Origin of the sequence: Vibrio sp. 14N.309.X.WAT.E.F5 (assembly GCF_030397615.1) — a bacterium.
GTDB classification, from domain to species: Bacteria; Pseudomonadota; Gammaproteobacteria; order Enterobacterales; family Vibrionaceae; genus Vibrio; species Vibrio lentus.
On record NZ_JAPNXR010000002.1, the window covers coordinates 230,686 to 288,356 of the forward strand.

Annotated in this window: 52 protein-coding genes (2 of these 52 only partly in view); 12 read left to right on the forward strand and 40 right to left on the reverse strand. The window is 43.7% G+C overall.

All coding sequences use genetic code 11. The features are described from left to right. From OW495_RS03400 to OW495_RS03415, 4 genes are all read right to left on the reverse strand, one after another. Nucleotides 1-185 carry the start of a BspA family leucine-rich repeat surface protein gene (locus OW495_RS03400; protein WP_289884997.1) on the reverse strand. It extends 931 nt beyond the left edge of the window, so the window shows 185 of its 1,116 coding nt (coding positions 1-185); it begins with the start codon at nucleotides 183-185; its stop codon lies off the left edge, out of view. A gap of 26 nt (nucleotides 186-211) precedes the next feature. Beyond that, complete coding sequence (locus tag OW495_RS03405; RefSeq protein WP_102513722.1) at nucleotides 212-649, reverse strand: BspA family leucine-rich repeat surface protein; 438 nt, start codon at nucleotides 647-649, stop codon at nucleotides 212-214. 362 nt (nucleotides 650-1,011) lie between these two features. Then, nucleotides 1,012-2,043, reverse strand: a complete 1,032-nt coding sequence (gene tdh / locus OW495_RS03410) for an L-threonine 3-dehydrogenase (protein ID WP_004730216.1) — start codon at nucleotides 2,041-2,043, stop codon at nucleotides 1,012-1,014. Nucleotides 2,044-2,152: 109 nt separating this feature from the next. Further along, nucleotides 2,153-3,346 (reverse strand): glycine C-acetyltransferase, encoded by a 1,194-nt coding sequence (locus tag OW495_RS03415; protein WP_017094962.1) that lies wholly within the window; start codon nucleotides 3,344-3,346, stop codon nucleotides 2,153-2,155. A 368-nt stretch (nucleotides 3,347-3,714) separates the two neighbouring features. Here OW495_RS03415 and OW495_RS03420 point away from each other — a divergent pair, with 368 nt between their 5' ends. After that, nucleotides 3,715-4,461 carry an EAL domain-containing protein gene (locus OW495_RS03420; protein ID WP_231110948.1) on the forward strand — a complete coding sequence of 249 codons (747 nt, stop codon included), beginning with the start codon at nucleotides 3,715-3,717 and terminating at the stop codon, nucleotides 4,459-4,461. 7 nt (nucleotides 4,462-4,468) lie between these two features. On the opposite strand, the gene OW495_RS03425 is transcribed toward OW495_RS03420, so the two are convergent. The 7 genes from OW495_RS03425 to OW495_RS03455 form a co-directional block, all read right to left on the reverse strand. Beyond that, the gene (locus OW495_RS03425; RefSeq protein ID WP_102513723.1) at nucleotides 4,469-5,290 is read right to left on the reverse strand and encodes a helix-turn-helix transcriptional regulator; all 822 of its coding nucleotides are present in this window, start codon (nucleotides 5,288-5,290) and stop codon (nucleotides 4,469-4,471) included. A 153-nt stretch (nucleotides 5,291-5,443) separates the two neighbouring features. Beyond that, nucleotides 5,444-6,160: an ABC transporter ATP-binding protein gene (locus OW495_RS03430; protein ID WP_198599793.1), complete on the reverse strand. Its 717-nt coding sequence runs from the start codon at nucleotides 6,158-6,160 to the stop codon at nucleotides 5,444-5,446. Continuing rightward, nucleotides 6,153-7,436 carry an ABC transporter permease gene (locus OW495_RS03435; RefSeq protein ID WP_102299031.1) on the reverse strand — a complete coding sequence of 428 codons (1,284 nt, stop codon included), beginning with the start codon at nucleotides 7,434-7,436 and terminating at the stop codon, nucleotides 6,153-6,155. Before OW495_RS03435 ends, OW495_RS03430 begins: the two co-directional genes overlap by 8 nt. A gap of 2 nt (nucleotides 7,437-7,438) precedes the next feature. Beyond that, complete coding sequence (locus tag OW495_RS03440; protein ID WP_102513724.1) at nucleotides 7,439-8,653, reverse strand: ABC transporter permease; 1,215 nt, start codon at nucleotides 8,651-8,653, stop codon at nucleotides 7,439-7,441. Continuing rightward, on the reverse strand, nucleotides 8,646-9,974 hold the full coding sequence (locus tag OW495_RS03445; RefSeq protein ID WP_102513725.1) for a TolC family protein: 1,329 nt from the start codon (nucleotides 9,972-9,974) through the stop codon (nucleotides 8,646-8,648). The genes OW495_RS03440 and OW495_RS03445 overlap by 8 nt, the downstream gene beginning before the upstream one ends. Continuing rightward, nucleotides 9,967-11,100 carry an efflux RND transporter periplasmic adaptor subunit gene (locus OW495_RS03450; RefSeq protein WP_102513726.1) on the reverse strand — a complete coding sequence of 378 codons (1,134 nt, stop codon included), beginning with the start codon at nucleotides 11,098-11,100 and terminating at the stop codon, nucleotides 9,967-9,969. The genes OW495_RS03445 and OW495_RS03450 overlap by 8 nt, the downstream gene beginning before the upstream one ends. A gap of 185 nt (nucleotides 11,101-11,285) precedes the next feature. Continuing rightward, nucleotides 11,286-11,879: a cysteine dioxygenase family protein gene (locus OW495_RS03455; RefSeq protein ID WP_102299021.1), complete on the reverse strand. Its 594-nt coding sequence runs from the start codon at nucleotides 11,877-11,879 to the stop codon at nucleotides 11,286-11,288. A 375-nt stretch (nucleotides 11,880-12,254) separates the two neighbouring features. Between OW495_RS03455 and OW495_RS03460 the strand changes: the two genes are divergently transcribed. Both OW495_RS03460 and OW495_RS03465 read left to right on the forward strand, forming a co-directional pair. After that, entirely contained in the window at nucleotides 12,255-13,187 is a 933-nt protein-coding gene (locus OW495_RS03460) for a LysR family transcriptional regulator (protein ID WP_102513727.1), read from the forward strand. Then, entirely contained in the window at nucleotides 13,187-13,570 is a 384-nt protein-coding gene (locus OW495_RS03465; RefSeq protein ID WP_017098371.1) for a VOC family protein, read from the forward strand. Before OW495_RS03460 ends, OW495_RS03465 begins: the two co-directional genes overlap by 1 nt. Before the next feature lie 113 nt (nucleotides 13,571-13,683). Here the strand turns inward: OW495_RS03465 and OW495_RS03470 are convergent, their stop codons facing one another. The 5 genes from OW495_RS03470 to OW495_RS03490 all read right to left on the reverse strand — a co-directional run bounded on the left by OW495_RS03470 (nucleotide 13,684) and on the right by OW495_RS03490 (nucleotide 18,795). Further along, a complete protein-coding gene (locus OW495_RS03470) occupies nucleotides 13,684-15,219 on the reverse strand; it encodes a PepSY domain-containing protein (RefSeq protein WP_102513728.1) in 1,536 nt (511 codons plus the stop codon). 111 nt (nucleotides 15,220-15,330) lie between these two features. Then, nucleotides 15,331-15,681, reverse strand: a complete 351-nt coding sequence (locus OW495_RS03475; RefSeq protein ID WP_017082430.1) for a hypothetical protein — start codon at nucleotides 15,679-15,681, stop codon at nucleotides 15,331-15,333. Between the two features lie 326 nt (nucleotides 15,682-16,007). Continuing rightward, a complete protein-coding gene (locus tag OW495_RS03480) occupies nucleotides 16,008-16,403 on the reverse strand; it encodes a cytochrome b562 (protein WP_004730193.1) in 396 nt (131 codons plus the stop codon). A 166-nt stretch (nucleotides 16,404-16,569) separates the two neighbouring features. Next, entirely contained in the window at nucleotides 16,570-17,316 is a 747-nt protein-coding gene (locus tag OW495_RS03485; RefSeq protein ID WP_102513729.1) for a phosphatase, read from the reverse strand. A 156-nt stretch (nucleotides 17,317-17,472) separates the two neighbouring features. Further along, entirely contained in the window at nucleotides 17,473-18,795 is a 1,323-nt protein-coding gene (locus OW495_RS03490; protein WP_102513730.1) for a GGDEF domain-containing protein, read from the reverse strand. Between the two features lie 356 nt (nucleotides 18,796-19,151). Between OW495_RS03490 and OW495_RS03495 the strand changes: the two genes are divergently transcribed. Next, nucleotides 19,152-22,166, forward strand: coding sequence for an HD domain-containing phosphohydrolase (locus OW495_RS03495; protein WP_102513731.1), 3,015 nt, complete (start codon nucleotides 19,152-19,154; stop codon nucleotides 22,164-22,166). Between the two features lie 37 nt (nucleotides 22,167-22,203). On the opposite strand, the gene OW495_RS03500 is transcribed toward OW495_RS03495, so the two are convergent. Further along, nucleotides 22,204-23,232, reverse strand: coding sequence for an EamA family transporter (locus OW495_RS03500; RefSeq protein ID WP_102513732.1), 1,029 nt, complete (start codon nucleotides 23,230-23,232; stop codon nucleotides 22,204-22,206). A gap of 91 nt (nucleotides 23,233-23,323) precedes the next feature. On the opposite strand from OW495_RS03500, the gene OW495_RS03505 reads away from it, so the two are divergent. Together OW495_RS03505 and OW495_RS03510 are read left to right on the forward strand one after the other, a co-directional pair. After that, complete coding sequence (locus tag OW495_RS03505) at nucleotides 23,324-24,250, forward strand: LysR substrate-binding domain-containing protein (RefSeq protein ID WP_102513733.1); 927 nt, start codon at nucleotides 23,324-23,326, stop codon at nucleotides 24,248-24,250. A gap of 58 nt (nucleotides 24,251-24,308) precedes the next feature. Beyond that, nucleotides 24,309-24,629, forward strand: coding sequence for a heavy metal-binding domain-containing protein (locus OW495_RS03510; RefSeq protein WP_004730185.1), 321 nt, complete (start codon nucleotides 24,309-24,311; stop codon nucleotides 24,627-24,629). A 100-nt stretch (nucleotides 24,630-24,729) separates the two neighbouring features. Here OW495_RS03510 and OW495_RS03515 read toward each other — a convergent pair whose 3' ends face one another. Both OW495_RS03515 and OW495_RS03520 read right to left on the reverse strand, forming a co-directional pair. Beyond that, nucleotides 24,730-25,986 (reverse strand): peptidoglycan DD-metalloendopeptidase family protein, encoded by a 1,257-nt coding sequence (locus OW495_RS03515; RefSeq protein ID WP_102513734.1) that lies wholly within the window; start codon nucleotides 25,984-25,986, stop codon nucleotides 24,730-24,732. A gap of 147 nt (nucleotides 25,987-26,133) precedes the next feature. Then, the gene (locus OW495_RS03520; protein WP_017111814.1) at nucleotides 26,134-26,973 is read right to left on the reverse strand and encodes an alkyl sulfatase dimerization domain-containing protein; all 840 of its coding nucleotides are present in this window, start codon (nucleotides 26,971-26,973) and stop codon (nucleotides 26,134-26,136) included. Between the two features lie 276 nt (nucleotides 26,974-27,249). Between OW495_RS03520 and OW495_RS03525 the strand changes: the two genes are divergently transcribed. Next, complete coding sequence (locus OW495_RS03525; protein ID WP_102513735.1) at nucleotides 27,250-27,765, forward strand: cytochrome b/b6 domain-containing protein; 516 nt, start codon at nucleotides 27,250-27,252, stop codon at nucleotides 27,763-27,765. A gap of 80 nt (nucleotides 27,766-27,845) precedes the next feature. On the opposite strand, the gene OW495_RS03530 is transcribed toward OW495_RS03525, so the two are convergent. The 7 genes from OW495_RS03530 to OW495_RS03560 all read right to left on the reverse strand — a co-directional run bounded on the left by OW495_RS03530 (nucleotide 27,846) and on the right by OW495_RS03560 (nucleotide 36,340). Then, nucleotides 27,846-28,280, reverse strand: a complete 435-nt coding sequence (locus tag OW495_RS03530) for a hypothetical protein (protein ID WP_102513736.1) — start codon at nucleotides 28,278-28,280, stop codon at nucleotides 27,846-27,848. Between the two features lie 116 nt (nucleotides 28,281-28,396). Further along, on the reverse strand, nucleotides 28,397-28,663 hold the full coding sequence (locus OW495_RS03535; protein WP_017111811.1) for a hypothetical protein: 267 nt from the start codon (nucleotides 28,661-28,663) through the stop codon (nucleotides 28,397-28,399). A 234-nt stretch (nucleotides 28,664-28,897) separates the two neighbouring features. After that, nucleotides 28,898-30,682, reverse strand: coding sequence for an ABC transporter ATP-binding protein (locus tag OW495_RS03540; protein ID WP_102282010.1), 1,785 nt, complete (start codon nucleotides 30,680-30,682; stop codon nucleotides 28,898-28,900). Beyond that, nucleotides 30,676-32,439 carry an ABC transporter ATP-binding protein gene (locus OW495_RS03545; protein WP_102513737.1) on the reverse strand — a complete coding sequence of 588 codons (1,764 nt, stop codon included), beginning with the start codon at nucleotides 32,437-32,439 and terminating at the stop codon, nucleotides 30,676-30,678. The genes OW495_RS03540 and OW495_RS03545 overlap by 7 nt, the downstream gene beginning before the upstream one ends. A 211-nt stretch (nucleotides 32,440-32,650) precedes the next feature. Further along, nucleotides 32,651-33,148 (reverse strand): hypothetical protein, encoded by a 498-nt coding sequence (locus OW495_RS03550; RefSeq protein WP_102513738.1) that lies wholly within the window; start codon nucleotides 33,146-33,148, stop codon nucleotides 32,651-32,653. A 13-nt stretch (nucleotides 33,149-33,161) separates the two neighbouring features. Next, the gene (locus OW495_RS03555; protein ID WP_017111807.1) at nucleotides 33,162-35,270 is read right to left on the reverse strand and encodes an LruC domain-containing protein; all 2,109 of its coding nucleotides are present in this window, start codon (nucleotides 35,268-35,270) and stop codon (nucleotides 33,162-33,164) included. Between the two features lie 551 nt (nucleotides 35,271-35,821). Then, nucleotides 35,822-36,340, reverse strand: a complete 519-nt coding sequence (locus OW495_RS03560) for an NUDIX hydrolase (RefSeq protein WP_017094984.1) — start codon at nucleotides 36,338-36,340, stop codon at nucleotides 35,822-35,824. 372 nt (nucleotides 36,341-36,712) lie between these two features. Here OW495_RS03560 and OW495_RS03565 point away from each other — a divergent pair, with 372 nt between their 5' ends. Then, nucleotides 36,713-36,967 (forward strand): DUF333 domain-containing protein, encoded by a 255-nt coding sequence (locus OW495_RS03565; protein WP_017105223.1) that lies wholly within the window; start codon nucleotides 36,713-36,715, stop codon nucleotides 36,965-36,967. A gap of 212 nt (nucleotides 36,968-37,179) precedes the next feature. Further along, nucleotides 37,180-37,857 (forward strand): hypothetical protein, encoded by a 678-nt coding sequence (locus OW495_RS03570; RefSeq protein ID WP_020477297.1) that lies wholly within the window; start codon nucleotides 37,180-37,182, stop codon nucleotides 37,855-37,857. Between the two features lie 4 nt (nucleotides 37,858-37,861). Here OW495_RS03570 and OW495_RS03575 read toward each other — a convergent pair whose 3' ends face one another. Further along, nucleotides 37,862-38,728 (reverse strand): YdcF family protein, encoded by an 867-nt coding sequence (locus OW495_RS03575; protein ID WP_102513739.1) that lies wholly within the window; start codon nucleotides 38,726-38,728, stop codon nucleotides 37,862-37,864. Between the two features lie 355 nt (nucleotides 38,729-39,083). On the opposite strand from OW495_RS03575, the gene OW495_RS03580 reads away from it, so the two are divergent. From OW495_RS03580 to OW495_RS03590, 3 genes are all read left to right on the forward strand, one after another. Further along, complete coding sequence (locus tag OW495_RS03580; RefSeq protein ID WP_017105226.1) at nucleotides 39,084-40,454, forward strand: L-serine ammonia-lyase; 1,371 nt, start codon at nucleotides 39,084-39,086, stop codon at nucleotides 40,452-40,454. A 590-nt stretch (nucleotides 40,455-41,044) separates the two neighbouring features. Continuing rightward, a complete protein-coding gene (locus OW495_RS03585) occupies nucleotides 41,045-42,523 on the forward strand; it encodes a peptide MFS transporter (protein ID WP_029223660.1) in 1,479 nt (492 codons plus the stop codon). A gap of 200 nt (nucleotides 42,524-42,723) precedes the next feature. Continuing rightward, nucleotides 42,724-43,506, forward strand: a complete 783-nt coding sequence (locus tag OW495_RS03590; protein WP_289885016.1) for a siderophore-interacting protein — start codon at nucleotides 42,724-42,726, stop codon at nucleotides 43,504-43,506. Nucleotides 43,507-43,621: 115 nt separating this feature from the next. Here the strand turns inward: OW495_RS03590 and gntR are convergent, their stop codons facing one another. From gntR to OW495_RS03655, 13 genes are all read right to left on the reverse strand, one after another. Continuing rightward, nucleotides 43,622-44,623, reverse strand: coding sequence for a gluconate operon transcriptional repressor GntR (gene gntR / locus OW495_RS03595; protein ID WP_289885018.1), 1,002 nt, complete (start codon nucleotides 44,621-44,623; stop codon nucleotides 43,622-43,624). Nucleotides 44,624-44,762: 139 nt separating this feature from the next. Further along, nucleotides 44,763-46,271, reverse strand: a complete 1,509-nt coding sequence (gene gndA / locus OW495_RS03600) for an NADP-dependent phosphogluconate dehydrogenase (protein ID WP_102514643.1) — start codon at nucleotides 46,269-46,271, stop codon at nucleotides 44,763-44,765. Nucleotides 46,272-46,274: 3 nt separating this feature from the next. Next, complete coding sequence (locus tag OW495_RS03605) at nucleotides 46,275-46,772, reverse strand: gluconokinase (RefSeq protein WP_102514644.1); 498 nt, start codon at nucleotides 46,770-46,772, stop codon at nucleotides 46,275-46,277. 118 nt (nucleotides 46,773-46,890) lie between these two features. After that, on the reverse strand, nucleotides 46,891-48,213 hold the full coding sequence (locus OW495_RS03610; RefSeq protein ID WP_010428786.1) for a TRAP transporter large permease subunit: 1,323 nt from the start codon (nucleotides 48,211-48,213) through the stop codon (nucleotides 46,891-46,893). Next, complete coding sequence (locus OW495_RS03615) at nucleotides 48,206-48,763, reverse strand: TRAP transporter small permease subunit (protein ID WP_102514645.1); 558 nt, start codon at nucleotides 48,761-48,763, stop codon at nucleotides 48,206-48,208. Before OW495_RS03615 ends, OW495_RS03610 begins: the two co-directional genes overlap by 8 nt. A gap of 65 nt (nucleotides 48,764-48,828) precedes the next feature. After that, nucleotides 48,829-49,845, reverse strand: a complete 1,017-nt coding sequence (locus OW495_RS03620; protein ID WP_016797095.1) for a TRAP transporter substrate-binding protein — start codon at nucleotides 49,843-49,845, stop codon at nucleotides 48,829-48,831. A gap of 200 nt (nucleotides 49,846-50,045) precedes the next feature. Then, nucleotides 50,046-50,948, reverse strand: a complete 903-nt coding sequence (locus OW495_RS03625) for a multidrug transporter (RefSeq protein WP_102514646.1) — start codon at nucleotides 50,946-50,948, stop codon at nucleotides 50,046-50,048. Between the two features lie 138 nt (nucleotides 50,949-51,086). After that, nucleotides 51,087-51,791, reverse strand: a complete 705-nt coding sequence (gene phnR, locus OW495_RS03630) for a phosphonate utilization transcriptional regulator PhnR (protein ID WP_004730140.1) — start codon at nucleotides 51,789-51,791, stop codon at nucleotides 51,087-51,089. A gap of 68 nt (nucleotides 51,792-51,859) precedes the next feature. Further along, nucleotides 51,860-53,569, reverse strand: coding sequence for a putative 2-aminoethylphosphonate ABC transporter permease subunit (locus OW495_RS03635; RefSeq protein WP_198599819.1), 1,710 nt, complete (start codon nucleotides 53,567-53,569; stop codon nucleotides 51,860-51,862). Nucleotides 53,570-53,589: 20 nt separating this feature from the next. Further along, a complete protein-coding gene (locus OW495_RS03640) occupies nucleotides 53,590-54,699 on the reverse strand; it encodes a putative 2-aminoethylphosphonate ABC transporter ATP-binding protein (protein ID WP_102514648.1) in 1,110 nt (369 codons plus the stop codon). A gap of 322 nt (nucleotides 54,700-55,021) precedes the next feature. Next, nucleotides 55,022-55,672, reverse strand: coding sequence for a haloacid dehalogenase-like hydrolase (locus tag OW495_RS03645; RefSeq protein ID WP_102514649.1), 651 nt, complete (start codon nucleotides 55,670-55,672; stop codon nucleotides 55,022-55,024). 168 nt (nucleotides 55,673-55,840) lie between these two features. Next, nucleotides 55,841-57,259 carry an FAD-dependent oxidoreductase gene (locus OW495_RS03650; RefSeq protein WP_102514650.1) on the reverse strand — a complete coding sequence of 473 codons (1,419 nt, stop codon included), beginning with the start codon at nucleotides 57,257-57,259 and terminating at the stop codon, nucleotides 55,841-55,843. A 201-nt stretch (nucleotides 57,260-57,460) separates the two neighbouring features. Beyond that, nucleotides 57,461-57,671: the 3' portion of a putative 2-aminoethylphosphonate ABC transporter substrate-binding protein gene (locus tag OW495_RS03655; protein WP_017104203.1), read on the reverse strand. 800 nt of this gene lie beyond the right edge of the window; 211 of the gene's 1,011 nt are visible here — the last part of the coding sequence; its start codon lies beyond the right edge, outside the window; it ends in the stop codon at nucleotides 57,461-57,463.

The window sequence follows — 57,671 nt, forward strand, 5'->3', positions numbered from 1 at the left end:
AGGTTATCCAGCAACGTCTCGTCTTTGATGAGTGTATTATCAACCACTACATATACTTTACCATTTTCAAGCACTACGGAGTTGACTGGCTGGTCAGGGCATTTCACTGAAATATCAGCAGCGTAAGCGGTTTGGCTAGCAAGCGCAGCTGCGCCCAAAACAAGTGACGTTATGGTTCTTTTCATTGTATTTTCCTAGGGTTGAATAGACGTTATTGCGTAAAAATTGGCAGACTATCTTTAGAAAGACCACTGTCTTTTGCGAAGTCGATATGGCGTGAGACGCGCTTGACGTCCCAGTAGGTCAAATCTTGGTCAAAGCGCTTAGCGCCGGAGAACATGCGATCCATATTGGTAACACGGGAGGTATCCCAGCGGCTGATGTCCTGATTAAAGTATTGGTCTTTAGAAAACAGGTCACTCATGTCTGTTACGTGAGTGGTGCAGAGCTGAATGTTGCCATCCAGAAAGTTTTGCCAGTAGTCTGAATTGCGAATGAGTGCGTCATTGACGACCACAAACAACTCATCTTCTTGAACCATTACTGTTCCCGGTTTGTTTGACTCGCAGGTGACTGTTTTAGGCTCATTAGCTAAAGCTTGACTACAACTTAATAGCGCGCAGGTGGAAATAATTGAACGTAACTTCATAGTTAAAACCATGATTTAATTAAAATTAGTTAGGAATCATACAGAAAGCACACCTATCTATTTCACTATTTGGGTCTGCAATTTCACTAAAAAAGTGAAATTGCATTCACCATCCCAATAAATAACATTATTAATGACAGAACGCGTTATAAATAATCCTTTGTGTCGGAGTGCCACAATAATTAGTTAATCATCTAGCACATGTTTACCCTCGTTCACCACTTCGCACTCTGCCTTAAGCATTCAGCTCTTTTTTTTAGCCTTAAATAACGTTTTATCTACTCATTTAAAAACAAAAAAGGCGACAGTAATAACTGTCGCCTTTCTATTAAGCTTTTCTAAGTTAGCTTCCTAACTCAAAATTATTCCCAATCAAGAATTACTTTACCAGACATACCAGAGCGCATCATGTCGAAGCCTTTCTGGAAGTCGTCCACTTTGTAGTGGTGAGTAATGATTGGTGTTAGATCTAGGCCAGACTGGATTAGTGAAGCCATCTTGTACCAAGTTTCGAACATCTCACGACCGTAGATACCTTTGATAACCAAGCCTTTAAAGATTACTTGGTTCCAGTCTACTGCCATGTCTGATGGTGGAATACCTAGTAGAGAGATCTTACCGCCGTGGTTCATGTTAGTCAGCATGCTGTTGAACGCAGATGGGTTACCAGACATTTCTAGACCTACATCGAAGCCCTCAGTCATGCCAAGATCAGCCATTACGTCTTCAAGCTTCTCTTCCATTACGTTTACTGCGCGAGTTACACCCATTTGACGAGCAAGGTCTAGGCGGTATTCATTTACGTCAGTGATTACAACGTGACGAGCACCAACGTGCTTAGCAACAGCAGCAGCCATGATACCGATTGGACCAGCACCAGTAATTAGCACGTCTTCGCCTACTAGGTCGAAAGAAAGCGCTGTGTGTACTGCATTACCAAACGGGTCAAAGATTGATGCTAGATCGTCAGAGATTTCTGCAGGGATCTTAAATGCGTTGAACGCAGGGATCACAAGGAACTCAGAGAACGCACCTGTGCGGTTAACACCAACACCTGTTGTGTTACGACAAAGGTGAGTACGGCCGCCACGACAGTTACGACAGTGACCACATGTGATGTGACCTTCGCCAGATACACGGTCGCCGATTTCAAAACCACGAACTTCTTGGCCGATGCCAACAACTTCACCTACGTATTCGTGACCTACTACCATAGGTACTGGAATTGTGTTTTGTGACCATTCATCCCAGTTGTAGATATGTACGTCAGTACCACAAATTGCGGTTTTCTTAATACGAATAAGAAGATCATTATGACCCATTTCAGGTTTTTCAACCTCGGTCATCCAGATGCCTTCTTCAGGCTTAAGCTTAGAAAGTGCTTTAATTTTCATAATGTTATCCAGTTCATCTCGCCTAACTGTAAGGCGAGAATCAAAAATCTATTGTTCTATTGGGTGTTGTTCTATCTAATTAAAGGATGCATAAGGCACCCCTTTAAAATTAGATAATAGCCATGTCTTTACCAACTTGGATGAACGCATCAATTGCACGGTCTAGTTGCTCACGAGAGTGTGCAGCAGACATTTGCGTACGGATACGAGCTTGGCCTTTTGGTACTACAGGGAAAGAGAAGCCTACAACGTAGATGCCTTTCTCTAGTGCGCGCTCTGCGAATTCAGCTGCTACTTTTGCATCACCCAGCATGATTGGGATGATTGCGTGATCAGCTCCGCCCATAGTGAAACCAGCTGCTTCCATGCGAGTACGGAAGTGGGCAGAGTTTTCCCATAGTTGAGTACGTAGGTCGCCAGATTCCGCTAGAAGATCTAGAACGCGAATAGACGCAGATACGATTGCTGGTGCAACAGAGTTAGAAAATAGGTATGGACGAGAACGCTGACGTAACCAGTCGATCACTTCTTTCTTACCAGAAGTGTAACCGCCTGAAGCGCCACCCATTGCTTTACCAAGCGTACCTGTGATGATGTCGATACGGTCAACAACGTTGTGGAACTCGTGAGTACCTGCGCCGTTTTCGCCCATGAAGCCAACTGCGTGAGAGTCATCAACCATCACTAGTGCGCCGTACTTGTCAGCAAGGTCACAGATAGCAGGAAGGTTAGCGACTACGCCGTCCATTGAGAACACACCGTCAGTTACGATAAGCGTGTGACGAGCGCCCGCTTCTTTAGCTGCGATAAGTTGTTGCTCTAGCTCTTCCATGTTGTTGTTCGAGTAACGGAAGCGCATTGCTTTACATAGACGAACACCATCAATGATAGATGCGTGGTTTAGAGCATCAGAAATGATTGCGTCTTCTTTGCCTAGGATTGTTTCGAATAGGCCAGCGTTTGCATCAAAACAAGATGTGTAAAGGATAGTGTCTTCTTTACCAAGGAACGTAGATAGCTTTTGCTCTAGTTCTTTGTGAGAGTCTTGAGTACCACAGATGAAACGAACAGAAGCCATACCAAAACCGTGTTGATCCATACCGTCTTTAGCAGCTTCGATAAGGTCAGGGTGGTTTGCAAGGCCTAAGTAGTTGTTTGCACAGAAGTTTAGTACTTCTTCACCAGTCGAGATAGAAACCGCTGCTTTTTGAGCAGAAGTGATAATGCGCTCAGACTTGTAAAGACCTTCTTCTTTAACTTCTTCGATTTGAGTTTGAATCTGTTGGTAAAATGCAGAAGACATTGTCTATTCCTTCCTAATTATTATTCAGCAGCATCGCGCGCCGCATTATGTAGGGGATGTAAACGATTTCAATTCGATCATTTACACTGTAAAACTTATACCCCTATTCTAGTTGAACATCCCCTTCTCGATTATCCCTTTAGTTGGAAAAACATTAATGAATCACAGGCATGAATAATAGTTCATCCCAGTGACACAGGGCACATAAACGCGTCTTACCTGCTCTTTTTAACGTCAAATCCCCTTCCGTTCGTGTCTAATTTCGCTTTCATATCGAATATCAATTTTTCATCTCAGAACGATATAGTGATGATTATCCGCTTCTCTCAGAATGTGCGACCGTTACGCCGCTATACAAATGAGACAAGATGAGAAACAAGCACATGACCCTATCCGATCACACCATTCAAGAAGCCTTCGAAAACGACTGGTACACCTGCTTTTATCAGCCAAAGGTGCAGCCTAGTGTCGAGAAAGTGACTGGGGTTGAAGCGCTGTTTCGTTTAGATATTCCAGAAGAAGGGATTTTCTCTCCGGGCGTGTTTATTGATCGCGCGTTTGCATTGGGTTATGAAGAAGAAATCTTTTTTAGTGTGCTTGAGCAATCTCTAACGGAGGTCAAATCGCTTTCCGTTCATCTAAGCTTGGCGGTAAACATCAGCAAGAAAGTGCTAGCAAACCCTGATAATGTCGAAAAGGTTCGTGAATTACTTTGGAATGCATCTTTCAAAGCAGAACAGCTTACCTTTGAGCTAAGTGAAAATGATCAGTTAGATGAGCAGCTTTGTGAGCAGATAAAGCGCTTTAAGTCTCTGGGCGTCAGAATCTCTATCGACGATTTTGGTATCGGTTATTCAGACATGAATAAGGTGATTAGCCTTAATGTCGATGAAGTGAAGTTCGATAAATCGATTGTGAATAGTATTGAGCCAGCAAGCTCCGATTTAGTTAAGCGTACTTTGGCATACTGCAAAGAGTCTGGCATTGAAACCGTGGCAGAAGGCGTTGAAGACACAGATACACGTCAACTGATCCACCAGCTAGGGTTTGATCGCTATCAAGGCTTCTTGTACTCGAAACCTCTGCCTTTAACCGATCTAAGGTTGGTCATGTAGAGCACTTTTACAGACTAGTGCTTAAAACAAACTCGACACTTTTCTTCTTCTGCTTAAGGTCGTGGTAACGGATGTACTTAAAATAGATATCGTGTTTATTTTGGATGTTTTGAGAAAAAGGATTTTTCACCACTTTCTTGATATCTGCCTTGAAAAACGGCATGCCGAGCTTACTCATATAAGGTTCTAAATACAGGTCATACAGGAACTGGCACATAGCAGGGTCAAGGGTCGGAAAGCGAAACTCAGTATCAGACAAATTATCCGCCATGTAATCGAAGATCTTACGACGAATCACAATGCTAACCGCGCCAACACTGCAAAGCATCTTACTTAAGCCGTCATACACCACATGACCAATAATGACCCCCTCGAAAAGAAAACAAAGCACATGCATATCTTCTTTTTTCACACCCAGATGCTGAGAAACCTCGATAAAATCTTTGCCATAAGTTTTTAGATGCATTCCTTGAATCGACTTAAGCCTTTTCGCTGGAAGTGCTGCCATGTTATATGACTCAACACTCGTCACCTCATAGTCATAACCAATATCAATACTGAATGGGCGTTCCACGTTCTTGGTTGCCGCTTTCACCTGTACCATTTCTTCAACGGAAAAATCGTAATCGACCTGAAAGAAACTCGCGATACCAAGACGACGAACAAAACTCGGCAACGTCTTTGCCCTTTCCCACTGGCTGACCATCACCTGATTGACACCAAAAAACGCTCTATGAGAGTTGGAAAGCAACTCTGCAAATTCTTCCTGTGAAATAGAGCTTGATTCACGAAGTCGCTTTAACTCTATAGGGAAATTTTCTTTATTCATCTGTTACTTACCTAGCTTTTTTATCAGTGTAGTTCACTCAATATCGTCCGTACAAGATCAGTGTTAAACACTTAAGAAAAAAGCCACTTCGTGAGGAAGTGGCTCTAAGCGAAAGCTGCTAGGCTCTAGGTTCTAGGTTGAGCAATGTAACCCTTAGCGATCAGACAATACTTTACCGTCCTTGATCGTCACTATGCGCTTAGTTCGTTCAGCCAGCGAGTTATCGTGCGTCACGATAATCAATGTTCGACCCTCAGCATGAAGCTGATTAAACAAAGCCTCTATCTCAGCGCCAGACTTGGAATCCAGAGCCCCTGTTGGCTCATCAGCTAATATAATCTGAGGATCATTAACCAAAGCTCTAGCAATAGCGACACGCTGTTTCTGACCACCAGACAGCTGATTCGGTTTATGGTCAAGTCGATCGCCCAACCCTACTTGTTCAAGTAATGCCGCCGCACGCTTACGACGCTCTTTGGCTTTGATCCCTGAGTACACGAGAGGCAGAGCAACATTGTCCAATGCAGATGCATACTCAAGCAAATTAAAACTCTGGAATACAAAACCAATTTTTTGATTCCGAATACCAGCAAGATCATTGGCACTCAACGCAGCAACATTTTTTCCATCTAGCTGATACTCCCCTTCCGTCGGCTTATCAAGGCAACCCAGCATATTCATCAGCGTTGATTTACCGGATCCTGACGGGCCTAAAATAGACAAAAACTCTCCCTTCTCAATCGAGAGATCGACACCGTCTAATGCACGTATTTCAGTATCACCGTTTGAGTAGTGTTTACCGATATTTGAGAGTTCCACTAAGAATTTGTTAGACATGGTCTCTCCGCTGTCTTTGATTTCATCATTCACTTTGTAGTGCCTCCATCGGAGTCACTTTCGCCGCACGATTAGCCGGAAGCCAAGCCGCAGCGACACCAATAACCACCAACGTCAAAACAACAATGGTGACAACCAACCATGAAAGCTCAGGCACAGGTTTACCAAGACGCTCATAAAACATGTTGCCTTCAAGCTCTAACGAGCGAATTACAGCAATCAGTGTATAAGTGATTACTAAGCCCAATAAACCGCCCATCATCATAGTCATCAATGACTGAACCAGATAATGCATGCGAATCATCCCTGGAGTAGCACCGACCGCCATTCTCACGCCAATATCTCGTGTGGATCGTTTCACCGTTGCATACATCACGTTAGCAATACCTATGCCCGCCACTGCCAAAGTGATAAAACCAATCACACCAAGGAACCCCTGAAGACCAACTAAGAATTGTTGCATCGTTTTTTGTTTGAGAAACATATCCTCAACCTGAACGACCTGCTCATCACTGACACTGGCACCATGTTTGCGCGCAATAACCTGACGAATCGTATCTGCAAGTTTGACTCTGTCGACACCATCATGAGGTTGAACGTTGATACCACTGATGTCACCGTTGATATTAAAACGCTGCCATGTAGAGAAAGGAACAAAGCTCGAATAATTGATGCTATCTCCCTGTTCAACCTTGGCACTGTTTTTCTCTAGTACACCAATAACCGTAAACTCTTGGCTGCCAATTTTTACTGTTTTCCCCACGGGATTGACCTCTAATTTGACAGTAGCAAACCAGCTAAAGCTTTCATTAGGGTTAAACAAATCGGCCGCTAAAAGGTAACCCAACACGATGACTTTGCGTTGTTGCTTTTGGTCTAGAGGGTTAAACCAACGCCCTCCTGGACGCGTCTTGAGATTCGTCACCGACTGAAATTCAGTCGTTACCGCTAACGCTTTTTTCCAAGACCCTCGCTCCCCAACAGTAAGTGATTCATCCCACACAGCTGTCGGCACAGCAGCTTTGATGTTAGGCAGAGCCTCTACAACTTTCGTATCTTCTACTGTTAGAGTCAGCGGCTTGCCCTGATGAAAAGATCCATAATCAACCGTAGCCATCCCCCCTGATAGATAAATCAAATTACCATTGCCATTTTGTGCCGTTTTAAGCACGCCTTGCCTAATGCCTTCTCCCACCGATAGCATCGCTGAAATACACAAGGTTGCCCACGCAACAGCCAGAATCGTGAGCCCAAGTCGTAGCTTTTCTGCAGACATTTCCTGAAAGATTTGTCTCATCGGTAATAGCATGATTAAGCCCTCGCACTGAGTGCGTCAACAGGAGTTAGACGAGACGCCCGCTTTGCAGGAAAGTAAGAGGCTAAGAACGCAAGAATCAGTGTCACCGTTAACGCCATTCCAATCGAGCTTAACGTGATAACAGGTGATCCAATCCATTCTGGTAACGCCATCGAGCCAAGCAAATAAACCGTACCAAAGGACGCCATTAATCCCACGATGGATCCTAAGGTAACTAAGATAAGCCCCTCAATAATAAACTGAGACATGATGGAACCCTGTGTTGCACCAATCGCCAGCCGAACGCCAATTTCTCGAGTTCTTTCCGTAACAGAGAGAAACATGATATTAGCCACACCCAAAGCGCCAACCGCCATAGTCATAGCGCCACTGGCCGTCAGGAATATTTGAATACCACGAAAGATACCGGTAATGACGTCTCCACCCTCACTAAAGTCGGGCAGATAGACCGCATCTTTATCCGTAGGGTCAAAGTGCATCTGTTTAGCAAAAAAATTAACAATGTTACGTCTAAACGATGCGGAATCCATGGCTTCTACAGGCTTTAATAACAGTTGCCATGGCTTATCTTTCCAGAGATCAAGATAAGTAGTTTGGGGCACAAAAACTCGTCGACTCTCACCGAAAGAGATCCCTCCTTCATTATCGACCATCACACCTATTACGTAGAATGGAATACCGTTGATCTTAATATGATCGCCAATGCCGACTCCGCCCATTTGAGCAATTCGATCACCCAATACAACCACCCGTGTGTGGTTTTCCATATCCGTCACCGAAATACTTCGTGAACCAGGCTGCAACTTATTTTGTGAGATAGGAAAATAAGAGGGAGCAACACCACTCACCATACTGCCAATATTATGCCCTTGAGTGTTCGTCACGCTGGTATCCCTTTTAAGGTAAACAGCAGACGCCTCTTTAACAAAACCAGCCTGCTGGATCAGCTCAATTTTATCTTGTTCAAGGTTTATTTCTCGCCTTGAAGGCATGCCCTGCCAAGGTTTACTCGTACTAGAGGGAAACACAACCTGAGTGTCATTGACCAAAAATGAGAAAGACTTCGTTTGATAACGATAGAAGCCTTCTCCTAACGCCATTAAAACAACAACAGACAGCACGCCCCATAAAATTGCGATAATAGCCAAGGCACTTTTCATCCGATGCGCCAATAACGTTTGCCAAGTCTGAAGGAAAAGATTAACCATGGTGCAGCGCCTGAGAGATTAGCGCCATCGCTTCATCATCTAATTTACCGGTTGTCTGAAGCAGGCCTATTCTCTGACGCCAATAATCATATAAGTTGGTCTGTAGAAGGAACCTTGAATCAAATAAGCTGTTATGTGCATTGATAACATCTGAGGCTTCTAGGAAACCCGCGTCGTATAACTTTTCTTTGCTACTCAACACCTCTGCGCGAGACGCTACAACATCATGCGCCATTAACACTCGTTCCCAGTTGAGTTTCACTTGAGTAAAGTTCTGATCAATTCGCTTCTTGATGTCTATTTCAACCTTTCGTAAGTCCTGTTTAGCCGTCAACAAGTTAAGCGAAGTTTGATCCACTTTGGCGCGTGTTGAACCATTTAAATCAATAGGAACACTAAGAGTTAAACCCGCGTTAAACTCACCGTTGTCCAACCGGTCATTGTCGTTATAGCCCACTTGCCCTTTAACTGTTGGATAATAACCTCCTTGGGCGGACTTTTTGTCTAGCTTGCGCGCTTCAACGCCTTTTATGGCAACCAGTAATTCAGGGCTATTATTTCTCGCTAACTCAAGCCACTGCTGCTGAGAAGCCACCAGCATAGGAGGCTCAACCAAGTTCTCAGTACGAATTTGATCTACCGAATCAGGGGCTTGGTTTATCAGCGCTTCCAGCTCTGACTTTTTACTTTCTAACTCTGCCTTTGCTCGCAGAATATTGGCTTTGTCAGACAACTGATTAGCACGCATCTCTTCCACATCAATCGATTTCACTTTGCCTGCTAGATAGCGTTTTTCGAAGATTTTTAGCAGCTTGCTGCCTTCCTCTAACTTACTGTTAGTTAGCTGTAAGTTACCTTGGGCGCTGCCTATATCGAGATAAACCAGAAGTAACTTAGCCGCCAAATCATTATGTGCTTGAGCCAATTCCAACTGGGATTTCAGATAATCTGATTGTGCTTTATCTAATTCAGACCACAGGCTACTGTCCCAGATAACCTGAGACAGCTCTGCACCATACCGATTTGAACTACTGCGGTCTTCGCTCCAGTCTGCTGAAGCGCTCGCGCTTAAAGCGGGTAATAAAGAGCTGCGACTTAAATCCACCGAACTCTCACCGAGTTGAACACCAATTCGGGCTTTCTCGTAATCAGGATCCGTCTGTTTGGCTTGCTGCCATGCTTGTTCAATAGAAATGGCATATGAAGGGCAACTAAGCACAGTTGCTAATAGCAAGCTGCCTATACTCAACAGGGGCGATTTACGAGGTAACAGAGGTTTGTCTAATCGCTGTGAACAACTAAACAGCGCTGGCTTAACCATGTGCTGCCCCCATCATACTGTTATCGATGACGGCTTCGTCTAACTCCACACCTTCGATGACTTCAACATTGATACCATCGGATAGGCCCAGTTTTACCGCTTGTTTGTGGAAGCCTTGTTCTGAGCTGTCTGGAATTAATACGTTAGGGCTGTCGCCTTCAAATTGCAGTGCGCGCTCTGGTAGAGTGAGTACATTTTCTGATTTGACTAGAATTATCTGAGCAGATGATGAGAACCCTGAACGTAACCGGACGTCTTGAGGTATTTTGAGCTCGCCAACTTCGACTTCAAAACCGTTATCAAAACTTTTGCCCGAACTACTATCAGCTGTCGAGTTAAGACTTTCAGACTGAATCGCAATCTTAGTCAGTACCCCTTCTATTTCGATACTTGGATAAGGTGCAACGGTCAGCGTTACTGGCATCCCCGGAGTAAGTTGTGCGGCATCATGCTCACTAACACTGCCCTTAAAAATCAGGCTGTTCATATCGGCCAATGACATCATTTCTGTTGCCGCTTGACTCGATTCAGTAGAAATAATCGGTTCTCCTACCTCGACTTTTCGATTCAACACCGTACCGTCTATCGGAGCATAAATGGTAGAGGTGAGGCGAGAGTTACCAATTGTCGACTCCCCGCTTTGAATCAATTCGAGGTTCTGACGTTTTTGCATAACGTCAGCCTGTGCTGATTTCACATTGGAACGTGCAGTCACATATTCGTCGTAGTTCTTAGGAATGATTTCTTGTTCGACCAAACTCTGCAGATTAGCGAGTTGTTGTTTTGCTGACTCAATATTCGCCTCACTTCGCATCAATTCGGTCGAGGCATCGGTCAACGCTTTCGGAGTAGGGTTAGGGCGAACCTTAATAAGCGGCTGACCTTGCGTTACGTACTCACCAACACCGGCATAGATTTCACCAACGATCCCGTCGATTTGAGATTTGATAGACACAGAGTGAGCGGGAACGATATACCCCACCGCAACCGCTTGCTTTTCGATCGTCCCCGTGGAGACCGTTAGGGTTGGAAAGGCTTCAGGAGGCGTTGAAGTTTGAAAATAGAAATACACACCTCCACCTAGCAGCGTGGCACATGCCACAGACACTAACCCACGTTTAGTCATAATTTATCCAGCTCATTATTTTATATTTGTGAGCCCTATGACTACCGTGGATATGCGAAGTTCATAAATAGTATAAAATTTTATAATGCATAGCGTTAAAGCAAAATTAAACGACAGACTTTCTACGCCTCCTTTTAGCCTTATCATGACCATTTAAGTAGAAAGTTGTCTCCGTTTAACGCATTTTAAATCTCGTAGGCCCAGCACTCTTGTTGTATGTCGAGCAGCTCGGACTTCCCACTCTCTAACTGATAGAGGTGAAACTGGCTTAAAGGGGGCGAATACACATGTAACGTAATGAGCGGTTCATCTCCAGCCTGTAGATTCGATATCTGATGGATATCATTATCTTTACTGACGGTCACACTGCCCTCTTGGAAATGAGTCGACTGAGAAGCAAAAATATGGCCATTAGCCGCCGTTTCAAACAGGGTTTCGGTTGCTTGCCCGTGTAAAACTTTTACGCCACAAGACGTATTCAAATGATCGTGTATTTTACTTCTTTGCCCATTTAGCCAACTCAAAATTAAAACTTCGCAGTGGTCATTCTTGAAAAGTCTTTGTCGGCAGTATGTTTCTTTATCAAAACTCGCCAACGACTTGATCTCTTCTTTACTCAGATCGATGTTATCCAATATGAACCGAATGGAAGCCAGAGACATAGGTTTATTCGCCAGTTGTATTTGGTCCATAAACTCTTGGAAATTAAGCTCATAATCGTTATTAATTAACGCGGCTAACGCGGGAGATTGCGTTGGGGTGATATCAGTACGTTGCAAAATACTTACCTCTGACTATGTTTTTGCTCTTCCGAACTCGAAGTTAAAAGCTCTCTTCGAACGATGAAATATAGCTGATTCAATTCAGCACAAGTTGGGAAGATACTAACACCGTTTAAATTAAATTTAACAAGTAACTACAAGTATTTACATTCATATAACAAAAGCATCTAACAACCAATTTGAAGCAACGGAATCGCCATATTGACTTGAGATCTGAATAGCTGGGTAATTTGAAATAGGAACAACAAAAAGAACGGCTTCCATCACGGTTACTATTGTGCGTATCAATTAATGAAATTGATTCACAAATCAGAAGAGATCAATCACAATCAAGGTTATGGTCACTGTTGAAATTAGTCTAACTGGATACTTATGATTAACCCAAAACTCATCGCCCTACTTCCCGATCTCGCCTCGTTTATCTTAGTTGTGAATGAGGGTAGCTTTACCGCCGCAGCAAAGCAGCTAGGCGTTACACCTTCAGCGTTGAGTAAATTGATCACACGTTTAGAAAAAGCACTCTCAGTAAAGCTGTTTGAACGTACCACTCGTACATTGATCATCACGCAAGCAGGCCAGTTGGTATACGACCAAAGCGTGGTCATGATTAATGCGGCGCAACAGGCCGTTGAACTGTCTACCTCTGACCATACTGAACCTGCAGGCTCTATAACAGTAGCGGCGCCAGAAGCCTTCTTGAACTCGGTATTGCAGCCTTTCGTTGTTCCATTCTTAAATCAGTACCCAGAGATTCAACTCAAGCTAAGAGCCGCTGATGGCGACATCGACATATTGCGTCAAGGCATCGATATTGCGTTTCGCCTTACCGACAAGCCCGATGAAAGTTTGGTTTTAAAAGAGCTAGGCAAGACGAACCTTGTACTTTGTGCAAGCCCTGGCTATTTAGATGCCAAGGGAATCCCTCACCACCCTACTGAGCTTTCTGAGCACGACTGCTTATACCTTGCAGAAACAGACAAAGACCACATTTGGGACTTCCTTAAAGATGATGAGTTTTACACAGTACCCGTCAGCGGACGTTACGCTGTGAACCACTCTCAGATGCGATTGAAAGGCGTTAAAGAAGGGCTTGGCGTAGGTATTTTCCATGACTTCGTAATTCAAGATGCATTGGCTGAAGGCTCTGTAGTGCAAGTACTGGAAGATTGGACCATTAAGAGTAATTACCATGGCGCTATCGCGATGCAGTTTGCTCAAACCAAATACATGCCTGCCCGATTGCGTGTGTTCATTGATTATGCGATGGAACACTTGGGTGACAAGCTGGCAGGAGAAATAAACTGATGCTGAAAGGAATACACCACGCCGCCATTATTTGCTCAGACTACGAAGTCTCTAAACGCTTTTATACACAAGTTTTAAAGCTTGAAGTGATTGCTGAGAATTATCGTGAAGCGCGCCAGTCGTACAAGCTTGACTTAGCTCTGCCTAATGGCGCTCAAATAGAATTATTCAGTTTCCCTGACGCACCTGAAAGACCAAGCTTTCCGGAAGCTCAAGGGCTGAGACATTTGGCTTTTTGTGTTGATGACGTTCAACATGCCAAAAGCTATTTGGAAGAACAAGGCATTGAAGTCGAACCAATTCGAGTTGATGAGTTTACGGGGAAATCATTTACGTTTTTCGCAGACCCAGACGGCCTGCCGCTAGAGCTTTATCAGATCTAAAGCTTTATCCAACCTAGATCCTTATCAGGTCTAAAGTCTTCCTCACCAAGGAATCGCCCATCTGATGAATAAAACGGACCTTCTCAAATAGAGAAAGTCCGTTTGCATATCACTTAACCCAACGCGGTCTTGAATTTCTCAACACGTGAAAACAGTAACCAATCCAATAGCATTGCAGTCACAATCGTTGCACCCGCGAGTGGAAACAATATCGAAATAATAACCACCGTCACTAAACCCACTTTCCATAAGCCTGCATCACCAAATTTCGGTGGTGCTCCCAACTTTCTTTGGCCTGAAGGTCTGCGCATCCACCACATTACTCCACCAGTCACTGACACCACAATGAATGCCAAACAGAACAACGCATTTAGAAGCTTATTAATGATGCTGATGTCACCTTGGTGCAGAGAAATACCGACGGCTAAGGTTTTGGCGAATAAATTGTAATCTTGCCACGTCACCTCTCCTAGGATGCGCCCTGAATATTGGTCTAGGTGAGTCGTGCGATCTTGGGTTGGATCGATAATGTCACCGCCCATGGTATTCGCAGCCACGGTGTAAACGCCCGTTTCTGAGCGCGGGAAATTGACTTTATATTGCGTAAAACCAAGAGATTGAGCTTTTGCTATCACATCATCAATCGAGAAATTACTCGCAGATAACACATGCTGAGAATGATCCTCACCCATCTTGGAGTGATCATGAGGTTCAGTCGCCTCTTCTGCGTGATGTACGTGTTCGGCTGGCTTATCTTGAGATAAAGGCAATGGCGTTTGCTCTAGGTTCCAAGGCATTTCCTCTTCAGAACCGTGATTTAACGAAGCATGCGTTTCGTTAGAAAGGGGAATGTCGTCCCACATTTGAGCAGGAAAAGTACTCCATGCTTGCACTAGCTTACCGCCCCAAAAACCTGTCCATGATAATCCCGAGAGAATAAACAACAGAAGAGTGAATGACAGTGTCCCACCGATGTTCGCATGCAAATCACGCATTAATACACGTGTTCCAGAAGCAAATCTAAGCTTAAGAAAACCAGCGCGACTCGCGCTATCTCGAGGAAGCCATAAGTAGATTCCACTCACTAACAGAAGGATCGACAAGCTGATTGCAACCTCAATCAGGTAATCACCCCAATCGCCAATCAGTAATGTTCCGTGAATATCATTCGCGAGCTGATAAAGGCTGTCGCTGCGCGGGATTTCTCCTACCACTTCACCAGTGTATTGATTCACCGTAGCGAAAACAGACGTTCCGTCTTCAAGTGCTACCGAAAAGCGGTTGGCCAGATCAGGCGCTTTACTCGGTACAAATTGTGTCACCGAACCTTGTGGATATTGATTTTGTACGGCAACTAACTGTTTCGACACCTTGATCGGTTCACCCGATGCAACAATCTCAATCGCATCGTGATGGAAAGCGAGTTCGATTTCATCATCAAACAGCATCACCAAGCCTGTAATGCTCAGCATTAGCATAAACGGGATAACGAATAGCCCAGCATAGAAGTGCCAGCGCCAAGTGAGGAAGTAGAGAGTTTTATTGCGGTCTTTTCTTTTTATATTGGTTTCCGAACCAGTTGTTGCACTGCTTGTAGACTGCGAAGTCGCTTGTGCTTTCGCAGGGGTTTGAGATTCATTTCTCAACATTATTATTTCCTTTGACACACGCAAACGTACCTTCTGAAAAATCAGAAAGTAATCTGAGCATGTTTAACTTTACTTAATACTTTATTTTTTAATTATTTTAGTGGGTTAGGTTTAAGCAATATCAAAGGGAGGGCCGCGCGGGGCTTGTCTCGTATAGCGTTCGCTTAGAGCCAAAAAAGCGTAGCTGTCTGAGACAATAGAACTCAGTCGAGTTGTCAGTAGTGTAGTTGGAAGTTCGTCTTGGTGAAACGTAGAAAAATGGCTAAAGGGACACGGCTTTCCTTTGTGAGTATTGGGCTCGCCTTCCTCAATTTGAACCAGTTCAAAGCCGTTGACCGTACATAACGACGCCCATACTCCCGCACTATTACCATGAGCATTGATAACAGGCATTAATGTCACTAGCACCCAGCTTAATGCTGTAGCAAGTAACATGGAGAAATTGAACGAAGTTCGGCGCATTATTCCTAATCTTTATAAATTTCCCTTATTATGAGGCACTTGTTATATAGGTAAACGTAAAGATTAACATCAGGTTAAAAAATTGAAGCTAACGCACACTCTTTTTAGTTAAAAACTGGTTACAACGAAAGAGGCAAAAGAATGTTACGCATCTATTAGCAGTAAAATTTCTAGAAAATAGCAGTAAACTGTTCAGAAAAAAGACAATAAAAAAACGCCGCCTTACATCTTCCTCTAATGAGAGTAATGTAAGACAGCGTTTTAGAAATCGAATCTTGAGGCTTTGCTCTTTGTTACGTATCTAGCAAACTCAATTAATTAGCAAATTAACCGAAGATCTTGCTCCAAATGCTTGGATTACGTTTCTCGTGATACTCTTCACGAAGGCCATCGATAGTACGAAGCTCTTGCTGTGCAGATTCAAATTCACCTTGGTCTAGCTTCTTCTCAATGCTATCAATCGATGCACTGATCTTTTTGAAACCTTCCATGAAGTGTTCTTCTTTCTCAATTGGGTAAACACCCGTTTTGAGCTCAGCAACTAGCGTGTCGATACGTACGATAGGCTTTTGCATCTCTTCAATGTTTTGAGCTTCTGCTGCTTGTTTGAACGCAAGCTTCATTTCTTGCATGTTTTTCTTAAGGTCAACATTAGCAAAAGCGTTGCCAGACAATAGCGATGCAGCGATTAAGCCAGATAAAAGGATTGAGCGAGTTTTCATTGTTTCTCCAGGTGAAGCGATGTCTTTGAAGATAGCACCATCGTTATTGTGGCACTTCGACTTTATTATTTTCGGCTAGTGTATACAAAAATCCGTCGGGTACAAAAATTGATTGTGTCGAAATGCAAACTGGCTAGCTAATTACTGACAAGTACCGGGCAAACCATCACTCAAATACCGAAAACTCGGCAATCGATTGACGACCACGCAATGCCAAAAAGGCTAAGAATTGCTGTGGTGAATGGGTAATAACCTTGCTCGAATCCACGCCAACTTCATCAAGTAGTGAAGACACGAGATCCAACCCGCCCACATCTACGCAGAAATGCGCATCGCTACCTGTCGTAATAAACGCACCTTTCGCTTTAGCAATTCTTGCGATCTCGTAACAACGATCAACACTGCCAACGCGGCTATTGCCTTTAAGCGTGGTGTTATTAATTTCGATCGCAACGTTATGTTCCGCCGCACATTGAATCACAGCTTCAAAATCGAAATCAAAATTTGGGTTTCCTAAATGACCAAGTGCATCAATTCGGCCGCCTTTAATCACATTCAGAAGTGCTTCTGTATGGGTAGCAACATCCGATGGGCGAAATACTGGCTCATGAAAACTCGCGATCACCCAATCCAAGTTCTTATCCACACTCGGATGAATGTCGATTTCACCCTGTATGTTCATGATGTTTGACTCGACACCTCGAATAATCGCGACATCTTCAATAAAACGAGGAAGCACACGCTGGTTACTGAAAAACCAATAGTGTGGCGCGCCCGGCATAGACTCGGAATGGTCGGTCGTACAAAACATAGCTAAACCATTTTGTTTTGCCGATTTTGCATTCTCGATCAACGTGCTGTAAGCATGACCACTTGCGTATGTGTGGGTGTGGGTATCTACTTTTAGTTCCATAAATCAAGGCCTTAACCGTGTGGTCTAGTCAATCAATTTCAAGTTGGGTTGGTCTAATACAGCTTCTTCAAAAATGCCCAACAGACACCTGCTTAATGTGATGCTGAGTGATTTGAAATTATATACTGTTCATCATTCAGTATTGTTAAAATTAAATCAATCGACAATAACCTGATTTCTCCCGCTATTCTTTGCTTTGTATAGGCGCTTATCAGCAAGCATAAACAGATCATTTGGCGATGTGCTTTTCGTCGGAACGCATTCCGCTACCCCTAGGCTCATCGTTACATGAGAAGCAATGGGTGAGGAACGGTGAGGAATCGGTTGACTGTGCAAAACCGTTAAGAATGAATTAAGGCGAGCTCTGCTTTGCTCTATAGATGTGCTTGGCAATATAATGGCAAACTCCTCGCCTCCGATGCGAGCAGCAAGGTCTGACGGACGATTAAAAATTTGCTTCCATAACTTTGCGACTTGTTTAAGGCAAACATCTCCTTGATGGTGGCCATATGCATCATTATATTGCTTGAAAAAATCAATATCGCCGATCACTAAGGTTAAACTTTGCCCTTCGCGTTCACATCTAGCCCATTCAGACTCAAACGTTTGGTTAAATTTACGTCTATTGGGGAGTGAGGTCAGCTCATCAAAAAGTGCAATCTTTGTGAGATCTTGTTTTTCTCTCTGCAACTGCTCATCACGCAACTCATATTGATACAATGTTGCCAGCAACTCTTTTCTAGGAGCTTTAGTCAAATCCTTTATGGATAATGGCGAACTAACAAACTTGGCAAAATCCCCCCTAAACAAAAAGTAAAAGATCAGCATTGGGACGCTATAGCAGGCCGCAATCAGCAACTTACCCATTATATTTCCGAATATGATAGGAACGATCTGTGGGCTTAGGCCAAAAGCTAAAAGAGGAAACAGTGCTCCATCCAAACAAAGGATAAAAACAAATGCTAGCGTATAGATGAATGCCAACGCTGGTAGGTTGGAAAGGAACTTACTCACCTGTGTAAAAATAAACATCAATAACAATATTTCGAGGAGAATCAAAACCCCTCCAAGAACAAGAACTTTCAACGACACGTCAAAGATACTGAAAGGGATAGCAAAAGGGTTCAACACATATTCCGATTCCAGCAACCAAGCCATAAAGTTAAAGCCAACAAAGGCAATTAAATCCACAACCACTACTAACCGAAACATGTGTTTAAAAGTGCTAAAGTCTCGCTCAATAATAATGAGCATTATGGTGCTCATCATGAAGGCACCATAAGCAATATTTCCGCCTGAAATACTTAAAGCTTCGGATAAAGGAAAGGAATAAACGGCACCAGCAAGCCCTCCCACTAAAAGCACGATACTAAGATAGTTATAAAATGCAGCTGTACGCACACGGTTTTTTAACGTAGCAAAATACAATGGGAAAATTGAGTATATTCCTACATTGAGAATATAGGCTTCTAACGCCATTACTGTTCCTTCTAGGCTCAACACATACAGCACCTAGATGTTTTATAGATGTGCAAAAATAACTGATAATATTAACATAATAATGTTTAATTGATAAAACACTCGGAATGCTTGTTTTTCTAATCAGGAATATTAATAACACTAGATATGTATTGCCCACATCAAGCCTGTCCAGCATCTCGGAGCAACCCTACCAACCACAAATGACCATTAGCACTTAAAGATAAGGCTTTATTCTCATTTCACTTAGCTATCGGAAGCACGACTTAGTCGTAACGCCGCCTTAATTGCACCAATTTTTTGCAACCTACCCAAGTTCGTCAATACTTATACCAGTTAACAAGCTGGAGTGTTTGATGAGACGAAGACGATATCCGCTGAGTATCCACATCACTAGCCTTTTCCTAATTTTGACAACACTTGTTGGTGCCGTACTTATCTCAATAAGCTATCGCCATTCACAAGAGTTGTTGTTAGGGACGGTGAGCGAAATCAGTAATGAACATCGCGATAAACTGGAATCGGTATTTAAGCAAGCCATCGCACCCGTTATCACAACCTTGAATGTGATGGCTGTGAGCCCGTTTGTTTCTCAGCAAACTTCGTCTACTGAGCAGGAGTCTTGGATTGCCTCGATAGACATCATATTCAAACAAAATACCAATTTAGTTGCGCTGTTTTACGGGTCTGATGATGGAGAATTTAGGATTTTCCGCCCACTGAGCACCAACAAGCAAAGACTTGAAAACAACGCACCAGCCAAGGCCACAATGATGGTCAGCACGATCAACCTTAAGGGCGAGAACCTTATCTCTTACCTTGATGGCGCACATAAGGTATTGAGCATTGTGCAACAGGAGAGTGAGTTTAATCCTACAACCCGACCTTGGTTCCGTAACGCTAAACCCGATGGAACAATCAAACTCTCTGAGCCTTATCTGTTTTACTTTCTTAAAAAGAACGGCATTACCCTATCAAGGCGAACTTATGAAGGTAATCATGTGGTTGGCGCTGATTTCACTTTAGACTCTTTATCCTCTCAGATAAGCCAACTCGCTTATTCGCCACAAAGTCGCTTGGCTTTGTTTGACCGACATTTTAACCTGCTAGGTCAACATCAACTGGACTTAGCAATACCCAACTTAAGCCCCATAGGTGAAAACAACCGCGCCAACAGTAACGTAGGCGACAATAAAGGATCCGGTAGCGAGCAAAGCCAACAGCTATTCAACATCCCTAAACGTGATCAAATGGCGGCCTTAAAGTCGTCTGTTCTAGCCCCTCTTATTTCTGATGAAGAGAAATTTAACCTCAACCTAAAGAACATTGAGTACAACCTAAATACTTGGGCATTAACATTAACGCCCGTTGAGCTGACTCAAGACGTCACCCTTTATCTAGCCGAAGCAACGCCACACAATGATCTGCTTTCTGATCTTATCTCGATGCGTGATAAGCAAGTTGCCGTCGCGATTGGTATGTTGTTTATCTGTTTCGGTATCGTGTGGTTAGTCGCCAACCGCTTATCCCAACCTCTCAATACACTCATGCAGCTTACTGACAACATCGCTCGATTCGATTTCAGAAGAACCCACTACCCTAAGAGCATGATAAAAGAAGTCGCTAACCTCGCCCATTCCATTGAGCTGATGGAACACACGCTTCATGATCTGATTAATTTACTTCGGGACACAGCGGGTAATCAGGAGTTTTCGATATTAGCCAAAAACATTGCGCATCAAAGCTATCTAATCACCAAGGCCGAAACCATCGTGCTGTTTACTCAATCTGAAGAAAAGGATGTGTTTGATACGGCAGCGAATCTCGCCATTCTTCCTTTCAAGGCCGACATCAATGACTTCATCAAGCATACCCCTTGGTTGTTGTGTCAGCTTAAATCTGGCGAGACCATCCACCTTAACCGAGAAGACAATGTTCTTAACTATTACCAAGATTCGATATTCAATTCTGACCTGTACCTTTTCCCACTATTGAACCGTGAGAAGTTGTTGGTGGGTATTGTTGCAATTGGCTATGAAAGACCAATCACCAAGATGCAGGCAGACAAACATGCATTTTTGAGGGAGCTACTGAGCTTTGCTGAAATCGCCAAAGACAACATTGACCAAATGCAGCAACAGAAAGACATGCTCAATGCCTTCATAGAACTTATTGCCTCTGCGATTGATACCAAATCACCTTACACGGGCGGTCATTGCCAACGAGTTCCTGAACTGACCAAATGGTTAACCCAAGCCACCATAGACGACGACCGTTACTACCCACAGTTCTCGCTTGATAATAAACAATGGGAAGAACTCATGCTGGCTGCTTGGTTGCACGATTGTGGCAAGGTGACGACACCAGAATATGTCGTGGATAAGGCAACAAAACTTGAAACCATTTACGACCGAATCCATGAAGTGCGAATGCGTTTCGAACTGTTAAAACAACAGGCTGAAACCGACTACTGGAAAGCCATAGCGAACGGAGCGCTTCAAGAAGAGCAGCTGAAAGTTCTCGAGCAAAGCCTGTCTGAATTGGATGAAGAGTTTGCCTTCGTAGCCGAGTGTAACCTTGGTGGGGAATCGATGACGGATGAGCAACTAGAACGCTTAGACCAAATAGCCAAACGCCAATGGAAACGAACACTCGACGATCAGCTAGGTTTATCTTGGTCTGAAAAAGAGAGATTTAGCACGCAGCAAGATCCGGCTGAAAAAGATGAAATTGAGCCAAGAATCAAAGACCAAACGCTGCCCGTGATGGAGCCACTACTTGCTGATAAACCCGAACATAAAATACCTTGGGATAATGGCTTTAACCCAGCCGACGTGTGGCAAGAAGCGTTTGTACTCAAGCCAGGTGAAGTGAAGTACAACCAAGGTGAATTGCACAATTTGAAAGTACGTCGTGGTACCTTAAACGACGAAGAACGCTTCATGATAAACGACCATATCATTCAAACCTTCACCATGCTCAACAAGCTCCCTTACCCATCTTATCTCAAGAACATTCCTGACATTGCCAGCGGACACCACGAACGTATCGATGGCAAGGGTTACCCTAGAGGCTTAAACGAAGACCAGTTACCTTTACCGTCTAGAGCGATGGCCATTGCCGATGTATTCGAAGCGCTCACCTCCAGTGATCGCCCGTATAAGAAAGGCAAACTTCTAAGCGAATCACTCAATATCATGACCGACATGGCCACCAGCGGTCATATCGATCCAAAACTGTATTTGCTGTTTTTGGAAAACAAAATCTATGACAAATACGCTGAGCGATTCCTTGAAGCGAAGCAACGATGCGAGATTGATCAGAGCAAGCATATCGAACGAGTAAAAGAGTACATTCGTTCACTGTTCTAGGCTTTATGTATTATGTTTTAGACTTCAAGCTCAATGCTTAACTTTTAACAGCAGAGTCCAACACCGCAGCATCTGCTGCAGTCGCTAAAGCCACAGCGGTTCGCGGTGTTTGCTTGGCTTTTGCTTTGCTGTGTCTTTTAGCTAATAGAGTATTGGTTATGCTCGCCACGACGATCAAATTGATGCCGATTAACTGCTGAGTTGAAAACACATCATCAAAGAACAAGCTCTGCCATAACGCACTGAACAACATGTTAGTAAAAATTAGGGGAGCCAACTGAGAACCGCTGTCTGCCAACTTGTACGCTTTCGAGCGGAAGATTTGCGTGTTAATAGTAAATAGAGCCAATCCAAAAGCGCCAAGCCCAATCCAACGTAAGCCTTCAAAAGATAGCAGAGCCGAAAAGGTTCCATTGCCCGCAGCACTCTCAAGCATATCTGGAGCCGAAGATACTGAAGTAAACACAACCATTGGTATCACAATGATTGCCGCGACCAAGAACGTCCACGCGTTTAGCTCTGCGGGTGTCAGGCTAGTCTTGGATGCTCGATACAAACTCACTTGTGAACCCGAATTAAATACACCCGCCAATAACCCTAGCAACAACGCTGGCCTAAAGAACTCTGAGCCAAATTCAAACTGCGACCAGTCCCCAGCCATCATCACTACGCCGACAAAGGTGACAACTAAACAAATCACTGTGGTTGTATGAATCTTGGTTCCAAACATTAATTTTTCTAACAAAGGAATGAACAGAGGGCCAGTGCTGAACAACACCACACCTTCAACGAGTGTTAGGGTCTGTAGAGACGTCAGGAAACACCACTGGCATGCCACCATAAAAATCGCACGCATCACTAAAGGTTTCCACATATCGAGTGAAGGTTTCGTGATTTTGTAAAACATCAAAAATAAGAATAAAAACAGGCTGGGTAACAAAAATCGCACGAAACTCAAAAATGAAACGGGCATTGATACCGATAGATACTTGGCCATTAAGCCACTTAAAGACAAACTGAACGTCGACAACAACATGAAAGCCGTCGCCTTGGTAATATCAGACATAATTATCACCTCCTATGACAGTTATTTTAGAGGCGTGACGTGATGAAAAATAGCGAGTAATATTAACCACAACTGTAAGGAAAACTTACCAATGAAGAAACTCGTTCCACTTAAATCCGTTTATGCTTTCATTGCTGTTGCCGAAACAGGCAGCATGACCGAAGCCGCTCGCGTGTTGTACGTCAGTCATTCAGCAGTAAGCCAAGCGATAAAATCATTAGAGCAACTGGTCAATAAGCCGCTGTTCCAACGTGTGGGTCGCCGTGTTGTGCTGAATGCCGCAGGTAAGCGATATTATCGAAAAGTCGCACCCGCACTGGAACAAGTAATAGAAGCCACCGAAGAACTCGCCAAAACGCCTAACGACCACCGCATCACCCTCAACATGGTGAACTCACTCGCCATGCACTGGTGGATCCCGCGAGTCTCGGAATTCCAAAGCTTTGCTCCCTCTCTTGATATTCGTATATCCACGTTAACGGGCACTTTCGATATAGAGCAAGAAGGTGTCGACATCGCGCTGGTGCACGGCAAGCCGAGCGAGTGGGACCGATATTACAGCGAAAAGCTCGGTGACGATGATCTGGTATTAGTGTGCAGCCCAGCACTATTGAAAAGCCAAATGGGATTAAGCGTTGAACAACTGGTAAAACAGAACCCAACCATTTGTGCCTTCAACCCAAGAAGACAGCATGACTGGCAGGTATGGTGCGATCATTACCAAATTCCTATGCCGACGTTCCACAGTAACTTGACGTTCGATGTCTCGATTCAAGCCGTACAAGCTGCCATTCGTTCGCTTGGTGTATTAGTCACTCACCGCTTGTTTGTGAAAGATGACATCAGCCATGGCATGTTGGTCGAAATTAGTGATCCAGTGGCTAACCCCCATCAAGACTTCTATTTCGTTTGTCCAAAACACAAATTAAAACAAGAAAGTGTGCTAAAACTGAGAACATGGTTGAGGCATGAATTCACACGCTCAGAGACAAAACTCAGCGATGTTGTTCAAGAGTAAGACCAAACTATCAATCCATACAGCGAGTAACAGCTCATCAAGCTTACAAGAGGCCATTATGATTATTACCACCACTCAATCTGTTGAAGGCAAACGCATTGTCGACTACAAAGGGGTTATCGCCGGAGAAGCCATCCTAGGGGTTAACGTATTCAAGGATATGTTTTCAGGTATTCGCGACTTCGTCGGTGGACGTTCTGGCACCTATGAAAAGGAACTGGAGAAAGCACGTAACTACGCATTCAAAGAGCTGGAGCAGAAAGCGATTGAAGCGGGTGCAAACGCAGTGGTTGGTGTCGATATCGATTATGAAGTCTTAGGAACAGGTAATGGCATGTTGATGGTATCAGCCAGCGGCACAGCGGTTGTCGTCGCTTAATCGAATCTGAAATCATGTGATTCAATAAATGCTTATTCCAACCTTCGGTTTGTTTATCACCAGAAGGTTGGAATAACGATAAGCCGTGGCTGAAGTTAATTTAACTCGTTCTGCCTTCTTGCTCAGAGATGATCTCATCAAAAGAGGCAATTCGAGTAAGGAACGCCCCCTTGTCTTTCGGCAATATAGAGCTTGCCAAAGGCAGGTCTGCCTTCATCGCGTCGACCGCCCTTCCACGTACCAACACTTCAAAATGTAAGTGAGGCCCTGTCAAACGGCCAGTTGCACCCGACAACGCAATTTCCTGACCACGCTTAACCTGTTGCCCTTTCTTCACCAAAAAGCGGCTCAAGTGTAAATAACGTGTTTTGTAAACGCTGTTATGCTCTATCACCAGATACTTCCCTGCGTAAGGGTGGTCACGAAGCGCCACAACCCTACCGTCTCCAGTTGAATAAACGGGTGAACCCACAGGTGTTGCGAAATCAGTGCCATTATGTGGTGATATACGCCCTGTTACCGGATGTTTGCGGTACGGATTAAATGGAGAAGTGATTCTTCGGAACTGTTTGTCTATTGGGTATCGATTAAAAGCTTGCTCAAGGCTATTCCCTTCTCGGTCATAGAAACGTCCATCCGCAGCAAGAAAAGCCGCCACTTCCCTATTTCGTAACATGATAGAGACCCCTTGCACTTCAGTCTTACCCGTTAAGTGATCTTCCGTGTATTGCTCTTTAACCAACACATTAAAGCTGTCACCAGCTCTGAGCTCTTTGGAGAAGTTGATTTTATCTTTCAGCGTTCGAGTGATATTGGCTATCTGGGCACTGGTTAAACCGGCCTTGTAAGCTGACGTGGAAAAACTACCCTGCACCGCACCTGAGTACAGTTTTTCTTTCCATTCCCCTGGAGTCTCTATGAACTGATAACTAAAACTACCGTCATCATTTTCTGTGTAGACCGCCTGTTCAACCAAGCTCTCATGGTAAATCAATTCGACTAGCTGCTTAGATTCACTATCCAACAACAACTCTAGATGATCACCAGGTTTGATCGTGTCCAGTTTCAGTGATTCTAGATCGGCCTCAAGTATCTTTTGAGCCGTTCCGTAAGGGAGTTTCCAAGAGGTAAATACATTGCTGAGTGTATCCCCAACTTTGACAAAATAATGAACTCTTACCAGAGAACTTGACTCAACGTCTGAACTCGATGGCTTCTCATCAGCCGAAACCGCACCTTGATAAGGTGTAATTTTGATAGCGATGTCTTCTGGTGGTTCAGGCGAAAGAGAAAGATATAAAGCAAGTGAAAATGCGCTGATAGCAGTCACTATCAGGCCAGTGCGGAGGAACTTCATAAAAATACTTAACGGTTATTACAATGAATTTTTAAGATGTTATAACATAACAATTAATTCAATAAAATAAGCGAAATGTAAGAAACCGTTCCGTAAAAACGATTAAAAGCATGGTGAGCGTGCGAAGCTCACCATGTCATTGAATAATTACTCTTCACATAGAGCTTCAAAGCGGTCTAAACCTCTCAACATCTCAAAATCAGGCTCTTCTGCCAGAAGTTCTCTCATTGAACCACTGGCTTCGATAGATCGCTCTAAGTCGTCTATCGCCTGACCTTCTGCACCTAACCTTGCGTAGGCACAAGCACGTTGATACAAAGCGTGAGCATTTTGGTCATCAACTTCTAATACACGGTTACATAAGCTCATTGCCCAGTGGTACTCTTGCATATCCATCGCCGCATCGGCTTTATAAGTAAGCGCCTCTAAATCCCCCGGACGAACCTTTAAGATCTCATCGTAAATCTCAATTTTTTGCTCAGCCGTCTGTGCGTTTTGCGCTCTTAACCATAAATTATGAATCTCATTGATGATCTCAATCTCTCGATTATTTTCAGAGATGATTCGAGTTTTCCTTTTAAGATCCCTTTCAAGTACATTAAATTTCTTTTCGTACTCTTGAGCGATAGAATTCAATCGCTGGTCAGCCATTTCTTTGGTTGTGTGCTTGAGTTCTTTCAGTGATTGCCACCCGACCAATGCGATAAGTGAAGCAACGCCCGCAATAATGTAGAAGAAATAAGTTACCGTCACGTTGGCGTAGTTCAATGACTTATCCGCAACAGAGAGTTCACGATCAGTCATTTGGATCGTTAAACGTCTTTCGAGATCTTGCTGCTCCATACGCAATTGCTTCAACTCATCCAAGATATAACGTTCCATCAATGGTCTATCTAAATACTCTTGATCTGAGTACTTAACCTCTTCGTTTGCAAAACTCATGGTTGTGAACATTGAGATAACTGAAATCAATAAGATTCGAAGCATTATACATTCCTTATATATTTAGCTTTAAACTAACTGTATCTCGTTATAGGCATACAAGCTAGGAAGTCGGCAAGTTTGCCCTGTCTGTATTGGAATTAACACTCTAAAACATCATTGATAATTATAAAACACCTGAAGCAACATCATTAATTTATAATTAAGGAGAATACGGAGTATTACTGTTCGATATAATTAATTCGCGATGCAAATATACTAATAACTAGTTTTGGGCATCTATTTGAAAATTATTGTTATAACGATCAGAACGAGGTTAATTTGAATAATCCACGATACGATTTACTAAGCCGTGTGCTGCACTGGGTGATGGCTTCTGTGATCATCTATGCAACCGTCGCAGGGTATGTGATGCACTTTGTCACCAGTAAGCCCGAGCTGTTTTCTTTCCTGTCAGTGCTCAACATGTCGTTGGCTACTGTCGCTACTCCTTTGTTGGCGATTCGATATATATGGAGTCATTTTAGAGCCACCCCCCCCATGCCTTCCTCTGTGGCTGCCGGTCAAATATGTATTGCCAAACTCGCCCACTCACTCATGTATCTCGTTATGTTCATGGTTTTCAGCACCGGTTATTTAATGCTTAAAGAACCCTATTCATTATTTTGGCTAGCAACCGTCGACAACCTAATAACCGACCCTGCAATCAACAGCTTCTTTTTCTATTTACATCGTACCAGTTGTATTGCCCTTGCTTGTTTAATCTTATTGCATATTAGTGCAGCGCTTAAACATCACTTCGTCTCTAAGAATTACGTGTTGAAGATGATGATCTAGGTTTAATAACTCGAACTTTTGAGCACAAACAAAAAAGCCACAGCGTGTAAGCTATGGCTTTATTCAATCTATTTAATTGCTCAGCTTTTTTGAGTATCTAGCATCACTTGCCAATATTCACATTTGGCTAAGAACTCTTTTAAATAGAGCTCTGGATTCTCTAGTTTCTCGCCGCCTTTTACATCAGCGCCAGTCACACGCCAAAAACTACGGGTGACGAGATTACGATGGTAAATGAAATCGCTGATTTCATTTTTTTGCAAAGGAAGTTGCTCACCAAACGTATTTTCGTAGTGACTCAGAGTCGAGGCTTGCTCACTTGGTTTCTCTCTTAAAAAGGTATCCAAGTCCAAGCCTAATTGATGTTGCGCTTCCTTTGGTAAGGCTTTAGCTAACCTAGAGATAACACTGAACAGAGCCAACTCAACTTTTTGAGACGCTAATAACGATGCACCTAAAAGCGCATGTTCATTGGAAATGTGTTGCTCTGTTGATGAAGCGGTTGCTGTTGTCACTGTGTTAACCTCAAATAATCATAACGGGTGTTACTGAACTGGATAGAGTCTTTTCATTACGCTGAATCTTGTTCTTGGAATTAAAAAGAATCTTTTAGCTAAATAGAATCTTGCAGTTAAGCAGAGTCTTTTAGCAGAACACGTTCAGCATCAATAATGGTGAAGCCCGATGCGTCTTCATTCTTCTCGACTTGCACTAAACCTTTAAAACCAATTTGCGACAACTTCTTCGCAAGCTGATCCGGCGCGGTTTCAAACACTACATTCATAAAAGGCAAAGATTCAGCATCAACAAAACCATGCTCGTTAAACAGTTCCATTGCTTGAGATAAATGGTCTGAGTCGGTTAATTCAATAATTTCTACAACTTCTTCCAACAACATCTTCGATTCCATATTCGCCAGAAAGTGACTGACACAAGCAAGTTCGTCTTGCTCGCATACATTCCGATGCCCTAAGACACCCCTTTAGTAGTAAGGAGATCATAACATATTAATAATCGTAAAATATGTTTATTTTCCCTAAGCCATTGGGGATAACAGAAAAGAATCGAAACTGATTAAGCATAATCAGCAGCAATTTATCTCATCGAAAACGGTAGGTATGACTTGAGATGATTAGGCTACCGTAGCTTGAGAATCGCTCGTTTCTACAATCGATTCTTGCAACAAACCGGCATAAATACCATTGTGCGCGACCAATTGTTGATGATTTCCTTGTTCAACGATTTCACCCTTTTCCAGCACCAAAATAGTGTCAGAGTGACGGACGGTACTCAGTCGGTGCGCTATCGCAATCACGGTTTTTTCTTTAAAAAGGCGCTGCATCGCTTTTTGAATAAGGTCTTCGGTAATTGAGTCTACTGAGCTAGTTGCCTCATCAAGCATCATCAGCTGCCCACCTTGTGCGACCGCTCGTGCAAACGAAATGAGCTGCGTTTGCCCCACAGATAAATTTGAGCCATTCTTTTCTAAATGGAAATCATAGCTTTGTGGCAATTGCTCAATAAACTTATCCGCGTACACATAGCGCGCTGCTTGTTCAACCTCAGCTCTAGTAAGATGTTCCTTACCCAAAGCAATATTGAACTGAATCGTCTCTTCGAATAAGTGCACATCTTGCATCATCATTGAGAACAAGTGGGCAGAGTCTTCGCTTGAAATTTGTGACAACTCAATGCCATTCAACAAAATGCTGCCTTCATAATCTTGATAAGTTTTAGAGATCAGACGCAGAATCGTCGACTTACCTGAACCCGTTGAACCGACAAGTGCGATTTGATGCCCTTTCCCCAGTACAAAAGAGACATTCTTTAGAACATATGGAGAATCGTCTTTGTAGCGGAAACTCACATTTTTGAACTCAAGACTGACAAACTTTTCGAGCTGGTTTTTGACTTGATGAGATGGCAATAAGTTACGCCCTTCCTCTTCTGTCGGCTCGACAAAAAGCTCTTCAATATGGTCAAAAGCCGCAAACGAGCTTTGAATAGAGGCAATCTGAGAAGTAAAGTCACGAATGGGAACAAACACCTTTTCGAGCGTGTTGATGAATGCGATCAGCACACCCAATGTTAACGCACCTTCAATGACTTGCTCTGAGCCGTACCAGATCATAATCGCGATAGTGATTGAGGTGATGCCCGAGATAAACGAGAACAAAATCGCATCGTACTTATTGATCTTCTTTTGAGCTCGCAAAAACTCATCCGTGTAGCCTTGGTATCGTTGCTCGACTTGCTCCTCAGCGCGATACATCTGAACGGTTTTCATGCCAAATAGCACTTCTTGTAGGAAGCCAATACCACGCGCCAGTGTTGAGCGAGTAACCTTATACATCGCGCGGAGACGATTACGCACATAGACCGTCAAGTACATCACGGGAGGCATGATAATCAGCACAATCATAGTCAACTGCCAATCAATGAAGAGCATCATAATAAGCAGAGCAATAGTGTTGATGCTGTCTTTAACCAATCCAACGACAGATTGAATAAATGTCTCGCCTATCGTTTCTAGATCGCTGGTCAGGCGCGAAAGAGTCACACCAATCGGTGTGTTATCGAAATAGCTACGAGGCAGTTTAAGCACACGCTCAAACAGTACTGAGCGCATGTCGGTAATGGTGTATTGGCCTGTTTTTCGCAGATTATACGAATAGGTGGTGTCGACCACATAACTGGCAATCAAGACAAGAACTAAATAGAAGACATACTCAAGTAACCCGTCCATATCACCCTTGCTCAAATGCACGTCGATCACTTGAATAATCAACCAAGGGAACAACAGGCTTGTGATCACCGACAACGGAAGCATCGCAACACCCAGAATTGCTGAGCGTTTGTATTTCTTAGCAAACTTAAAAAAGTGCTTCAGATACTTAACATCAACACCTTTTAACATGCTGCTGCCTCCGTTTCATTCTGTTGTAATTGCCAAGTGTCGTAATAGTAAGCACAGGTTTTTAATAAGGTGTCATGGTCACCTTTCGCGATCACTTTCCCTTCGTTCAGAACAATGATGTCGTCCATATATTCAAGGGCATTAACACGATGCGAAACCACCAGCACAGATTGATTTTTCAATCGATTGAACAGGCCTTCCAAGATCTTTCTTTCCGTTTCATAATCGACTGCTGACAGAACGTTATCCATGATGATTAAATCTGTAGGCTCTAATAAAGCACGCGCAATACTTAGGCGTTGCTTCTGGCCACCCGATAACATGATCCCTTTTTCACCGACTAAGGTTTGATCGCCGTTTTCAAAACGAGTGACGTCATTCGCTAGTTGGCTCAACTCAAGAACTTCATCAACCTGACTCTTTGCGAGTTCAGTATCCAAACTGCCAAAACGAATGTTGTCTTCAACCGTTGCTGAAAACAAGTAAGGATCCTGAGTAACCGTTTTGACATAACGGCGTAGATCACTGCGTGAAAAGCTTGTTACGTCTGTTTCCCCAAGAAAAACCGTTCCTTTAGGTACATCTAGATGGTGATTCAAGCAGTTAACTAACGTCGTTTTACCCGAGCCAATTCCGCCTAACACACCAATTTTCTTTCCTGCAGGAATATCAAAGCTGATGTTATCAAGAATGAGTCGCTCCTCACCTTCGTATTGGAAGCTCAGGTTGCGCACAGAAAACGCCTTTCCCTTGAAAGATTCAACGTCTAATTCAGACAACTTCGCGTCATCCAATTCTGGAACTTGCGCATTAAGAATAGTTTGTGCGCTTTGAATTCCCACTATGCCACGCTGATAAATGGTCGCGATTCTGCCGAGCTGCATCAATGGCATAGCGAGTAAAACAGAATAAGTCAGGAAAGCGGTTATTTCGCCTAAAGTAAGCTCTTGCCTCATTAGCATAAAGCCACCAAGTCCCAGAATGATGATTTTCATTAAGTCGTTGGCATAATCGAGAACAGGCATGAAGAAGACTTGAATACGAGTGATCTTAAGGCGACATTCAAGCAGTCGCTGATTGAGCTTTTCGGTTTCGGCCTTCACCCAGGGCGACATCTGCTGACTCTTGATCAGATCAATCCCTGATAGGTAACTCATCAACTGAGCAGACAGATTCTGTAAACGCTTCATATGTTCTAAATGCAGTGTCTTCATTCGTTTAAAACCAACTCGGAAAATCACAAAAGCGATTGAGATAGGAATAATCGAATACATCGTAAGCTCTGGCGATATGCGCCACATGTAGAGCGGTGTTAATGACAGTGCCAACAGAGCATTAAAGAACTGAAGAAAGCCCACACCAAACAGCAAGCGAATGCCACTGAGATCATTATTGATGATGGAGATCAGTCTGCCTGACGCAAACCTCTGGTGAAAACTGTTAGGTAAACGGTTTAACTTTTGGAGAAGTGTCGTCTTAAGCGCCGCCTCTGTAATCCGCCCAGGGTTAAGCGCATAGATACGAGATAATATACGCACCACAACCATGGCGACCGACATGCCAACCACAATCCAAACATAGGTTTGAAGCTGCTGATGGCCACTTGAGGAAGCATCATCAATCAGATCTATCGCCAATTGGATATAGCGTGGTATTTCAACTTGAAGCCAATTTAAGAGAAAAATGAAAACTATCGCCAACAAATAAGACGTGCGATTCATACGCAAATAGTGGGCAATAAACTGTCTTTTATTCATGGAATTCTTTCTTTGAGGACGGGTTCGCGGCTGTACCATGGATTCATCAGGAGCTTGGTACATTCTCAGGTTTAAAGGTACACCAAAAAGACATAGTTGACAATATCAACCAAATTTATATTTTAATCGTTCCGTTGTTTTTCAAGGCTACAAAAAGAAAATTCGCCGCCAAAATGACGGCAAATATTTAAGGTTTGTTAAATGATGAGATTTAAAGGACGACGTCTACCTGCCCGTTGTTAATGTCCACTAAACGCTTCACTTCACTTCCCATTGCTGATGGATACCATACTTCTACCCAAACCTTATCAACATGATTTGGAAGAAGCAGTGTCGTTGAAAAATCAATATCCTCATTGATCGGTGTTCTCAACACTTGTGAAGTGTAATCGACAACCTCTCCATTAAAATCAGTGTAGATACTCATAAAGCCTCGGGAGCTCTGTGAGCTTGCTACATCAACGGTGACAACAACCTCCCTCTCAGTAGAGAAGTCAAAACCTTCCGGTACGGAGAGCTCTACTGATTTCAGCGCTTGTGCAGGTGCAACGCTAGAGGTAACCGCGCTGCTTCCTCCAGCTGGTGCATTACTTGGTGGAGTCACGGAGCTTGGAGCTGAAGCGCTACTGCTACCACCACCTCCCCCGCCACCACAAGCTGAAAGGAAGACAAGAGACACGCTACTCAGTATTAGTTTGATTGTTTTCATAAATCCTCCTTGATTAGTCTTCTGTTGACCAAGTTTTATCTGAAGTCGGGTTTTGGTACCAAGTCGGCTTCGCTGAGCCCCCAGAGGTCGCCCATTCGGCAAAATCAGGATACGCCTCACTGATATCAATGTACTCTGCTGGGTGATTCCAAGGAGATGAAATTAATATTCCCCAAGGCATATTTTGCGTAGTTCGATAATATTTATTGCTCGACGGGTCAGAGTCATCCTGCGCAATTCCGTAGAAGTCACTGACTAACGTACCGCGAGTTGTCGGTGGGAAATCGGCAGTATGAATCTCTAAGTCTTTACCCGGAGAGCTAGTGAAGCTATCACCATGATACTGACCTTCACCCGGCCCAAAGATGAACGGGTCAAAGCCACTTAACGGCACCAGTGAACTCACTGTTGGCTCACTTCCAGAAGCAAACGGTAGAGAAATGCTGAACGTCATTTGTTCAGACTCCAACGACGGACTACAAGAAGGGTTGGTGCGATGGAACATACACTCGGCATTGATAGGTAGATCATTTTTTAGATTTAAAGAAGCAACGACGACTAGGTCTCCTCCTGGCGATGCGACTTCTTTGTCTTCCCCAGTAAACGGAGAGATATCAGCGCGAGTTACACCGTTTCTTTGTACTCGAGCGGTTTGAAGATCAATATCTGACTCGTCAAAGCCATTAAGCTTCCAACCTAAACCGTTACCGTAAGAGGCGCCATAGGCCATTATCGTTCCTGTAATGTCCATTCGAAGAACCACATCGTCTTTACTTAGAATGGTCGTGCGGTAATAGACCACAACATCATTTAGATCAAAGTCACCCACTTCTGGCCAATTATCTTCGAACGCCGCTGTGTAGTAATTTGAATGTTGGATAGTGGTTCCTGGGTCAGTTACATTGAAAACATAATCCTCGACTTCGCCATCGCCTACATAACCATCACTTGGAATGTTCGGGCTACTTGCTAAGCGGAAGCGAGTTTGAACGACACCAACAACTGCATCATCACCAACACGAATCGGAACAACTTGACTACCATCCACTACTGCATGATTTGTCAGTATTTGCTCGTCGTCAGCGAATGCCCCATCCATGTCCCAATCAGCCCACGCTTGAAGATAACCACTCCCCACTACATTTACGTTGATTAGGCTATCCAGTCCTATCTCTAGGTTAGATAACAAAGTAATACCGTCGTCATCATTCCCGCCAATATCCAAATCATCGCCATTTGATGACGCACCGGGTTGTCCATCGGTATCTGCATCAATACTCGCGCCTAGATATAGTGTTGAAGAGACCGCGTGCTCAGCACCATTACTTGCCTGCAATGTGCCGTAACTATCAGGAGCGTCTCCGAAATCAGATTCATCGGAGCTTTCAATTGGAGTGGTGAATCCGGAGAGATCCCAGTTGCCATCGAAAGCGGAAAAGATGGGATTTGGGAAACTACTACCGCTTGTCGTCACCGTTTCAAATTGTAGGGTGACAATCGAGGTGTTTTTGAACGTAAATTTGACCGCCCCTGAAGTATCGGTTTCGGAGTAATTGGTACCCGGCCCACTGAACAAAACCGAATCTCCATCTTCGCTTTCCTCAGCGGTTAAACTCGCGCCAGCAGAACCTGTTTGATAGCTGTAAAAACCTTCACTTTTAAACACACGAACTTGCTCTGATTGAACGGGTTCGCCATCAATGTCATATCCAATCATATCGAACTCTGGAACGGTATAAGGTTCTGAAAACGTGCCAGATAACCCGTCAGTTCCGTCATAAAATTCGAAGGTATAGATAAGACCCGCTGCGCCAGCAGAATTCGTTTGATAAAGGAAACCAATGTCTCCGTCTGGCTGATCCGGGCCTTCTTTATAATCGGGAGTGTGGAATAAAAACGTAGCATCACCAAAAACTTCACTGCTCACTTTCGCATCTATCGTTTTTCCATTGTGTGTGCCCACATTCAAAAAATGAATGACCGTGCCATCGTAAGAAGGGCCCGCCCAAGTGCTCAAATTTGTTGATTCAATATGGTTAGAAAAGTCTAGATCAACGGACGTTGCATAGAGAGGGGCACTGACTGCCGCTGTGATAAGGGAAATAACCTGTCTGTATTTCATAATAAACCTCTACTTTATCTTCGCTAAGGCGAATTCCTTGAAAAGTACTTGAACTCAAAACGGCAGATTAAATAAACGTGATTCAAACAAGTAAATGGTGGAACGAATCAAGTGCTGGTCTATTAGTGTTGATGCCGAGTAAACAAGCTGCATATTCAATAAAGCAAAAGGGAAGCCAAGTTTTCGAGTAAGTGAAAGGTAATGATAAGGATATGAAAATAAAGGTTAATTTGTGTTTCTAACTTTTTAAACTGAGGCTGATGAGTCATATGTTCAAAATAGGAATCAATTTGCTCAAATGTTTAGTCAATTTAAAAGCCAATGGTTTGATCTATTCTTTATGCCAACATAAATCACACAAAACACGAACTAAACTGGGTTCGAAACAGCAACATTCAATTAGATGTATAGAGAGCTGATGGGCACTTAGGAATAAGTTAAACACATAAAAAACCGCCTAAAAGCACACAGCTTTTAGGCGGTTAGATATCAACTAGATTAACTAGCGAAGTTTGAGGTAGAGGTGCTTAAAAAATCGAAAGTCTCTGCGTCTAAAGCATCTCTTTGGCAATCAAATGCAGTAAGAAGGTTTCACGCTCAATACTCATGCCCTTTTTCGGGCTCTCGGCCATGGTCTTTTCATTATGGGCAATCGCTTCATGGATATTCATCCAAACCGGTTTCATCCCATTTTTCACTTCATAATCTTCGTAAGCCGTTTCACCAAGCTCACGATCGATCTTGCATGAGTAGCAGTAAGAGATCATGTGCATCATATCTGCGTCGTCTTTATACCAAGGACGAAACTCTTCAAAAATGCCGAACGGCTTGATGCTATGAATGTTCTTTGCACCCGTTTCTTCTTCGAGTTCACGAACCATACCAGCAATCACATCTTCACCTTCATCCAAACCACCACCAGGAATGGTGTAATCGTGATAGCGCTCGGTGTACAGCATCAGAATGTTTTCACCATCTAAGACAATTGCACGGGCAGCGTTACGCTTGTATACGGTTTTATTGTCTAGGTGATCGATATCAGGGTGGATTGTGGTTTTTAGATGTCTCATGATTCTGACTGCTCAACTGAATTTGGGCGGCATCATATCATAATAGAAAATAGATTCGAGGCTAAGAACAAGTGACACAACATCAAGCACCACACTCTTTAACCCAGTTTATGCATTGTCTTGAAAGAGTCAGTTTCGCTTCAAAACCCTAAGTTCTCCGTATACTGATCTCGCAATACCAGGGTATCTCTTAGCTTGATCTAACACCCAAAAAGCAGCTAAACATGAAGAAATATCAACCTATTTCAATATCTTGACCAAATTAGGACAACCTTTTCTGAAATCTAAAATATACTAATTTCATAGAGCTTCTCATTTGGTTCTGTAGAACTTAACGCATTCGATTATAGAGTTATCACGTAGGAGATAAACATGAAGAAAATTGGTTTGATGGCTGTATTTGCCGTTGTATTAGGCGGTTGTGCAAACGACTATGCAGAATATAGCGAAGGCCAACGTGTTTCAGTCGCTAACCCAGCTGCGGTTTATTGTGTTCAACAAGATGGCGAATTAGATACGGTGACTGAAAACAATCAACGTACCACTTACTGTGTATTCGATGACGGTGAGCGCATTGAACAGTGGGAGTACTACCGCAATAACCACGAGCAAGAAGCTGAAAAGTAATCACTTCGACTGCGAGTTTCTAACCTCACCGCTGTAAGACCCCGCCCCAAAAATTCTAGTACGTTACGTAAACTGCCTGCCTCAAGGCAGCGGTTTACCGTATACACACACCAATTGAACAGTGTTTTATTACTGACATTTCCATGACATTGTGGAGACACTCGAAACGATAGAATGCCAGCCTGTTACAAAATATTACAAGCCGTATTGATATGAAAAGCCAATCTAAAACCAAAGAACAAACTCATATGTCACTTGAGCTCCCAGAGTTCACGCTATCGCAATCAACTTCTCAAGTGATCTATAAACGATGCCAGACAGCGTTAGTCGTATTGGCGATCAGCATCGTCGCAAACCTTGCACTTCGAATTGATTTTGTATTGCTAAATGGCAATGTTGGTGAGATCTCAGTAACTGAGATGCTTCAACAGATTCTGCTTGTCGTAGCGTCTGGGTCTTTTGCTTACCTAGCAAGAGAGAAGCGTGAAGTTAAACATGCGGCTCTGCTCATCAGCGCATTCTTCGCGGTGATGTTTATTCGTGAAATGGATTTTTGGTTCGACAAAATAGAGCACGGAGCATGGGTTGTCCCTGCTCTATTGATTGCAGGCAGTGCCATTTTTTACGCAATCAAGAATGGTAAACGCACTATTGATCAGCTTGCGCTTATTCTTGCCTCTCCACACATGAACCTTCTGGTTACTGGCGTGATGCTATTGTTGGTGTTCTCTCGCCTATTCGGTATGGGCAGCTTTTGGCACAATGTTATGGGCGATGATTATGTTCGCGTGGTTAAAAACATCGCTGAAGAAGGCACAGAGCTTTTAGCTTATTGTTTAATTGCTTTCGCTAGTCTAAAGACAGTTCATGGCATCACGAAAAAGAAATAACCGTTTATCGCCACCAGCGCTGAGTCTTATCTTGCTCTGGGTCTAAATATCGATTTAAGAAAGTCAGGTTTGTGTCTAGTAAAGCTAGGTACTCCCTGGCTTTTTCTATATCTGAACCAACTGGAGTTTGAAGAATACAACACTCCAATACCGGAATAAGTGTATCCACAATATCAAAACGGGGAGATGATTCTATCCAACCTCTCGCTTTCACTAACGCTTCAACAGATAACCTTTCTGGTTCTTGCCTTACGGATTCTAGATCTCGCTCAAAAGACTCTGCCACGACACCTTCGAGATAAACTCGATAAGTGGTCAGTACATCCATGAGCAAAAACAATTGCCCTTGAGGGCCTTGATGAGGATATGGCACCGCGACATGAGCCTCTAACTGATGATCTATTTGCAAATCCACACCAAGTGCGGAACACCTGTCAACAAGCACTTTAAGCAGACCTTGTTCATCCATCAGCGATTGAATCTCGAAAATACGTTGTAAATGGTAGTCATTTGAAACGAAAGTTACTTTGACACTCTGCCCACGAGTAAACAGCCCGCTTGCAATCATTTCTGAAGCCAAATTCTCGATGTTCTCGACCGTGTTTGTCGAAAGCTGCTCGAGTAAGATAGCGCCTAACATAAACGGAGCTTCGCGCTGACTTTCAAGCTTACGAAAATATTGGTGCATCGCATCAGCTTCGGAGGTGTTTTGCCCTTGCGTAACCCCACCACAAAATGCGACCGCAGTTTGCAGATTCGCTTCCACCATTAAATACTCAACTAAAGCATCAACACGACTGATTCCCTCATCAGTCAATTTATTCTCATTAAGTCGCTTACCCAGCACAATAAGGAGGTGATTAATGCTCATTTTATGTTCAAGTCTCGTTTTAGTGATTAGATGAAGTGAATTATGTATACAATAGTTGTTAACAAAAGTATTTTGAAATTCTTATATGTTGCTCGCAATAATGCTCACTATTCATAGCGACACATAGGTAATGCAAGAATAGACGTGCCGCTTTTAAGCAAAAATAACACGCTCATGCATTTCTTTGCTCTACGTTTGCTAACACAAGTCTCAATAAAAGAGACGTTTCAAACAAAGAACAAGCTCAATCAAAAAACTGTTTCAACCAAGGTCTGTTTTCACTAAAAAGTGAAACGCACAAAATATAAATTTTATACAGAGTTCGTTCATCGAACCGTCTTCACAGGAAGTTACTATGCTGTCTATTTTTGACATTTACAAAATCGGGGTTGGGCCTTCCAGCTCCCATACAAATGGACCAATGATCGCTGGGTTTAATTTTACCCAAAGAATTGAATCGGTACTTGATCAAGTTACCCGCATTCAAATAGACCTATACGGCTCATTGTCACTAACAGGTATTGGCCACCACACCGATCGTGCAACCCTATTAGGTCTTCTTGGTAACCGCCCTGACACCATCAAAATCACCAGTGCGAATTTAGCAATGCGTAAAGCGATTGAAGACAAGTCGCTATTGGTGAGCGGTAACCATGAAATTCACTTCGACGTAGACAGCGACTTACTGTTTCATAAAACCAACCTACCACTTCACGAAAATGGCATGACTATCTCAGCCTTTAACGCGAATGGTGAACTGTTGGACATGGAAACATACTACTCTATCGGTGGCGGTTTCATTGCAACCGCTGATGAACTGCAAAATGGCAAGCAGGAAGCAGAAACACAAGTTGAATTCCCTTTTACTTCTGCCGACCAATTACTTGAATTGTCTGAACAACAAGGGCTTAGCCTTGGTGGCTTAATCCTACGTAATGAAGTGTCTTTCCAAGACATGGATGTGATTGACCAAAAAGCTGACCAAATTTGGAAGGTAATGTCTCTGTGTATGCAGCGTGGTTTTGATACTGAAGGTATTCTTGATGGCGGACTAGAAGTCACCCGTCGAGCGCCAGCTCTTTTAAAAAAGCTGGAAGCGAATGCTTCAATTGAAAATGATCCAATGGAGATCATGGATTGGATTAACCTGTTTGCCTTCGCCGTGAGTGAAGAAAACGCAGCGGGTGGTCAGGTTGTGACATCACCAACTAACGGTGCTGCTGGCGTTATTCCTGCAGTATTGATGTACTACCACCGCTTCATCAAAGAGCTAGATACCAAGCAGTTGAAAGACTTTTTAGCAGTATCTGGCGCTATTGGCATCTTATACAAAACCAACGCTTCAATTTCTGGTGCAGAAGTGGGTTGTCAGGGCGAAGTTGGCGTATCTTCTTCAATGGCAGCAGCTGGCCTAACCGCCCTACGCGGTGGCAGCAACGAGCAAATCTGTATTGCAGCTGAGATCGCAATGGAGCACTCACTTGGCATGACATGTGACCCAATCGGCGGGCTTGTTCAAGTACCGTGTATTGAACGTAATGCTATGGGCGCGATGAAGGCAATCAATGCATCACGTATGGCGCTGAAACGCACCAGTAAGTGCCTTATCTCGTTAGACAAGGTTATCGAAACCATGTACCAAACGGGTAAAGACATGAACAAGAAGTACCGTGAAACGTCTTTAGGTGGCCTAGCCGTGATCCACATGGCGCCACCTTGTGAATAACCGCGAATACCAATCACAGTAAGTAAGTGATCATAAATAGCGCAGGAAAAAGGCTCAAGAACAAGGCTGCTCTTCTCGATAAGAAGTTTCGATAAGTAGTTATCCTACAATCAAAATTTCTAACGCAGTTATTGAGCGTTTTAACCAGCTAGGATGACCAGTTATTTACTACGATTGGTATAAAACACGAGTTCAGAAAGCCCCTATAGAGATGGCATTCTTGTAAACTTAGTTTTCAATATCAAAACAAAGCCAGCTGCCAAGCTGGCTTTTTTAATGGCTAAAACCCAACGGCCAATTGAAAATGGTATTCACTTGAAAAACTTTACAAGATGAGCATCGATAACTTTCCCTTTATTTGTTCATTACTTAGCCACAAATAAAAATGGTTGAATTTCACACAGCCATGCATCCACTAGCAAAATCTAATATTGCAGATTTCATTCATGAGAAATATCAATGTACTCATAAGAAAAGGTATATCGAGTAAAGTTCTGTTTGGGACCGATGTTTCAGTTTATGTATTGCTATTAATGATATTATAATTGGGTAATTACACTACATATCAACACAAATGTGAGAATAAAATAATGTGGAATAGATTAAACAAATCAATGATGTTCTGCCAAATGATGTTCGGACTTTCGTTCTATGGCGTCATGGTGATCTTGACTCGTTTCTTCCTTGAAGATCTGAACTACAATGAAGCCGACACCATGATGGTTGTTGGTGCTTTCTCTGCAATCGGACCGCTGTTTGCTATCGCAGGTGGCTTCATCGCCGATAAATTTTTAGGCGCATACCGATCTTTGACTATTGCCTTTTTAGGCTTCGCAAGTGGTTATGTTTTACTGGTACTCGGTGCAGCTGCTACCAATGTACCGATGGCATTATGTGGTATCGCTTTAGCAAGTTATGCACGTGGTTTGATGTCCCCTTCTTACCCAAGTCTTTACAAACGCACGTTCAAAACTCAAGAAGATTTTGAAAACTGCTACCCGATTAACTACTCAGTAAACAACATTGGTGCGTTACTAGGCCAATACTTGTTCCCAATGCTAGTGCTTGTTGTGGGTTTCCACGGTGGTTTCCTTCTTTCAGCTGTTCTAGCAGGTGCCGCGCTTCTAATGATGATCTTTGTTCGCAAAGGCCTTGTTGAAGCCAGTGCTGAAATCGATCAACAACCAGTAAGCACTAAGAACTGGGCAGCCTTCCTTGGTCTTTCTGCAGCAATGATTGGCTTGGTATTCTTCATGTTCTCTAACATGGATATTGGCCAAAACATCGTATACGCAATTGGCGGTGCAGCAATCGTCTACTTTGTGTCTTTGATGTTGAAATCGAAGAAATCAGACATGCTGAAAATGGGCACTATCTTAATCATCACATTCCTTACCACCTGTTTCTTCGTGTACTACGGTCAAATGATGACATCAATGACTATGGTAGCGATCAACACAATGCGTGGTGACCTATTTGGCTTCATCCCTGTCGCTCCAGAAGCGTCAATGGCAATGAACCCACTGTGGTGTATGGTTGCTGGCCCTATCATCGCGGGCATCTTCTCTAACCTAGAAAAGAAAAACATTAACTTCTCAACTGCAACGAAAGTAGGTTTCTCATTCATTCTAACGGCTATCGCTTTCGGTATCCTTACAATGGCCGTAACCACAGTTGGTGATGATGTTCTGATTCGCCCTGAAGTGTTCCTAGCGATTCACTTCTTCCTAGCATTTGGTGAAGTAATTGTTGGCTCTATGGTTGTTGCGTTCATTCTGTCTGTTGCACCTAAGCACATCGAGAACTTCTCAGTGAGCTTGTTCTCTGTAGCAATCGCCCTATCTGGCATTGTTGGTGCTGTATTCTCAACGTCTATTGCACTAGAGAAAGGTCAACAAATCACGCAAGAGATCGTACAAACGGTTTACGGTGATTACTTCCAAATGCTGACTGTTCTAGCGGTAGTGATGGTGGGTATCGCAATGGCTGCATCGTTCATTATTCGTAAGATGCTGGAAGCAGCGAAAGCCGCTGAAGAAACTATCGAATTAGAGCAAGCAAACAGCTAATTCTGCTTACGTTAAACAGTTCGAATACATCAGCCCTTTAGTTTTCTAAAGGGCTTTTTTTGTCTATATTTTTGTTTCTATTGATAGCGGGTTCACGTTACGTTGCGCTTGTGTAAATAAAAGTAAATGATAATTATTAGTATTGAGTGTTTTCTTGTTCAGGATTATGATGTGGAAATCAAAATCTAAGAGAGCCTTATATGAGCAAGCCTAGCCCTATCACATTAACTGTTACTCAAACCTCAACTATCACACCAAACATGCAACGTATAACGCTGAGCGGTGAAGGGTTAAGTAAATACCCAACTGAATGTGCCGGCGGCTACATCAAGCTTTTATTCTCGCCACTCGGCACAACCGATTTAAGCCAACTGAATGACGGTGATCGCCCAACTATGCGCACTTACACCATTCGTCAGTACAACCCTGTAGAAAACTGGATTGAGGTTGATTTCGTTCGCCACATCACCACAGATTTACAATGTGGTTTCGCTGCAAGATGGGCAATGAACGCGGAAGTGGGAGACACGATTTCAGTGGCGGGACCTGGTTTGATTCAAGGGCTGAATCTGAACTCTGATTGGTTCTTCTTAGTCGCAGACATGACCTCGCTCCCTGCGCTTTCTGCAAAAGTAAAATCACTTCCAGAGCACGCAACAGGTCACGCTGTCATTCAGATCAATTCAGCATCAGACAAGCAAACACTTGAAGCGCCTCAAGGCATCAAAGTCACTTGGTTAATTGAAGATGAAACCTCAGAATCCCTTTCACAAACGGTTCGCAATTCAGAATGGTTAGACGGTCAGGTTTCGATTTGGACAGCGTGTGAATTTGAAAGCATGCGCGAGCTGAGACAATACTTCCGAAACGAAAAAGAAGTCGCGAAAGAGGACATCTACATTAGCAGTTATTGGAAGCGTGGCGTCACTGAAGATGGCCACAAAGTATTGAAGCAACAAGATGCTCAAGCTTTAGCGGGTTAAGCCTGTTACTGCATACATCTTTTTGCTAGATAAATAGAAAACGCCCTTAGCGAAGTTCATCTCGTTAAGGGCGTTTTAGTTTTAATCCGAAGAAAATCAAAGTCGAAGTGTAGAATTAGATACTCTCACCTACTTCAATCTCATAACCAAGATCCAGCTTCGCCACCCATTCATTGTTGCCTTGTAAACGTGCTACAACTTGCTCTGCAGCGACTTTACCGATCTGCTCCCTAGGTGTTACGACAGTCGCTAAACGCGGCGTCATCGCCACCGTAATGTCGTGTCCGTGGAAACCTGCAATCGCCATCTGCTCGGGTACTTGAATACCACGTCGTACACATTCGTAAAAAGCACCAATGGCCAAATCATCGTTAGTACAGAAAATGCCATTCACTTGTGGGTGTTTCTCAAGTAACTCACCAATCAGTTTTGCACCAAGAGTAAACGAGGAAGCGTCTTCCGTTTGCAGTGTCACAGGCGTTTTATCGGCTTCTTGCATTGCATGCTCGTAGCCCGCCATTTTCAAGCGAGTACGCTCATCCATACGTGCTGCTAAGTAAGCGATATTGGTGCGCCCTCTCTCGAGCATGGTTTTGGTCATCGCTCTAGCCGCTTCAAAGTTATCAAAGCCCACTGCTTGTTCAATACGGGGAGACACCGAATCCATAATTTCAATCACAGGGATAGAAACAGTCTGCAGCATTTTACGCGCTCTATCGGTGTGCACGTTTTCTGAAAGGATAATCGCATCAACGTTATAGGAAAGCAGTGAAGCGATGCTCTGCTCTTCCAGTTCAGCGCTATAGCCATAGTGGGCAATCATGGTTTGGTAGCCTGCGGGCGCGGTAACTTGTTCAATGCCACGGATAACTTCAGCAAAAACTTGGTTGGTTAACGAGGGAACCAAAACACCAATCGCATTGCTTTTTGCGTTGGAAAGAATGTCTGGTGCGCGATTAGGAATATAACCTAGCTCGTCTACTGCTGCGCTGATCTTATCGCGCAGAGCTTCTGATACTTGAGAAGGATCTCGCAGGCAGCGACTGACGGTCATTTTAGTGACACCAACGAGGTTGGCAACATCTTGTAATGTTGGACGTTTTTTCTTATTCGACATAATTAGTAATTATTATTTTTGAGTTATGTTACTGGTAACAGTGTATCCGACTGACGTGGAATTTGAAGCCTAATTTAGTAAAATGTTGATACAGCGTCATAATTAAAAACGCCCTCTTGTTGAGGGCGTTATTGATTGTTTAAGCGTTCACTTTTACTTCAGTTCTTGGAGACTGACTCCAGGTAACGTGATACTTTTCAGCTTCATCTCTATCGACTCGCGAATAAGTATGAGAACCAAAATAGTCACGTTGCGCTTGCAGCAGATTTGCAGGCAACACCTCACAACGTAATGAGTCGAAGTAACTCAGAGCAGAACTGATTCCCGGCATCGGCACACCATACAGAGCTGAGTTCGCTACCGCGATGCGCCAAGCAAGCTCACGCTCCTCCACCTGTTTGATGAAAGCCTCATCAAACAACAGATTCGCTAGCTCAGTATTTTGTTGGTAAGCCGATGTGATACTTTGCAAGAAAGCGGCACGAATAATACAACCCGCTCGCCAAATCTTAGCAATTTGAGTGAAATCGAGATTCCAACCCTCTTTGTCTGACGCAGTTTTCAGTAAATCAAAACCTTGTGCATAAACAGACAACTTGGCGCAATATAGAGCATCGTGAAGCTCAGAAATAACCTCTGTTTTATCCAACTGGCTGGCATCAGCAATATTGCCCTTTAGAAGCTGACTACCTTGAAGACGTTGTGATTTTTGACCGCTCATCGCACGTGCATAAACCGCTTGAGCAATGGTTGGGGTTGGACACCCTTCTTGAAGGCTGTTAACTGCCGTCCACAAACCCGTACCTTTCTGCCCTGCTTTATCAAGCACAACCTCAACGAACGGCTTACCCGTTACAACATCTTTTTGTTGAAGAATATCGGCACTGATTTCCATCAGGTAACTATTAAGTACACCGTTGTTCCATTGATCAAAGACTTGGCCAATCTCTTGAGCTGACATATCAAGCACATCACGCATGAACTGGTAAACTTCACAGATGAGCTGCATGTCGGCATATTCAATACCATTGTGTACCATTTTCACATAGTGCCCGGTACCAGAAGGACCAACATACGCAGCGCATGCTTCACCCGCTTCAAACTGACCAACAGGTAGCCCATTAGCATCCACTTTTGCAGCAATCGCTTCCCACATCGGTTTCACATATTGCCAAGCTGATTGGTCGCCACTCGCCATGAGCGCAGGGCCAACACGAGCGCCTTCTTCACCACCAGAAACGGCGGTGCTAAAGAAGCGCAGTTTGCCTTTGTAGCTCACTTCACGCGCCTCGGTATCTGTCCAAAGGCTGTTGCCTGTATCGATAACAATGTCGTCATTTTCTAAGCCAGCATCAAGCAAGCTATTTACGACGATATCGACAGGTTTTCCTGCAGGAACCGACAAAGCGATTACACGCGGCTTCGCGAGCCCTTGCAGCACATGCTCAAGGCTAGTCCCTTGTGTGAACTGACCTTTACCAGTAAACGATTCATTAAGCAGCTTTGCTTCTGAACTGGCGCGATCAATATTGTCTGTATTCAAGTCAAAGCCAGCAACGTTAAAGCCGTTATCCAATAGGTTGAGCGCAAGGCTTTTGCCCATCACTCCTAAACCAATCATCGCGATGTCATTTTTTATCTGAGTCATGGTTTAACCTATCTGCTTAATTTGTTTGAGTGCACTTTCTACGACTTGCTCAACATCTTGCGATATATCGACAAATAGCGCTTCATCTAGCTCAGGTTCAACCAAGGTTGCGAATTGGCTTTTCAACATTTCTTGGCCATTAAAGTAATGGTTTTCACGAGCTTTATGGCGATTCCAAATCGTATCGAAACTGCCCTGAAGGTACACAATCACTAAGTCTTTATTGTTCTCTCGCAGAATCTCACGGTATTGAGGTTTCAATGCAGAGCATGCAATCACAGCACTTGGTTGTTCGATATATTGCTTATTCAGTGTTTCTAGCCATCCTTGACGATCTTCGTCAGTCAGCGGAATACCTTGACGCATCTTTTCTACATTGCTTTGTGGATGGAAGTCATCGCCATCAAAGAATTGAAGTTCTAAAGCCTGCGCGACACGGCTGCCAATCAGGCTTTTTCCGCATCCAGATACGCCCATCACGAGTATTTTTTTGCTTTTCATAAGGCAAGCCTTCCCTAAGCCCCAACCAAAACAGGGGCTGACAATCGAATCTAATAGTTAAACTTGTGTTGCTATTGATAGGTTCCTGAACGTTAAACTCACTCAGGAACCTTCGCTGTTATTGCCACCAAAGCGCGAGCTGAGGGAAGATAATAACCAGTGCCAGAACCAATACTTGAAGTGCAATGAACGGCAGTAGTGAAGAGAAAATTTCACCTAAGCTGATGTCTTTTGGTGCTACTGATTTCAAGTAGAATGCCGCAGGACCAAACGGCGGTGACAAGAACGACACCTGCATGTTTAGGCAGAACACAACGCCGAACCACACTGGGTCAAAACCAAGGCCAGTGATGATTGGAACGAAGATTGGCATTGTTAGAAGTGCCACACCTACCCAGTCAAGGAACATGCCTAGTACCAATAAGATAGCCATCATGATTAATAGCGTTACTGTCGCGTTACCGCCACTGAGCGCAAGGATGGTTTCTTCAACAAAATCAATGCCGCCCATCAGGTTGTAGATACCAACCAATGCGCTTGCACCGATACCAATCCACATGATCATGCCGCAGGTACGCATGGTTGCGATGGCACTCTCTTTCAACATACTGAAGTTCAGCTCACCACGGATTAGCGCACTGATCATGATGCCAACTACACCCAAAGCAGACGCTTCTGTTACTGATGCGATACCTGTGTAGATACTGCCCAAAACCGTTGCGACAGAGAGCAGTGGGAAGAACAGAGCTTTGAAGTAGCTTGGCTGATTGGCGATATCTTCTTCTGTCTCATCATCACTTGGAATTGGCGCAAGAGAAGGGTTTAGCTTACAGCGAATCAGCACATAACCGATGTAACAGCCAGCAAGAATAAACGCTGGTAAGAATGACGCTTTGAACAGGTCGCCAATCGATACGCTGGCTGTCATACCGTAGATGATAAGTACGATACTTGGCGGAAGCATGGTACCAAGTGCGCCACCTGCACAGGTTGTACCGATAGCAAGCTTACGGTCATAACCCAAGCGAAGCATTTGTGGCAGTGCGAGAATACCCAGTAGTACCGTTTCACCACCGATAACGCCTGACATCGAAGCCAATAGAACCGCAACTAGTAGCGTTTGAACTGCAACACCACCACGAACCTTACGGCCAACAGATTTCATTGCATCAAACAGGTCACGCGCGATACCCGAGCGGTCTAATAAAGCCGCCATCAACACGAACATGGGAACTGCAAGGAAAACATAACCAGAAGCAAAGCTGTAGGTACGGCTTGCAATCAAAGGCAGGGCATCAGGACCAAACCAACATAGAGTGAAGAAAATCGCGACAAAGCCTGTTACGAACGCTAGCTGCATACCGGTCAGTAGCAGGCCAATCATCATAACCAGCATGAGCAAACTGCCCCATGCGATACCAATAGAAGATAAATCAAACATCGTCATTCTTCCTTAGACCTATCAACTCTTGGATTAGGTGCAATACAAACTGGACAACAAGAACACACAAAACGACAAAAATCAGGCCTTTCAGCAACGCAGGATAAGGCGCGTTTAACACTGAACCTGATGTTTCAAGGCGGAATTCACCCCAAGGTGCAAACCACGCTTCTTCCGCAGTGAAGTAAGCCGCGTAAGCGAGCATGCCAGCAAAGGCCAAACCAACAATGTGGTGAACAAGATTAAGATATTTGCGTGCTTGGTTAGACACTGAATCGTAGATAAGAACCACACGCACATGCTTATTCGCAGCAAACGCGTAGATACCACCAATAATGAATAAAGAACCACCTATGAAAGAAGCTGTTTCATGTACCCATGTGGTCGGGGCATCGAATGCGTAACGCATCACAACTTCATAAAATGAAATCAATACAGTAAAAATAAACAACCAGCTAACGAGATTACTGAACTTTATAACAACACGATCAAGCGCATTTCTTGGTTGCTCGTCGTTTTCAGCTGGGGCGTGGGGGATTTTATCGGTCATGAGCCAAATTTCCTGGGAGAATACGGGAGAGCAGTGCCCTCCCCCGTCAGTAAACTAAATTTGAATTACAGTAAGCCGTTTTCTTCTAGGAACACAGTCACTGAGGTGTAAACTTTCCCTGCGTTGTCAGAGCGCTCTGCAAATACTTTCCATTGGCCTTTCGCGATTTCACGGAACTTCTTACGCTCTTCTTGAGACCAGTCGTGGATAGTGATTTCTGGGTTCGCTTGAGCTTCTTTAAGCGCAGCTTGGTCAGCCATTTTCAGCTGAGTCGTCATGTCGTAAGAGAAGTCACGCACTGATGTTTGTAGAATCGTTTGTAGATCAGCTGGCATCTTGTCCCACTTCTTCTGAGATACAGAGATATCGATAAGCGGCAATGAGTGGAAGCCCGGTTGAACTGGATGTGTTGCAATGTCGTTCATGCCCGCTTTTTGGTTGGTAGAGAATACCGTGTAGTCCGCAGCATCAATTACGCCTTTACTTAGACCAGTAAATACTTCAGAACCCGGCAGGTTTACTGGAGTCGCGCCCGCCGCTGCAAATACTTGTTGAACTAGGCCCTCAGGCGCACGTAATTTGAGGCCTTTAAGATCCGCAACACCATCGATTGGCTTTTTAGAAATGAAAGATTCAACACCCGTCGTAGAAGCACCTACAAACTGAACGCCGTAAGGCTTGTACAGTTCAGTCATTAGTTCGTTACCACCACCGTAGTTCATGTACTGAAGCAGTTGTGTTGTGTCTGACCATGCGCCAACCATGTTACCGATAAGACCAAATGCTGGATCTTTACCAGAGAAGTAACCTGTTGCTGTGATGTGACCATCTAGGATGCCCATTTTGATCGCGCCTAGCGTTTCTGTGTGCTTAACCACAGCGCCTACAGGCAGAAGATCGATATCAATACGTCCGTTAGACATCGTCTCTACGCGCTCAGCCCACTTCTGCTGAACTTTGAAGTTCAAGTCGCCAGAAGGATCTGAAGATTGAATTTTAAGTTTAAAGTCTGCAGCCATTGCTGAAGTAGCAAATAGACCAGTGAGGGAGGCAGCAATCAGCGTTTTAGTCAGAGCTTTCATTTGGGTATCCTTATGAGTTTCACAGAGTCCGGTTTGTAATTATATGTTACCGGTAACGTTGAGGTAAATGTTACCGGTAACTTTACAGCCTTGTCTATGAGAAGGATCACATCTTTAACATTAGTAAAACGTTTGCTATCAATAAGAAAAATGCGACTGAAAAGTCACATTATAGGTTGGAGGTAGGATTTAATTTCTTTTTAAGTCAGTGAGATAACTAAGCCAGCAATAATAAACATGACGCCTACACCACGTGTAACGTGCCACTTTTCCTTTAAAAAGTAGATCCCCATCACTACGCCGAAGATGATACTTACTTGCCTAAGTGCCACAACCAAGCTGACGTTCTCAGTCATGGTCATCGCAAACAACACCAAACCATAAGTCGAAGCCATCATGATGCCGGCCACTGTGGCTTTCTTTCGCAGTATCCAAGCATTAGTAAACTCGATTCTTTGGTTGGTTACGAATAACCAAACACTCAGCGGAATCACAATCGCCCAAAACTGAATGCCTAGGTAGAAAATCGCAGTGTGTTTGTTAGTAACGGTGGGTGTGCTTAGAGGCTCTAATAATAGAAGCGCCTCTTTATCAATGATGGAATAGCCCGTGGTACCAATAGCGGCAATTAACGCCCACAACACGCCGAGGTTGAGATACGCTTTTAACCTAAGGTCTGAAAACTGCTTAAGTGGTACAAACAAACAACCCAAGGTTATTAAAGTGAACCCAATCCATTGATTCGCTGACAATTCATAGCCGATCAACACAGTCCCTAAACCCACCATCAACACAGGCAGTGCTCGTGCCATTGGGTAAATAACACCGATATCAGCTTGTTTATAGGCAGCGCCTAACCCAATCAAATAGATGATTTGACAGATCCCACTCAAGAAAACCAGTTGCCAGAATGGAAGTAAGATATTTGACAGTCCAACACTGTGAACATACCAGATCAAGTAAGGCGTCAATATCGCTGCGGCGGCAAAGCCAGAGGCTAAGAAGAAAGACGAGCCCGAGCCTTGATTAGATTTACCTAGAACGTTCCAACCCGCGTGAAGCAAAGCCGAAATGATCACGATTACAATCGCAGAGAATTCCATTTCATTCCTAAATTATTGATGAATTAGCACAACGGCTGACAACCGGTGATAAAAAAGGCCTCCGAATAAGAGACCTTTGATCGTTTCAATTGGGCAATACTGCATAATTGCAGATATGCCAGCATTCTAAATGTATGACTAGCGCTCTAGCTGTGCTATCGACTCAATGCTGATCGCATCATGACGCCAATACTCAATATCGCAGTCAATCAAATCACCGTTCTGATTGTAGTTAACACGCTCAACCACCATAGCCGGAGAACCCGAAGTCGCACGCAGTGCTTGCGCTGTTTCGCCCAGCAATGATGTTGTGCTCACTCGATAACGTATCTTCTGATACACCACGCCAAAGTGCTCTCGGTATATGTCCGTCAACGACTTAGACAAGTCGTAGTCAAGCAAGTTAGGGAACAGTTCAGGTCGAATGTAGTTGGTCACATACACAACAGGCCTATCTTCAAGGTAACGAACTCTGTCTACTCGATAAACATCCGAAAAAGGTTGTAGCTCAAGCAGCCTAGTTGCTTCTTTGGTTGCTAACATGCCTTTCGCTGCCACTAATTCTGTTTTCGGCTTACGATTCTGCGACAAAGCCATATTAGTGAAGTTCAGCGTTTGCGTTGGGTCGTAGCGCAGTGGCGCTGGAGAGATAAACCAACCACGGCGGTCTTCTCGATAAATACGCCCTTCAGCTTCAAGTGAAGACAGCGCTTCACGCAACGTTACTCGTGTTGTATCAAACGATTCAGCCAGTTTGCGCTCCGCAGGCAGCTTCTGTCGTGGCGTTAACATCCCCGACTCTATCTGCTCTACGATGACGTCTTTGATTTTTACGTACTGCACTTCATTTCCTTTTATTCTTGTTCTTGTCGTCAGCTACTCCTTGGCCAACTGCAATATAAAATGGTTCGCTAGCGTTTACGCCAAGCTTGGGTGCGCTTCTCAAATAATTTGTTGATTAGCATATGAATCAACTTCGCACTTGCCGCCGATATCATGATCATGACAGCCATGGCTGCTGCTGCACCGGTTTGTCCCGCATCGTCCATATTCAGTACTGAAACTGACGCAGGTATCGTATCGGTAGAATACAAGAATACTACCGCAGATGTCGTGGTAAGTGCATTAATAAACAGGTATGTCGCAATATCTAAAATCGCAGGCAAACAAACCGGCATCGTCACCTTAAAGAACAGCTTGTATTGCGGTAGGTTAACCGAAGCCGCCGTCGCTTCTATCTCCTCAGGCAACTGTTTTAATGCGGTTAATGCCGTCATGTGCCCTACCGTGTAATAGTGAACCACGGTGTTGATCACCAAGAACGCCATCGTGCCATACAAGAAGTTGAGTGGATTACTCAAATCATTGAAGTAGAAGATATATCCCAAACCCAACACCATACCCGGAACGGCCATCGGGACCACACTGAGCATCTGCATTGCCTGACGAACTGGACCAAATGCTCTGCCTTTCTCAATGCAATATGCACCCAAGAAAATCAGTACCGTACCGATAATAGCAGTCCAAGCACCGAGCGTCAGAGAGTTGAAGAACGGCGTCCAACCGTAGGTACTCATTTCTGAGAAATTATAGTTATTCAAGGTGAGTGCTTTGTTCCAAGGCCAGAACGTGACCATAGAACCGTATATCGCCATGCCTAGCACGATAACAACAGCAGCAGAGATGATGGTGCAATAGAGCAAACACACGCCATCACGTAGAGTGTTTGGTTCAGGTTGGTACGCGACGGATCGAGTATCAAACAAGCTCTTCTGTTTCTTTTGAACCCAGCGATCCACAGTAAACGCAAGCAACGCAGGCAATAGCAATAAAATACTGGTCACTGCACCCATAGAGAAATTCTGTTGCCCTACCACTTGTTTAAAGATGTCAGTCGATAGAACGTTATAACTGCCACCAATCACCTTTGGTACACCAAAGTCACAAACCACCAGCGTAAATACAACGATCAGAGTGCTGATCAAACCATACTTTGCCGCAGGTAGCGTCACCATGAAGAAGGTTTTAAGCGATGAAGTATTTAGAGCACGGGCTGCCTCATAAAGACGAGCATCAGAGGTTCTTAATGAAGTGGTTAGAATCATCAGGGCATGTGGAAAGGTCCAGAATATCAAGCCAAGTGAAATACCAATCAAGCCGTATACCGAATTTCCCCCTAATACTTCTTTAGCGATACCTTGGTTGCCAAATAAGAAGATCAAACTGATCGCAGGAAGCAACGACGGAGCTAGAATCGGCGCTGAACCCAACACCTGAAAAAGCCCCTTGAAAGGCATACATGAACGAGTCAACGCATAGGCATAACCAAACGCTAATACACCCACGACAACCGTTACTAACAGCCCAAGCGTAAACGTGTTACCTACCGACTGCCAGAGGCTCTGCGAAGCAAAATACGTTGCGAAATTCTGTAACCCTACAAATTCACCGTCTGCGTTCTGAACACTCTTTTTCAACATTGCCCACAGTGGCATCAGAATGAATAGCGTCATGACCACTGACAAAAAAGCCAGAAGCCCGAATAGGATTACGTTGTCTTTACTTAACCGAGCAAGAAAAGGCGTTACTCGTCGTTGAATTAGCAGCTTAGATTGCATCATTTGAGTCGATTCCATGATTGTTACGCCGCCTCGTCTTTCATCACTTGCAGGCTTTCAGATGGGTAAGCTCTAAGACCTTCTTCATCAAAGGCTACGTAACGAATATCGCTGCGACGCAGTTTCAATCGATTAAACTCTTTGACTGACACATCAACGATGATCTCTTTAGCCGTAGAGTCATGTTGCAGTTCACACTCAACTCGATAGAACGCCCCTAGGAACTCGCTAGATATGATTCTGACGGGTAAAGACTCGTTAAAGCGATCAACAAACTGAATTTGTTCTGGACGCACCGCGATATCAAAACGATCGCCATGCTTTGGTGTCAAATTATCTAAAACTGGCAACGCTAACATCGACTCTGCAATGCGCATTTTGCCTTTCGCAGCAACAGAAGCTTGAATGAAGTTCATGCTACCAACGAATTCAGCGACAAAGCGGCTAACTGGATTTTGATAGATTTCTTGCGGAGCACCCACTTGCTCGATAACACCATGATTCATGACCACAATGCGATCGGCCATGGTTAAGGCTTCATCTTGATCATGAGTCACCATGATGGTGGTAATGCCCAGCTTACGCTGCAATTGACAGATCTCATCACGCAGGTGTGTTCTTACCTTCGCATCAAGCGCAGAGAGCGGTTCATCGAGGAGTAATAAACCTGGAGACAAGGCCAATGCACGAGCGAGAGCCACGCGTTGCTGTTGTCCACCAGACAGTTGATTTGGGTATTTTTGACCAGAAGTTGGTAAACCAATAGTTTCTAACCAAGATTCTACCGCTTCCAGAGCTTCTTTGGTCGACATCCCTTGGTTCTTCAAACCAATTGCGATGTTCTCTTCCACAGTCAGGTTTGGAAATAGAGCATAAGATTGGAATACGATACCGAAATCGCGCTTCTCAGGAGGTAGGAACGTCGTATCCGCTCCATTCTGCTCAATCGAGCCTGAGGTCGGTAAATCCAGTCCTGCAATCGCACGTAGTAGTGTCGTTTTACCGCAGCCAGATGGGCCAAGGAAACAGACGAATTCACCTTTATCGATCGATAGAGAGATGTCTTTTAACGCTGTAAATTGGCCAAATTGTTTTACAACGTTTTCAATATTCAAATAAGTTTGGTTGCTCATACTACAGCACTCTTTAAATGGTATATACCAAATTTAAACTTTGAATATTGCAGTTGAGTGACAAATTTATAGAAGCTAAATGACAGTTATATTGCAGAAATAAAATTCATTTTAGCGGGAGACGATGCAAATTAAACAAATTAGCATTTTCAATAATTTACAGTAAGGAGTTCGTCATCCAAAAGGTATTTGACGATGAAAGCTAGTGGACTTCTCACCGCCAAATATCAATTGATGCGTATGTTTGTACGACTGTTTCTAGTCGCGATTATTCCCAATAGAAATAGTTTCTAATAGCAATAGTTTCTAGCAATCACTAAGCTCAGTTCACTGCGCACCAAGGCGTAGATTCGGCACGAGTACTTAAACGTTGATGTGGATTAACTAAGCGAGGGCGATCGGCCAGTTCATAGTATGGTAAATCGTTGATTGAATCACAACCTTGTTGTTGACCACACGCACTATGGTATTCCCTAATCCACTCTTTTAGACCCACAAATTTTCCATATGGATGGTTAGGAAGACCTAAGATCTTAGCGGTATATTGACCAGACTCTTCCGTTAACTCGATGCCAACTGCATTCGGAATATGGAGTCTTTTCGCTACACATGCAGGAACGAATGAGACAACGGCAGATAGGATAACCATCGGCTGATCTTGTGTTTTTTCCGACCAATTCCCCTGTATAACTTGAGGGAAGATTTTGCTCAGAACTTTGCGATCGATACACTCCTCTAATAAAGCACAAACCTCTCGGTGTGTTCTATTGTTAAGTGGACGAATAGCAAATGTAAGATAAGCCTCTTCATTAAGAATCCCTTGAACATACAACGTCATTAACCGGCGTTCTTCGTTCAAAAAACTAGGATCATTAACCAAACCTTTCTCAATCAAAAATTCGTTCCAAATCATGGCGCTGTCACCATCCATGAGGGTTTCATCTAGATCAAATACATACAGCGGGGTCGTCATATCAATTCTCACTTCAAATCAAATTTAACTTCGAACTCAGCTCTTACTTAAAAACTAACCTTGTTTCAAACCGACTGTTACTTCAAAAAATTACAGCTACTTCCAAAACGACTGTTACTGCCAAAACGACTTAGACTTAACTGGCAATGAGCAATCTAAACTACGTATTTACTCCACCTTGTCGGCTTTACCTGCCGCACCTGCGAGCTTTGCCAATTGCTTATCCAGCCACAATGGCGCGTTACCAGAGTCTTCCGCGTTCTCTTTTCGTCGAACAGCATCTCTAACCATCATTGCTCCAACCCAACGAAATGGCTCTGGTGGGAAATAGCCTCGTGGACCGCTAGTTAAACCACTACGTGTCCATTCGTTATCATCTCCTAACACCATTGAAGACAAAATTTTGCCTCCCATGCGAGTTTGAGCCACACCATTACCTGAGTAACCGAGCCCATAATAGATGTTGTTTTGGCCTTTTAGATTACCGAAAAATGGCAATCCTGTGACGGATCGGTCTGAACCGCCCGACCAGTTGTAATCGAATTCATTCTGCTCCAGTTTAGGGAACAATTTCTGGAAGGATTGATTGAGAATCGGTAGGTAGTTAGTCGTTTGGTTGAACATGCTTTCAACCTGATTCGCAAACGAGAATTTATTGCCGCCTTTGCCCAACATGAGTCGTCCATCCTCAGTGTCACGGTAGTAATGAACAAAGATGCGCGAGTCCACTACCGCCGCTCCTTTTTCGGGACCAAACTGCTTGAGTTTTTCAGGAATAGGCTTCGTCGCTACCATGTCAGAGGAGACAACCACAATGCTGCGTTTGAACTCTTTAAAGTGATCGAGCATCCATGCATTGAGCGCTAAGATCACTTTATCGGAAGTTATCTTCCCCCCCTTAGTTTGGACGCGAGCTGGTGAGCCGTAATCAAGAGAAGTCATTTCTGTATTTTCGTAAATTTCGACACCCAATTCGATCGCAATGCGGCGTAAGCCTCTCGCCAATAACGCTGGCTGAACGCTACCAGCAGCTTCTGAGTAGTAACCTTCAATGTGGCGATCCGACCCCGCTTTATCAGCTAAGGACTGATCACACTTCTTCCAGCTGTTGATGCCCTGCTTGAGCAACTCATTAACGACAGGCTCCATTCCGCCCTTTTGAGATTCATTGGTTGCCGTGTAGTAAGTGCCACTTCTATAAAGATGCGCATCGATTTTATGCTCGTTACAGAAAGCTTCGATCTCGTAAATGACCTTTTCAGATTCCTTAACCAGCCACTTTGCTTGTTCTTTGCCGTAGAGCTTCTTCAACGTTGGATACTTAGTCGACCACGTCAACATACAGCCACCGTTCGCGCCAGAAGCGCCGCTGCCACACAAGCCTTTTTCAATCACCACAACATGCTTTTGAGGTTGCTGCTGTTTAATCAAAATCGCCGTCCATAACCCTGTGTAACCACCGCCAACAATGGCGATGTCGCAGTTAATGTCTTTTTGTAGTGGCTTCGTGGATTCTAGACCTGCATCTATGCTGCCAAATTCCTTTTCTAGTGCCTGCTTGAACCAATATGAATAGTGTTTTGTCATTTGTCGTACCTTACTTAAAACCTAAAGGCGTAAAACTGAAAAAGGAAGACCGAAGCCTTCCTTTACTGATTCTTAACTTCTAATGAGCTGCATATCTAATGGACTACGTGTCTAATAAACCATGTGTCGAATAAACTCTGTAATCTAATAAGCTCAGTAGATAATTAACTAAGTAACCAAGAAACTAACTAGCTCAGCAGATTAAGATTTTGGCTCTGATTTAGCGTCAAACTTCTCAGACCATGTTTTCAGAACATCTGCACGTTCACTGCCCATACGAGCGAAGTCCATTTTTGCCATGTTCTTCTCTACGTTCGGGAAGTTCTCTGCTTTACCTGTTACATCTTGGTGACCAACAACTGGGTACATTTCGATGTAAAGTTCATTCGCTGCTTTAGAGATAGACCAATCG

What these genes read in the sequence shown, in the direction of transcription:
- OW495_RS03405 (WP_102513722.1), bottom strand. Translation starts at nt 649, where the DNA reads ATGAAGTTACGTTCAATTATTTCCACCTGCGCGCTATTAAGTTGTAGT.
- tdh (WP_004730216.1), bottom strand. Translation starts at nt 2,043, where the DNA reads ATGAAAATTAAAGCACTTTCTAAGCTTAAGCCTGAAGAAGGCATCTGG.
- OW495_RS03415 (WP_017094962.1), bottom strand. Translation starts at nt 3,346, where the DNA reads ATGTCTTCTGCATTTTACCAACAGATTCAAACTCAAATCGAAGAAGTT.
- OW495_RS03420 (WP_231110948.1), top strand. Translation starts at nt 3,715, where the DNA reads ATGAGAAACAAGCACATGACCCTATCCGATCACACCATTCAAGAAGCC.
- OW495_RS03425 (WP_102513723.1), bottom strand. Translation starts at nt 5,290, where the DNA reads ATGAATAAAGAAAATTTCCCTATAGAGTTAAAGCGACTTCGTGAATCA.
- OW495_RS03435 (WP_102299031.1), bottom strand. Translation starts at nt 7,436, where the DNA reads ATGCTATTACCGATGAGACAAATCTTTCAGGAAATGTCTGCAGAAAAG.
- OW495_RS03440 (WP_102513724.1), bottom strand. Translation starts at nt 8,653, where the DNA reads ATGGTTAATCTTTTCCTTCAGACTTGGCAAACGTTATTGGCGCATCGG.
- OW495_RS03445 (WP_102513725.1), bottom strand. Translation starts at nt 9,974, where the DNA reads ATGGTTAAGCCAGCGCTGTTTAGTTGTTCACAGCGATTAGACAAACCT.
- OW495_RS03450 (WP_102513726.1), bottom strand. Translation starts at nt 11,100, where the DNA reads ATGACTAAACGTGGGTTAGTGTCTGTGGCATGTGCCACGCTGCTAGGT.
- OW495_RS03460 (WP_102513727.1), top strand. Translation starts at nt 12,255, where the DNA reads ATGATTAACCCAAAACTCATCGCCCTACTTCCCGATCTCGCCTCGTTT.
- OW495_RS03465 (WP_017098371.1), top strand. Translation starts at nt 13,187, where the DNA reads ATGCTGAAAGGAATACACCACGCCGCCATTATTTGCTCAGACTACGAA.
- OW495_RS03470 (WP_102513728.1), bottom strand. Translation starts at nt 15,219, where the DNA reads ATGTTGAGAAATGAATCTCAAACCCCTGCGAAAGCACAAGCGACTTCG.
- OW495_RS03475 (WP_017082430.1), bottom strand. Translation starts at nt 15,681, where the DNA reads ATGCGCCGAACTTCGTTCAATTTCTCCATGTTACTTGCTACAGCATTA.
- OW495_RS03480 (WP_004730193.1), bottom strand. Translation starts at nt 16,403, where the DNA reads ATGAAAACTCGCTCAATCCTTTTATCTGGCTTAATCGCTGCATCGCTA.
- OW495_RS03485 (WP_102513729.1), bottom strand. Translation starts at nt 17,316, where the DNA reads ATGGAACTAAAAGTAGATACCCACACCCACACATACGCAAGTGGTCAT.
- OW495_RS03490 (WP_102513730.1), bottom strand. Translation starts at nt 18,795, where the DNA reads ATGGCGTTAGAAGCCTATATTCTCAATGTAGGAATATACTCAATTTTC.
- OW495_RS03495 (WP_102513731.1), top strand. Translation starts at nt 19,152, where the DNA reads ATGAGACGAAGACGATATCCGCTGAGTATCCACATCACTAGCCTTTTC.
- OW495_RS03500 (WP_102513732.1), bottom strand. Translation starts at nt 23,232, where the DNA reads ATGTCTGATATTACCAAGGCGACGGCTTTCATGTTGTTGTCGACGTTC.
- OW495_RS03505 (WP_102513733.1), top strand. Translation starts at nt 23,324, where the DNA reads ATGAAGAAACTCGTTCCACTTAAATCCGTTTATGCTTTCATTGCTGTT.
- OW495_RS03510 (WP_004730185.1), top strand. Translation starts at nt 24,309, where the DNA reads ATGATTATTACCACCACTCAATCTGTTGAAGGCAAACGCATTGTCGAC.
- OW495_RS03515 (WP_102513734.1), bottom strand. Translation starts at nt 25,986, where the DNA reads ATGAAGTTCCTCCGCACTGGCCTGATAGTGACTGCTATCAGCGCATTT.
- OW495_RS03520 (WP_017111814.1), bottom strand. Translation starts at nt 26,973, where the DNA reads ATGCTTCGAATCTTATTGATTTCAGTTATCTCAATGTTCACAACCATG.
- OW495_RS03535 (WP_017111811.1), bottom strand. Translation starts at nt 28,663, where the DNA reads ATGTTGTTGGAAGAAGTTGTAGAAATTATTGAATTAACCGACTCAGAC.
- OW495_RS03540 (WP_102282010.1), bottom strand. Translation starts at nt 30,682, where the DNA reads ATGTTAAAAGGTGTTGATGTTAAGTATCTGAAGCACTTTTTTAAGTTT.
- OW495_RS03545 (WP_102513737.1), bottom strand. Translation starts at nt 32,439, where the DNA reads ATGAATAAAAGACAGTTTATTGCCCACTATTTGCGTATGAATCGCACG.
- OW495_RS03550 (WP_102513738.1), bottom strand. Translation starts at nt 33,148, where the DNA reads ATGAAAACAATCAAACTAATACTGAGTAGCGTGTCTCTTGTCTTCCTT.
- OW495_RS03555 (WP_017111807.1), bottom strand. Translation starts at nt 35,270, where the DNA reads ATGAAATACAGACAGGTTATTTCCCTTATCACAGCGGCAGTCAGTGCC.
- OW495_RS03560 (WP_017094984.1), bottom strand. Translation starts at nt 36,340, where the DNA reads ATGAGACATCTAAAAACCACAATCCACCCTGATATCGATCACCTAGAC.
- OW495_RS03565 (WP_017105223.1), top strand. Translation starts at nt 36,713, where the DNA reads ATGAAGAAAATTGGTTTGATGGCTGTATTTGCCGTTGTATTAGGCGGT.
- OW495_RS03570 (WP_020477297.1), top strand. Translation starts at nt 37,180, where the DNA reads ATGAAAAGCCAATCTAAAACCAAAGAACAAACTCATATGTCACTTGAG.
- OW495_RS03575 (WP_102513739.1), bottom strand. Translation starts at nt 38,728, where the DNA reads ATGAGCATTAATCACCTCCTTATTGTGCTGGGTAAGCGACTTAATGAG.
- OW495_RS03580 (WP_017105226.1), top strand. Translation starts at nt 39,084, where the DNA reads ATGCTGTCTATTTTTGACATTTACAAAATCGGGGTTGGGCCTTCCAGC.
- OW495_RS03585 (WP_029223660.1), top strand. Translation starts at nt 41,045, where the DNA reads ATGTGGAATAGATTAAACAAATCAATGATGTTCTGCCAAATGATGTTC.
- OW495_RS03590 (WP_289885016.1), top strand. Translation starts at nt 42,724, where the DNA reads ATGAGCAAGCCTAGCCCTATCACATTAACTGTTACTCAAACCTCAACT.
- gntR (WP_289885018.1), bottom strand. Translation starts at nt 44,623, where the DNA reads ATGTCGAATAAGAAAAAACGTCCAACATTACAAGATGTTGCCAACCTC.
- gndA (WP_102514643.1), bottom strand. Translation starts at nt 46,271, where the DNA reads ATGACTCAGATAAAAAATGACATCGCGATGATTGGTTTAGGAGTGATG.
- OW495_RS03605 (WP_102514644.1), bottom strand. Translation starts at nt 46,772, where the DNA reads ATGAAAAGCAAAAAAATACTCGTGATGGGCGTATCTGGATGCGGAAAA.
- OW495_RS03610 (WP_010428786.1), bottom strand. Translation starts at nt 48,213, where the DNA reads ATGTTTGATTTATCTTCTATTGGTATCGCATGGGGCAGTTTGCTCATG.
- OW495_RS03615 (WP_102514645.1), bottom strand. Translation starts at nt 48,763, where the DNA reads ATGACCGATAAAATCCCCCACGCCCCAGCTGAAAACGACGAGCAACCA.
- OW495_RS03620 (WP_016797095.1), bottom strand. Translation starts at nt 49,845, where the DNA reads ATGAAAGCTCTGACTAAAACGCTGATTGCTGCCTCCCTCACTGGTCTA.
- OW495_RS03625 (WP_102514646.1), bottom strand. Translation starts at nt 50,948, where the DNA reads ATGGAATTCTCTGCGATTGTAATCGTGATCATTTCGGCTTTGCTTCAC.
- OW495_RS03635 (WP_198599819.1), bottom strand. Translation starts at nt 53,569, where the DNA reads ATGATGCAATCTAAGCTGCTAATTCAACGACGAGTAACGCCTTTTCTT.
- OW495_RS03640 (WP_102514648.1), bottom strand. Translation starts at nt 54,699, where the DNA reads ATGAGCAACCAAACTTATTTGAATATTGAAAACGTTGTAAAACAATTT.
- OW495_RS03645 (WP_102514649.1), bottom strand. Translation starts at nt 55,672, where the DNA reads ATGACGACCCCGCTGTATGTATTTGATCTAGATGAAACCCTCATGGAT.
- OW495_RS03650 (WP_102514650.1), bottom strand. Translation starts at nt 57,259, where the DNA reads ATGACAAAACACTATTCATATTGGTTCAAGCAGGCACTAGAAAAGGAA.